This is a genomic window from Orenia metallireducens (assembly GCF_003001995.1).
Lineage (GTDB): Bacteria > Bacillota > Halanaerobiia > Halobacteroidales > Halobacteroidaceae > Orenia > Orenia metallireducens_B.
In genome coordinates this window covers 1-57,671 of sequence record NZ_PVNB01000003.1, presented here as the reverse complement: position 1 = coordinate 57,671, position 57,671 = coordinate 1, and the positions used below count along the sequence as shown (strand labels likewise).

At 33.9% G+C, this 57,671-nt stretch carries 45 protein-coding genes, 1 tRNA gene, 1 rRNA gene and 1 riboswitch (1 of these 48 running past the window's edge); of the genes, 42 read left to right on the top strand and 5 right to left on the bottom strand.

Annotated features, from left to right (window positions below; all coding sequences use genetic code 11):
• The 9 genes from BX659_RS02870 to ribH all read left to right on the top strand — a co-directional run.
• A protein-coding gene (locus BX659_RS02870) for an FhaA domain-containing protein (protein ID WP_097016329.1) crosses the window boundary here: on the top strand, positions 1-729 show its 3' portion. Its footprint begins 33 nt before the window's first position; only the last 729 of its 762 coding nucleotides appear in the window; its start codon lies beyond the left edge, outside the window; it ends in the stop codon at positions 727-729.
• 13 nt (positions 730-742) lie between these two features.
• Complete coding sequence (locus BX659_RS02865) at positions 743-1,453, top strand: Stp1/IreP family PP2C-type Ser/Thr phosphatase (RefSeq protein WP_097016328.1); 711 nt, start codon at positions 743-745, stop codon at positions 1,451-1,453.
• A 24-nt stretch (positions 1,454-1,477) separates the two neighbouring features.
• Entirely contained in the window at positions 1,478-3,454 is a 1,977-nt protein-coding gene (pknB, locus tag BX659_RS02860; RefSeq protein WP_097016327.1) for a Stk1 family PASTA domain-containing Ser/Thr kinase, read from the top strand.
• An 87-nt stretch (positions 3,455-3,541) separates the two neighbouring features.
• Positions 3,542-4,432, top strand: a complete 891-nt coding sequence (rsgA, locus tag BX659_RS02855) for a ribosome small subunit-dependent GTPase A (RefSeq protein WP_097016326.1) — start codon at positions 3,542-3,544, stop codon at positions 4,430-4,432.
• A 2-nt stretch (positions 4,433-4,434) separates the two neighbouring features.
• A complete protein-coding gene (gene rpe / locus BX659_RS02850; RefSeq protein ID WP_097016325.1) occupies positions 4,435-5,079 on the top strand; it encodes a ribulose-phosphate 3-epimerase in 645 nt (214 codons plus the stop codon).
• Between the two features lie 72 nt (positions 5,080-5,151).
• Positions 5,152-5,265, top strand: a riboswitch (FMN riboswitch).
• A 394-nt stretch (positions 5,266-5,659) separates the two neighbouring features.
• Positions 5,660-6,760 (top strand): bifunctional diaminohydroxyphosphoribosylaminopyrimidine deaminase/5-amino-6-(5-phosphoribosylamino)uracil reductase RibD, encoded by a 1,101-nt coding sequence (gene ribD / locus BX659_RS02845; protein ID WP_097016324.1) that lies wholly within the window; start codon positions 5,660-5,662, stop codon positions 6,758-6,760.
• Positions 6,761-6,888: 128 nt separating this feature from the next.
• Positions 6,889-7,548, top strand: coding sequence for a riboflavin synthase (locus BX659_RS02840; protein WP_097016323.1), 660 nt, complete (start codon positions 6,889-6,891; stop codon positions 7,546-7,548).
• A gap of 144 nt (positions 7,549-7,692) precedes the next feature.
• A complete protein-coding gene (locus BX659_RS02835; protein ID WP_097016322.1) occupies positions 7,693-8,895 on the top strand; it encodes a bifunctional 3,4-dihydroxy-2-butanone-4-phosphate synthase/GTP cyclohydrolase II in 1,203 nt (400 codons plus the stop codon).
• Positions 8,896-9,317: 422 nt separating this feature from the next.
• Positions 9,318-9,791: a 6,7-dimethyl-8-ribityllumazine synthase gene (gene ribH / locus BX659_RS02830; RefSeq protein ID WP_097016321.1), complete on the top strand. Its 474-nt coding sequence runs from the start codon at positions 9,318-9,320 to the stop codon at positions 9,789-9,791.
• A 377-nt stretch (positions 9,792-10,168) separates the two neighbouring features.
• Here ribH and BX659_RS02825 read toward each other — a convergent pair whose 3' ends face one another.
• Together BX659_RS02825 and BX659_RS02820 are read right to left on the bottom strand one after the other, a co-directional pair.
• Positions 10,169-10,606: a YmaF family protein gene (locus BX659_RS02825; protein ID WP_097016320.1), complete on the bottom strand. Its 438-nt coding sequence runs from the start codon at positions 10,604-10,606 to the stop codon at positions 10,169-10,171.
• A gap of 74 nt (positions 10,607-10,680) precedes the next feature.
• Positions 10,681-11,025 carry a YmaF family protein gene (locus tag BX659_RS02820; protein WP_097016319.1) on the bottom strand — a complete coding sequence of 115 codons (345 nt, stop codon included), beginning with the start codon at positions 11,023-11,025 and terminating at the stop codon, positions 10,681-10,683.
• 249 nt (positions 11,026-11,274) lie between these two features.
• On the opposite strand from BX659_RS02820, the gene BX659_RS02815 reads away from it, so the two are divergent.
• Complete coding sequence (locus BX659_RS02815) at positions 11,275-12,090, top strand: alpha/beta hydrolase (RefSeq protein ID WP_097016318.1); 816 nt, start codon at positions 11,275-11,277, stop codon at positions 12,088-12,090.
• 64 nt (positions 12,091-12,154) lie between these two features.
• Complete coding sequence (nth, locus tag BX659_RS02810; protein WP_097016317.1) at positions 12,155-12,811, top strand: endonuclease III; 657 nt, start codon at positions 12,155-12,157, stop codon at positions 12,809-12,811.
• On the opposite strand, the gene BX659_RS02805 is transcribed toward nth, so the two are convergent.
• The gene (locus BX659_RS02805) at positions 12,808-13,086 is read right to left on the bottom strand and encodes an EscU/YscU/HrcU family type III secretion system export apparatus switch protein (protein ID WP_097016316.1); all 279 of its coding nucleotides are present in this window, start codon (positions 13,084-13,086) and stop codon (positions 12,808-12,810) included. The genes nth and BX659_RS02805 overlap by 4 nt on opposite strands.
• A 46-nt stretch (positions 13,087-13,132) precedes the next feature.
• Positions 13,133-14,641 carry a flagellar hook-length control protein FliK gene (locus BX659_RS02800; RefSeq protein ID WP_097016315.1) on the bottom strand — a complete coding sequence of 503 codons (1,509 nt, stop codon included), beginning with the start codon at positions 14,639-14,641 and terminating at the stop codon, positions 13,133-13,135.
• Between the two features lie 419 nt (positions 14,642-15,060).
• Here BX659_RS02800 and BX659_RS02795 point away from each other — a divergent pair, with 419 nt between their 5' ends.
• From BX659_RS02795 to BX659_RS02655, 29 genes are all read left to right on the top strand, one after another.
• Positions 15,061-15,642, top strand: a complete 582-nt coding sequence (locus BX659_RS02795; RefSeq protein WP_097016314.1) for a hypothetical protein — start codon at positions 15,061-15,063, stop codon at positions 15,640-15,642.
• A gap of 75 nt (positions 15,643-15,717) precedes the next feature.
• Positions 15,718-16,356: a uracil-DNA glycosylase gene (locus BX659_RS02790; RefSeq protein ID WP_097016313.1), complete on the top strand. Its 639-nt coding sequence runs from the start codon at positions 15,718-15,720 to the stop codon at positions 16,354-16,356.
• Positions 16,357-16,494: 138 nt separating this feature from the next.
• Positions 16,495-16,570 (top strand) — tRNA-Asn (locus BX659_RS02785).
• A gap of 133 nt (positions 16,571-16,703) precedes the next feature.
• A complete protein-coding gene (locus tag BX659_RS02780) occupies positions 16,704-18,725 on the top strand; it encodes an alpha-glycosidase (RefSeq protein ID WP_172431793.1) in 2,022 nt (673 codons plus the stop codon).
• A 390-nt stretch (positions 18,726-19,115) separates the two neighbouring features.
• Complete coding sequence (locus BX659_RS02775; protein ID WP_253250646.1) at positions 19,116-19,829, top strand: TraR/DksA C4-type zinc finger protein; 714 nt, start codon at positions 19,116-19,118, stop codon at positions 19,827-19,829.
• A gap of 279 nt (positions 19,830-20,108) precedes the next feature.
• Positions 20,109-20,459: a CidA/LrgA family protein gene (locus BX659_RS02770; protein WP_097016310.1), complete on the top strand. Its 351-nt coding sequence runs from the start codon at positions 20,109-20,111 to the stop codon at positions 20,457-20,459.
• Complete coding sequence (locus BX659_RS02765; RefSeq protein ID WP_367302824.1) at positions 20,453-21,148, top strand: LrgB family protein; 696 nt, start codon at positions 20,453-20,455, stop codon at positions 21,146-21,148. The genes BX659_RS02770 and BX659_RS02765 overlap by 7 nt, the downstream gene beginning before the upstream one ends.
• 337 nt (positions 21,149-21,485) lie before the next feature.
• On the top strand, positions 21,486-21,956 hold the full coding sequence (lspA, locus tag BX659_RS02760; protein WP_253250645.1) for a signal peptidase II: 471 nt from the start codon (positions 21,486-21,488) through the stop codon (positions 21,954-21,956).
• 152 nt (positions 21,957-22,108) lie between these two features.
• Positions 22,109-23,020 carry an RluA family pseudouridine synthase gene (locus BX659_RS02755; RefSeq protein WP_097016308.1) on the top strand — a complete coding sequence of 304 codons (912 nt, stop codon included), beginning with the start codon at positions 22,109-22,111 and terminating at the stop codon, positions 23,018-23,020.
• Positions 23,021-23,268: 248 nt separating this feature from the next.
• Positions 23,269-23,817 (top strand): bifunctional pyr operon transcriptional regulator/uracil phosphoribosyltransferase PyrR, encoded by a 549-nt coding sequence (gene pyrR / locus BX659_RS02750; RefSeq protein WP_097016307.1) that lies wholly within the window; start codon positions 23,269-23,271, stop codon positions 23,815-23,817.
• Between the two features lie 146 nt (positions 23,818-23,963).
• Entirely contained in the window at positions 23,964-25,259 is a 1,296-nt protein-coding gene (locus BX659_RS02745) for a uracil-xanthine permease family protein (RefSeq protein WP_097016306.1), read from the top strand.
• Between the two features lie 142 nt (positions 25,260-25,401).
• A complete protein-coding gene (locus BX659_RS02740; RefSeq protein ID WP_097016305.1) occupies positions 25,402-26,280 on the top strand; it encodes a sensor histidine kinase in 879 nt (292 codons plus the stop codon).
• A 201-nt stretch (positions 26,281-26,481) separates the two neighbouring features.
• Positions 26,482-27,888: a sensor histidine kinase gene (locus BX659_RS02735; RefSeq protein ID WP_181186404.1), complete on the top strand. Its 1,407-nt coding sequence runs from the start codon at positions 26,482-26,484 to the stop codon at positions 27,886-27,888.
• A 471-nt stretch (positions 27,889-28,359) separates the two neighbouring features.
• A complete protein-coding gene (locus BX659_RS02730; protein WP_097016303.1) occupies positions 28,360-29,289 on the top strand; it encodes an aspartate carbamoyltransferase catalytic subunit in 930 nt (309 codons plus the stop codon).
• Entirely contained in the window at positions 29,282-30,568 is a 1,287-nt protein-coding gene (locus BX659_RS02725; protein ID WP_097016302.1) for a dihydroorotase, read from the top strand. Before BX659_RS02730 ends, BX659_RS02725 begins: the two co-directional genes overlap by 8 nt.
• Positions 30,569-30,672: 104 nt before the next feature.
• Positions 30,673-31,611 carry an orotidine-5'-phosphate decarboxylase gene (gene pyrF / locus BX659_RS02720; RefSeq protein WP_097016301.1) on the top strand — a complete coding sequence of 313 codons (939 nt, stop codon included), beginning with the start codon at positions 30,673-30,675 and terminating at the stop codon, positions 31,609-31,611.
• An 87-nt stretch (positions 31,612-31,698) separates the two neighbouring features.
• Positions 31,699-32,772 (top strand): glutamine-hydrolyzing carbamoyl-phosphate synthase small subunit, encoded by a 1,074-nt coding sequence (carA, locus tag BX659_RS02715; RefSeq protein ID WP_097016300.1) that lies wholly within the window; start codon positions 31,699-31,701, stop codon positions 32,770-32,772.
• A 61-nt stretch (positions 32,773-32,833) separates the two neighbouring features.
• Positions 32,834-36,034 (top strand): carbamoyl-phosphate synthase large subunit, encoded by a 3,201-nt coding sequence (gene carB, locus BX659_RS02710; RefSeq protein WP_097016299.1) that lies wholly within the window; start codon positions 32,834-32,836, stop codon positions 36,032-36,034.
• Positions 36,035-36,124: 90 nt separating this feature from the next.
• Positions 36,125-36,925, top strand: coding sequence for a dihydroorotate dehydrogenase electron transfer subunit (locus tag BX659_RS02705; protein ID WP_097016298.1), 801 nt, complete (start codon positions 36,125-36,127; stop codon positions 36,923-36,925).
• Positions 36,918-37,832 carry a dihydroorotate dehydrogenase gene (locus tag BX659_RS02700; protein ID WP_097016297.1) on the top strand — a complete coding sequence of 305 codons (915 nt, stop codon included), beginning with the start codon at positions 36,918-36,920 and terminating at the stop codon, positions 37,830-37,832. The genes BX659_RS02705 and BX659_RS02700 overlap by 8 nt, the downstream gene beginning before the upstream one ends.
• Before the next feature lie 88 nt (positions 37,833-37,920).
• Positions 37,921-38,493, top strand: a complete 573-nt coding sequence (gene pyrE, locus BX659_RS02695; RefSeq protein WP_097016296.1) for an orotate phosphoribosyltransferase — start codon at positions 37,921-37,923, stop codon at positions 38,491-38,493.
• Between the two features lie 177 nt (positions 38,494-38,670).
• The gene (locus tag BX659_RS02690) at positions 38,671-40,002 is read left to right on the top strand and encodes an HD-GYP domain-containing protein (protein ID WP_097016295.1); all 1,332 of its coding nucleotides are present in this window, start codon (positions 38,671-38,673) and stop codon (positions 40,000-40,002) included.
• Between the two features lie 499 nt (positions 40,003-40,501).
• Positions 40,502-41,380: a GNAT family N-acetyltransferase gene (locus BX659_RS02685; protein ID WP_097016294.1), complete on the top strand. Its 879-nt coding sequence runs from the start codon at positions 40,502-40,504 to the stop codon at positions 41,378-41,380.
• A 101-nt stretch (positions 41,381-41,481) separates the two neighbouring features.
• Positions 41,482-42,459, top strand: a complete 978-nt coding sequence (locus BX659_RS02680) for a LacI family DNA-binding transcriptional regulator (RefSeq protein ID WP_097016293.1) — start codon at positions 41,482-41,484, stop codon at positions 42,457-42,459.
• 156 nt (positions 42,460-42,615) lie between these two features.
• A complete protein-coding gene (gene gtfA / locus BX659_RS02675) occupies positions 42,616-44,061 on the top strand; it encodes a sucrose phosphorylase (RefSeq protein WP_097016292.1) in 1,446 nt (481 codons plus the stop codon).
• Between the two features lie 225 nt (positions 44,062-44,286).
• The gene (locus tag BX659_RS02670) at positions 44,287-48,978 is read left to right on the top strand and encodes an AAA family ATPase (protein WP_097016291.1); all 4,692 of its coding nucleotides are present in this window, start codon (positions 44,287-44,289) and stop codon (positions 48,976-48,978) included.
• A 20-nt stretch (positions 48,979-48,998) separates the two neighbouring features.
• The gene (locus tag BX659_RS02665; RefSeq protein WP_216358733.1) at positions 48,999-49,937 is read left to right on the top strand and encodes a sensor histidine kinase; all 939 of its coding nucleotides are present in this window, start codon (positions 48,999-49,001) and stop codon (positions 49,935-49,937) included.
• Positions 49,938-50,348: 411 nt separating this feature from the next.
• A complete protein-coding gene (locus tag BX659_RS02660; protein ID WP_097016290.1) occupies positions 50,349-50,780 on the top strand; it encodes a MarR family winged helix-turn-helix transcriptional regulator in 432 nt (143 codons plus the stop codon).
• A gap of 24 nt (positions 50,781-50,804) precedes the next feature.
• Positions 50,805-52,205, top strand: coding sequence for an MATE family efflux transporter (locus BX659_RS02655; protein WP_097016289.1), 1,401 nt, complete (start codon positions 50,805-50,807; stop codon positions 52,203-52,205).
• Between the two features lie 94 nt (positions 52,206-52,299).
• On the opposite strand, the gene BX659_RS02650 is transcribed toward BX659_RS02655, so the two are convergent.
• Positions 52,300-54,045 (bottom strand): Rqc2 family fibronectin-binding protein, encoded by a 1,746-nt coding sequence (locus tag BX659_RS02650; protein ID WP_097016288.1) that lies wholly within the window; start codon positions 54,043-54,045, stop codon positions 52,300-52,302.
• Positions 54,046-54,329: 284 nt separating this feature from the next.
• Here BX659_RS02650 and BX659_RS02645 point away from each other — a divergent pair, with 284 nt between their 5' ends.
• On the top strand, positions 54,330-57,053 hold the full coding sequence (locus BX659_RS02645; protein ID WP_097016287.1) for a calcium-transporting P-type ATPase, PMR1-type: 2,724 nt from the start codon (positions 54,330-54,332) through the stop codon (positions 57,051-57,053).
• Between the two features lie 544 nt (positions 57,054-57,597).
• Positions 57,598-57,671 (top strand): 16S ribosomal RNA (locus BX659_RS02640); the annotation flags it as partial.

The window sequence follows — 57,671 nt, the reverse complement described above, 5'->3', positions numbered from 1 at the left end:
AAGGAGATATTTTTGATTGACTCTTTAAACCCCTTTTATCAGAAGATGATTAGAAAGATAGTTATTGATATGGAGAATAGATTAAGAAAGGGAACTGAAGGTGATTATGTTCCAAATGATTATAAAGTTATAATCCCTCTAGAAGATAAAAATGAGCTTAATAACTTAAATACGGAGACTGAGAATAAATTAAAGAAAGTAATTTTAGAGGAGATTGCTAAAAAGGGTCTTAAGCTTAGAGGAGAACTAAAGCTAGCTTTTACACTCAGTACTAAAGTTGAAGAGAATTTGATGGTCATAGGTGAGTTTAGTCTTGATGAATTTAACCTGGAGAATACTGAAGATGGTGGCACGAAAATATTTAAAGTTCCAGAAGAGAATAGTAATAATTTAGCAAAGATAAATCATACTGTAAAAGTGAGACCTCTTTCCCAAAGGGAGTGCTATTTAAGGTTATTAGATAATGGAGTTGAGCTAAAGAGATTTGAAATCAACTCTATAGAGACCAATATAGGTCGTCAAGAGAATAATGAGGTTGTCTTAGTAGATCATAAAGTCTCAAGGGTTCATGCTCAAATTATTAAAAAGGGTCATTATTACTTAATTAATGATCTCAATAGTACAAATGGTGTTTTTGTTAATAATCAGTTGATCGAAAGTAAGAGATTGGTAGATGGTGATAAAATTAGATTAGGGGAGAGTGAACTAGAATTCTGCCTTAAGATGTAAGTGAGGTGATATAATGAGGTATGGAGCTACTAGTGAAGTAGGAAAGGTTAGAAAGGAGAATCAGGATAGTTATCTGGTAATCAATAAACAAGATTTGGATATTATCGTTATAGCTGATGGGATGGGTGGACATCAGGGAGGAAATGTAGCCAGTTCCTTGGCAGTTAAAGAGATAAAAGAGTATAATTTTAATTATGATTCTTTAAATGATAGTATCAAAGAGTGTATAGAGTTAGTAAATCAGAGAATTTATCAAGAAGGTTTGGCTAAAGAAGAGTATTATGGGATGGGAACCACCTTGACTATGGGAATTATTAAAGATAGAATATTAATAATTGGACACATTGGAGATAGTAGAGCTTATCTGTTTAGAAATGGAAACTTAAAGCAGTTAACTGCTGACCATTCTTATGTGGGTGAGCTACTTAGAAATAATCTAATTAGCCAAGAAGAGGCTGACAATCATCCTAAGAAGAATCTATTGCTTAAGGCTTTAGGGGTTAAAGAAGAGATTGAAGCTGATCTAGTTGAGTTAGAGTTGGAGGCTGATGATTTAATCTTATTATGTTCTGATGGATTGACCAATATGTTATCTAATGATGAACTTGCTAAGATTTTAGCAGAGGATTTAGATTTACAAAAGAAGACTGATAAAATGGCATTAATGGCTAATGAACAGGGTGGATATGATAATATTACAGTGCTTATATATTGTAATAATTAAGTTTAAAACTTTGAGGTGACGTCGATGATCGGTAAAGTCTTAAATTCAAGATATGAACTTGTAGAGAAGGTCGGTACTGGTGGTATGGCTATTGTCTATCGATCTAAAGACCAGCTATTAGGTCGTGAAGTGGCTGTTAAGATTCTACAACCCCATTTTGCTGACAATGAGACTGCTGTTAGACGCTTTAAGCATGAGGCTCAAGCAGTAGCAAGCCTTTCCCACCCAAATATAGTTAATATCTTTGATATAGGCAAAGAGGACGATATTAATTATATAGTAATGGAATATATTACTGGAAAGGATTTAAAGGAACATCTAAAAGAGGTTGAAAGAATTGAGATTGATCAAGCTATAAAGATAGTAACTGGAGTATGTAATGCTCTAATTAAGGCCCATCGTAATAATATTGTTCATTGTGATGTTAAGCCCCATAATATTCTTTTGACAGACGATGGTAGAGTTAAAGTGACCGATTTTGGTATTGCTCAAGCTGTAACTTCAGCAACTATGGGTCAAACTGATTCGATAATGGGCTCTGCCCATTATCTTTCGCCAGAGCAAGCAAAAGGTGGAAAGGTCAGCACTAAATCTGATATCTATTCTTTAGGGGTTGTACTTTATGAATTAGTAACAGGAAGTGTACCTTTTACTGGAGATAATCATGTTTCAATTGCTTTAAAGCATATTGAAGAGTCGCCAGAAGACCCCAAAAAAATAAATTCTCAGCTCCCAGATAGATTAGCAGAGATTATTCTAAAGGCAATAGCTAAAGAGCCAGAGAATAGATATAATTCTGTGGTAGAGCTGTTAAGAGATTTGAAGGAAGTTGAAGAAGATATTGCTAATCAAGCTAAAGAAGTTAAGAGCATTGCAAATCAGCATACCATGATTATGTCCAAACAGGATTACCAAAAAGAGATTAAAAAAGAGAAAGAGAAGAATAATACTAATATAATCAAGAAAGAAGAAGTTCAACAAAAGCTTAGGGGAGTGGATGTAGTGGAGGAAAAGAAGAATAAAGAACCCACTTCAAAGAAGAAGGTCCCAGCTAAGAAGAGAAGTGGCCTGTTAACAGCTTTATTAATTTTAGCGGCTAGCTTCATTGTAATTATGGGTGTTGGTTATTTTATGCTGGTACAGTATGTTAATGTTGAAGAGGTGAAGGTTCCAAATTTGGTAGGTAAGCATTTAGAGGTTGCACGCCAAGATTTAGAATCTAAGGGTTTGAGTTTGAAGGTCTATTATGAGAGTTATAGCCAAGAGATTGAGAAGGATCATATTATTTCTCAAAGTATCCCTCCTAATAATAAAGTAAAGAAGGCTAGAGTGATTGAGGTAGTAGTCAGTAAGGGAGCTCAGGTATCTAAAGTTCCTGAATTGCTCAATATCACTTTGAGGGAGGCTGAGATTAAACTTGATAAATTAGACCTTCAAAAAGGAGAAATTAAAGAAGAGTATAGCAATGAAGTTGCTGAGGGTCAGATTATCTCTCAGGATCCCCAACCAGGAATAGAGGTTAAGGCGGGTACTGATATCAATCTGGTTATCAGTAAAGGTAGAGAGCCTCAAGAGGTGGAAGTTCCTAATTTAGTTGGGTTACGCCAGGAAGAGGCTGTAGAGAGATTAAGACAGCTGAACTTAATTTTAGGTCAAGTCTTAAAACGGGAGAGTCTAGACTACCATCAAGGTAGAGTAATTGCTCAAAAACCTAGTACAGGGACTAAGATAATGGAAGGATCGACAATTCAGTTGATCATCAGCACAGGAATCCGTAATCCACGAGGTTCTGAAATTAAAGACCGCAAGATTCGCTTTAATATACCACCTGGTAATGAGAAGAGGGTAGAGTTTGTAGTACAAGATGATAATGGCCAGAGAACAGTCTATGACCAGATCCATCAAGCTGGCGATACTGTAGTTAAGGATGTCATTATCGTAGGACCAGGAACGATTAGAATTTATCTAGATGGACAGTTATATTATGAAAAGCAGGTTTAAGAGCAGAGATAGAGTGAGATAAGTTTTAACTTATCTCATTCTTTACTCGTCACTGCTTTTACCCCTGAATTTAAAAGGAGAGTGGTTATGAAGGAAGGAAGGATTTTAAAGGCTTTTGGAGGGTTTTTTTATGTTTATGATTTTGAAAGTAAAGAAACTTATGAATGTAGGGCTAGAGGTAGGTTAAAGCAGGAGAAGGTCGATATTATAGCAGGGGATATAGTTAATTTTACTATCTTTGAAGATCAGACTGGAGTAGTTGAGAATAGAAAGGAGAGGGATAATTATCTCTTTCGTCCACCAATTGCCAATGTGGAGCAAGTGGTAATTACTTCAGCTATTAGGGAGCCTGATTTACATTATAAATTATTGGATAGATTATTGGTCTTAGCTGAGGCTGAGGACTTTGAGATTATTATCTGTATTAATAAGGTAGACCTGTCAGGGTTGGAAGTGGCTAAAGAAGTTCTAAAGCCTTATGAACAGGTTAAATATAAGGTGATTTATACTAGTGTAGAGGATAATCTAGGGATTGATGAATTAAGACAAGCCCTAAAGGATAAGGTCTCAGTCTTTGCAGGTCCTTCTGGAGTAGGTAAATCTAGTTTATTAAATGTTATTCAACCAGGCTTAGAGTTAAAGATGGGTGAGGTTAGTGAGAGAATTAAGCGAGGACGCCATACTACTCGCCATGTGGAGTTATTACCTTTAGAGTTTGGAGGATGGGTTGCTGATACTCCAGGCTTTAGTTCCCTTGATGTTAGCTCTATAGCCTCAGAGGATTTACAGTACTTCTTTCCTGAAATTTTAGAGAGTTTAGATGATTGTAAATTTTATCCTTGTTCCCATAGCCATGAGCCAAAGTGTGGAGTTAAGGATGCTTTAGAGCAGGGCAAGATTGCAGAGCATCGCTATGAGAATTATTTAGAATTTTTAGCAGAGATAGAGCAAGCAGAAGAGAAGAATTGGAGGAGATAATTATGATTAAAGTTGCACCATCGATTTTATCAGCAGATTTTAGTAAATTGGCAGCAGAGATTGAAACAGTAAAGTCAGCAGAGTATTTACATATTGATGTGATGGATGGACATTTCGTTCCTAATATTACCATTGGACCTTTGGTTTTGAACTCTATCCAAGATAAGACAGAACAGATATTAGATGTTCATTTGATGATTGAAAATCCTGATCAGTATATCCCTGAATTTGCTAAGGCAGGAGCAGACATCATCACTGTTCATGTTGAGGCTTGTCCTCATTTGCATCGTACTGTTCAAAATATCAAGGCAAATGGTGTCAAGGCAGCAGTAGCATTAAATCCTGCTACCTCCTTAAGTGCTATCGAATATGTATTAGGTGAGTTGGATATGGTCTTATTGATGACAGTTAATCCTGGTTTTGGGGGGCAGAGCTTTATTCCAGAGATGTTGTCTAAGATTAAGAGGTTAAGAGCGATGATTGAAGAGCAAGGTTTGAAGATTGATATTCAAGTAGATGGTGGAATCAAACCAAATACTACAGCAATTGAGGTAGTTCAAGCAGGAGCAAATGTTTTAGTAGCTGGTTCAGCAGTTTTTGGTGCTGAAGATAGAACGAAGGCTATAGCAGAATTGAAGAGGTCATAGCTTCTAATTTTAAGTTGCTTTAGTTATTATAATATGGTATTATTATTTGTAAAGTATAAAATTTAATAATGTTAAATTCTTCGGGGTCAGGTGTAATTCCTAACCGGCGGTAATAGCCCGCGAGCGCAAGCAGATCTGGTGAGATTCCAGAGCCGACAGTTAAAGTCTGGAAGAGAGAAGAAGTGATATAGTAAAATAAGATTAATCTTATTTACGAACTTTAAGGTACTCGAAGAATAATTCTTTGAGTACCTTTTCTTTTTGAGCTATTGAATGTTTTGATTTTTATATGATTCTTAGGCTTGTAGATTTGTGTCTTTATAATTTAATTAAAATATAAGATAATATAGGTATATTACGACACTTTTTCTTTGGTGGTTAGGAGTTAGTAATTTAGGTAGTTAAGCAGTTCCTAACCACCTACCCACCTGTCTACCTAATAAACAAAGTGTCGCAATATCTCTATAGAAACATACATTTGAATTTTATAATTATAGGTTAAAATAAAAATTATTACTATTTGTAACCATATTAAAATATAGCTAAAATCTAATTTCAGTACATAAAGGAGAATCAGACTATGACCGACAAAGATTATATGCAACGTGCATTAAATCTGGCTCGACAAGCAGAGGGGAGGACAAGCCCTAACCCTATAGTAGGGGCAGTGATAGTAAAGGATGGGAAGGTGATTGGAGAAGGGTATCATCATCATGCTGGAGGTGCCCATGCAGAGGTTTATGCTTTAAAAGAGGCAGGCAATGAGGCTAGGGGTGCTACTGTCTATGTGACCTTAGAGCCTTGCTCCCATTATGGTAAGACCCCACCCTGTGCTAATACTTTGATTAAAGCAGGGATAAAGAGGGTAGTGATTGCTATGGAAGATCCTAACCCTCAGGTAGCAGGAAGTGGGATTAGACTGCTCAATCAGGCTGGAATCGAGACTGAGGTAGGGATATTAGAGGATGAAGCTAGAAGAGCCAATGAAATTTTTATTAAATATATAACTACTAACAAGCCTTTTGTTATCTTAAAGAATGCTATGACCTTAGATGGTAAGGTGGCGACTAAGACTGGTGATTCTAAATGGATTAGTGGAACAGAGTCTCGTCAGTTAGTCCACCAATTAAGAGATAAAGTGGATGGGATTTTGGTTGGGATAGGAACAGTATTAGCAGATAATCCCCGTTTAACCACTCGATTGCCCCAAGGAGGGCAAGATCCTACAAGAATTGTTTTAGATAGTAGGTTGAGAATTTCCTTAAATGCTGATATTATTAATCAGGAATCTGATGCTAAAACTATAATTGCTACTCTAAAAAGTAGTAGTCAAGAGAAGAAAAAGATGTTAATTGAAAAGGGAGTAGAGATTATTGAAGCTGGAGCAGGGAATAATATAGATTTGAATCTATTATTGGACTCACTAGCAGAGCGAGAGATAACAAGCTTATTGGTCGAGGGAGGAAGTCAAGTCAGCTCCTCATTTTTGGAAGAAGGGCTAGTTGATAAATTATACTACTTTATTGCTCCTAAGATTATTGGGGGAAGTGATGCCATTTCTGTTGTATGTGGAGAGGGAGTTTGTCAAATCTCTGAAGGAATTAAAGTAGTAAATAAAGAGGTTACTTTAGTAGGAGAGGATATACTAGTAGTAGGATATCCAGAATATATGACAAATTGACAATATACAATTGAGAATTAATAATTAAGAGTATTTGAATGTAAATGATTCATAGGAGTTTAATAATCTTTTCAAATTGTAAATTGTACATTATAAATTGTAAACTAGAATGAAAAGGTGGTGAATTGATGTTTACTGGTATTGTTGAAGAGCTAGGGAAGGTAAAGCGGATTCAGCGGGGAAGTAAGTCGATTGTATTGGTGATAGAAGCAGCTAAAGTCTTAGAGGATGTTAAATTAGGTGATAGTATTGCTACTAATGGTGTCTGTTTGACAGTAACCTCCTTTACAGAGAAGGAATTTACCGTAGATGTGATGCCTGAGACGATGAGGCATTCCAGTCTAGGGGATTTAAAGGTTGGTTCAGAGGTTAATTTGGAGAGGGCATTGAGGCTAGGAGACAGGCTAGGTGGTCATTTGGTCTCTGGACATATAGATGGGCTAGGTACTATTAAATCAAAAAAGAGAGAGGATAATGCTACAGTTATAACCATTGAAGCACCTAAGAATATCTTAAAATACATTATTCATAAGGGATCAATTGCTATCGATGGAGTTAGCTTAACGGTAGCTAATTTAGATGAAAGTAGCTTTGCTATCTCATTAATCCCTCATACCAGTCAAGTTACCTTACTTGGTCAGAAGGAGATTGGTGCTAAGGTCAATTTAGAGGTAGATATGATTGGTAAGTATGTAGAGAGAATGCTTGGTTCTAAGGAAGATAAAGGTAATAAAAAATCAGATATAGATCTAGATCTGTTAAAGGATAATGGTTTTCTATTGGCTTAAAGAGCAGTTATTGGTAACGGGTGACGAGTAATGGGTAAATGGAATAGGTAATAAGTATAGACATTCAATAATAATTATTAAGTCTTTTACTCGTCATTGTTCACCCATCACTCGTTACTGAACTTAAAAGGAGAGGTGAATTAGATGAAGTTCAACAAAATAGAAGAAGCAATTGAAGATATCAAAGCTGGTAAGATGGTAATTGTAGTAGATGATGAAGAGCGAGAAAATGAAGGGGATCTGTTAATGGCTGCTGAAAAGGCTACCCCTGAAAGTATCAATTTTATGGCTACATATGGTAAAGGATTAATCTGTTTACCTACTACAGCAGAACGCTTGCAGGAGCTAAAATTAAATCAGATGGTAGATAATAATACTGATAGCCATGAAACGGCCTTTACAGTTTCTATTGACCATAAAGATACTACTACTGGAATTTCAGCTTTTGAGAGAGCAAAAACTATTCAGGCAGTTGTTGATACTAAGACAGAGCCTAGCGATTTAGCTCGTCCAGGTCATATCTTCCCTTTAAGAGCCAAAGAGGGTGGAGTCTTAAGAAGGGCTGGCCATACTGAAGCAGCAGTTGATTTAGCCCGTTTAGCTGGATTCTATCCTGCTGGGGTAATCTGTGAGATTATGTCTGATAATGGAGCTATGGCTAGAGTACCTGAACTGATGGACTTTGCTAAAAAGCATGATTTAAAGATAATTACTATAGCCGATTTAATCAAGTATAGAATGAATAAGGACAGGCTAATTAGACCTTTGCCAGAAGTAAGCCTACCAAGTAAGTTTGGTGACTTTAGAGTAATTGGTTATGAGAATGATGTTGATGATAAGTGCCATCTAGCTATTATTAAAGGTGAAGTGGAAGGAAAAGAGAATGTATTGGTACGAGTCCATTCTGAGTGCTTAACAGGGGATGCTCTTGGTTCATTACGTTGTGATTGTCGTGACCAGTTGGCAGCTTCTCTAAAAAGGATTGAAGAGGAAGGAGAAGGTATAGTCCTGTATATGCGCCAAGAAGGAAGGGGGATAGGCTTAGCTAACAAATTAAGAGCTTATCATCTTCAGGATTTAGGTAGAGATACTGTAGAGGCCAATCGGGAATTGGGCTTTGCTGATGATATGAGAGATTATGGCATAGGAGCACAGATATTGGCTGATTTAGGTTTGAGCAGTATTAGATTGATGACCAATAATCCTCGCAAAATTGTGGGGCTAGAAGGTTATGGACTGAATATACTAGAGAGAGTACCCCATCAGATGGAGGCTAATTGTGCTAATAAGGCTTATTTAGAGACTAAAAAAGAGAAACTTGGACATATGTTGGAGAATAATTATTAGTAATTTGTTTTGATAATTGAATTTTGATATAGATAGTAGTGTTTAATGGGGATATAGCGACACTTTTCACTTTAAAAAGAGAGTAAAATTATTAAAATATTTTTCGGGAAAGCTTATCAGCTTTTTTCCCGAGTGACTTTTGCCATTGCCGCAAAAGTCACCAAAAAGTCTAGAAAAAAATTCAACTCACTCAGCAATCAAAATAATGAGTATTATCACTTATTAGACTCTCTAAATCAAAATTTCATGATACTCTAAATCCTAGCTCAATTTTTGCTTCGTTCAAACAGAAATTTTTTTCGACTTAAAAACCTTAAAATCTTTTTAATTGTAAATTCAAAAGTGTTGCATTATCATTATATTGTATAAGTTTGTTTATTAACATAAATATATTATAAGTAAATAAAGGGGAGAAATAAAAAATGAATAATTTCGCTAAATCATATGAAGGAAAGTTAATAGGAGCAGGACTTAAATTTGGAATTATAGTGGGAAGGTTTAATGAGTTTATCTCTAGTAGATTATTAAGTGGAGCATTGGATGCATTAAAGCGCCATGGAGTAAAGGAAGAGGATATAGAGGTTGCTTGGGTTCCTGGAGCTTTTGAAGTTCCTTTAGTAGCTAAGAAGATGGCAACTACTAACAACTACGATGCTATTATCTGTTTAGGGGCGGTAATTAGAGGTGCTACACCACACTTTGATTATGTTTGTGCAGAGGCATCTAAGGGTATATCCAAGGTCAGTTTAGACAGTGGATTACCGGTGATGTTTGGAATTCTTACGACAGATACTATTGAACAGGCTATCGAGAGAGCTGGTACTAAAGCAGGGAATAAAGGTTGGGAAGCAGCAGTTGGAGCATTAGAGATGGCAAATTTAATGAATCAATTTTAATAATTTTAAATAAGAATAAGGTGAGCATTTTGCTCACCTTATTCTTATTTATTTTTCAGTTGAATATCTTTTCTTTCTACGCCTTCTATCTTTTCTACCTTTTTTACCTTTACCATCATCATATTTTTTTGGATATCCTCCCATTTGTGATAATCACCCCTTTTCTGTTAATGCTATGTTATGCAGTTGCTTAAGAAATAGTTACCAATATATTTGTTGGAGTTCAATATAGGAAAATTATAGGGTAATGGAGATAGTATAATAGATTGAGTTTGAGTATAAGCATAAGTATGATGTTATATAGAAATTATTAAAGATTTTGTATTTGTTTTATTATAATATTGAGCCACAGGTTTAAACCTGTGGCTTATCAGAAATTATTCTGGAATTGGACGAGAAGTGCTCTCTTCATAATTATGGCGATGTCCATCATTGAGGCTTGTTTCTCCTGCCATCTCATGGATGTGACCACGTCTAGTGTTAATTGCTGGTCCAGTTCTGCCCCGATAATGGTGCTGATGCCCATCATCGGTGGTAGTTACACCTTGGTAGTTATGGTAATGGGTATCTCCATTATGGATAGGTCTACCAGTTTGACCTTCAAACCGATGGCGGTGTCTATCATCATAAGAGGTTATACCACGATAATTGTGCACATGCTGTCTTCTTTCAGGTTCAGGTATGTCTGGAAAATCGGGGAAGTCTGGAAAATCTGGAAAATCAGGATTTTCATTCTTTGTTCTTCCTGGTCTACGTGGACATCCAGGATCCCTTGGATCTCTTCTACGTTCTCTATCTCTTTGATATTTACCCATTTATAGTCCTCCTTTCTCAAGATTATGATATGGGATAGATAATAATTGGTTACAAATTTTTAAAATACTAGTTATCAGTCTTCATCACTAATTTTTATGATTGGATTGGAGGTCTTACTCTGATAGTTGTGTCTATGATTATCTGCAAAATCTGTTCTTCCATCAAGTAGATGGATATGACCAACAAGATTTGGAATTGCTGGTCCTGTTCTTCCTTGGCAGCTATGCTTATGCCTTTGAACAACATTGGTTGTAGAGTGATAACCATGGTAGTGAGTATTATTCTCATAGATAGGGGGTCCTGTTACTGCTTCATAAGTATGATCATGCTCCTCTTCATTGGAAGTAACCCCCTTATATCTATGTAGATGATATATCCTATCTCTAACAGGTCTTTCATCATCAGGGTACTTTCCCATTTTAATCCCTCCTTTTATCTTCTTTATAATATGTATATGAACAATTCATTGTTACTTTTCTTAGTTGATAAATATTAGCTAGTTTCAATTGAGATGATTTTAGAGTTGAATTAGAAATAATAGCAATTGAATAGCTATCTAGATAATGATAAAATAAGGATGAACAACAATATTTATCTAAGATTACTTGTTAGAGACTGATGTGGAAAACGATATCCATATAATAATTATAGTTAAGGGGGATTTAAATTGATCAATAAAATTATAAAAATATGGGAGAATAATTCTTTGGGAAGTAAAAAAATCACTTTTGAGCCCACTTTAGAGACCTTTATCTTAGCTGGAGATGAAAAGAGAGGTGCTGTTCTCATCTGTCCTGGGGGAGGATATGAATATACTTCAAAGAGAGAAGGTGAACCGGTAGCTTTACAATTCAACTCTGCAGGGTATCATGCTTTTGTTTTGGATTATAGTGTAGCGCCTAACAAGCATCCCCAGCCTTTACTTGATCTATCACGTGCCATCTGTATAATTCGGGAAAATGCTGATAAATGGAAGCTAGATCCTCAGAAAATTGCAGTATGTGGCTTTTCAGCTGGTGGTCATCTTGCAGCCAGTCTAGGTGTACATTGGCAAAAATCATATCTAGATATACCAGGTATTGAAATTGGGATGAATGCTCCTAATGCCTTAATATTATCCTATCCTGTTATTACAGCTGGAGAGTTTGCTCACCAAGGCTCTTTTAATAATCTACTAGGAGCTAAACCAGAGCCAGAAGTATTACAGGAGATGTCTTTAGAGACCCAAGTCAATAAAGATTTACCTCCAACCTTTATCTGGCATACCCTTGAGGATAGATCTGTCCCAGTAGAGAATAGTCTATTATTTATTCAACAGCTGCGTAAAAAGAAGGTGCCTTTTGAATTCCATCTTTACCCTAAGGGTCCTCATGGATTATCATTAGCAACTAAAGAGACAGATAATGGTGAGATAGGTACTTATCCTCGTGTTGCTACTTGGATGAAGCTCTGTATAGGATGGCTTAAAGAAGTATTTGAATAAAAGAATTAATATGAAGGAATTCCTCTGATAATGGATAAGTTAATAAGCAGAGGAGGGAAGATAAATGAAGAATCTAAAGAGTAGTCAACAAGCAGAAGAGATATTAATGATACTTAAGGATACATATGATAAACCCCAGACGGTATTAAATTATAATAATCCCTTTGAGCTGTTAATAGCTGTAATTATGTCGGCTCAAACTACCGACAAACAGGTAAATAATGTAACTAAAGATTTATTTAAAAAGTTTAAAACTCCTCAAGATTTTGCTTCCTTAGAGCCAGAGGAGTTAGAAGAGCATATTAAGGGGATAGGTCTATATAGAAATAAGAGTAAGTATATTGTAAAGGCCTGTCAGATGCTAATAGATGAATATGGTGGTCAAGTACCCAAAGAGCGAAAAGAGTTGATGGAGCTACCAGGAGTAGGGCGCAAGACAGCCAATGTGGTGACAAGTATTATCTTTGGTAAGGATGCCATTGCCGTTGATACCCATGTCTTTCGAGTCTCTAATCGGATTGGTTTAGCTGATAGTGAGAATGTGCGAGAGACTGAAGAGGATTTAATGGAGGTTATCCCCCAAAAGCTATGGTCACCTGCTCATCATTGGTTGATATTTCATGGAAGAAATATCTGTAAAGCAAGGCGACCTAAATGCTTAGAGTGTCCTGTTAAAGATTATTGTAATTATTATCAGCAACTTGAGCAGAAAGAGGGCTAAATTAATTCTTCTAAGCTATAGATAAACTTTAAAATCTCTGCTACTACAGCATAAAGCTCTTCGGGTATCTCTTCGCCTAATTGTAGTTGTAAGAGTACTTGGACTAAATCCCTATCTTCTTTGATAGGGATTTCACAATCTTTGGCCTTTTTTATAATCTCTTCAGCTATTTCTCCTCTTCCTTTAGCAATAACAATTGGTGCAAAATCCTCTTCTGAATTATATTTTAAAGCAACAGCTTCTTCTTGTATCTCTTGTTTATTTTTCTTCTTCAATTTAATTCACCTACTTTCAAGATTAAGGCTTAAATCTTTTAATTAATTAAATTTTAAAATCGACATTGGTCATCTTTATCTCCTCTTGATTAGAAGTGAGTACTTCTTGTTCTAATAATTTGCAGGCAAGGTAGTTTACTTGATAGTCACTCTCTCCTAGATTTGATCTTAATAGATTTAGATTTTCCTGTAAGAGTTTTAAAGTTTTAGAGTTATCAGTATTTAACAACCCATTAAGCTGTTTATCCTTAATCTTGAGTTTGATCTCTACCTCGCCAAGTTTAGGAGTTCTTACAGCAAAGGATAAATTTAAGTCATCATTTTCTGAAGAGCTGTTCTTACCCTCATGGTTGACTTTGATTTCAGCCAAATTAATATTCTCTTCGATAAAGAAGGGTAAGAAGAGGGTTGTTATGTCATTATTGTAATTAAGTGTTCGCTGGACAAGTAACTGCTTTAGCAGCTTATCACTGCTTTGCGCTACTTCCTCAGAGCTATTATCAGCTGTAAGATGGAATAGCGTCTTTAAGAGTTTATCAGCTTTATCATTATTGGAATTAAGAGTCGTTAAAGAGTCTTTTAAATTCTCCACTGTTAAGTTATTTGGAGTAATTATCTTTTGGCTTAATTCTTCTTTAACAATCTTCTTTAAAATTTTAACCTCATCTTCAGCAGAGAGGTTGATCTTCTTACTTAAAAGTTCAAAGTCCTTTTTGGGTAAAGCTTCCTTGATTTCAACAAGTATCTTTGGGTTCTGGTCAATTATTTCTTTAATTTTAGGCAAGATTAAAGCAGAAGAGTCAGGTTTAGACTCATTAACTAGTAAAGTAGAAATTAATTTTTTCATAGATGTAGCTAGACTATCTGAATTATTAAGCTTTAGTTGGGAGAATAACTCCTTTAAAGCTTGGTTATTAATTGGTAATTGTAGCTTCTTAAGTAGTGTTACAAGCTGTATTTGCTTAGAATCAGAGCTGCTAAGCTCTTTAGAGATACTAATAAAGTTCTCTTTATTTAGTTCCAGCTCAAACTTTGACATTGATTTTAGAATTTCTTTATTCTTAGGATTCTCTTCTACATTGAATTCTTTAAGGAGCTTGCTTATCTTTTGAGAACTTTCTTCTTTGTCTGTAACGTTAGCTAAAGTAGCTTTATTAGTCCAATTGTTTAATTCCTTTAATAATTCATCCTTTAATTCAGTATTCTCTTTAAATAAGTTGAAGAATTTCATATTAAGTGGTAGATTTAACTTCTTTAATAATAAGGCAACCTTTATCTTTGCTTGGAGATTCATTTCAGCATCATTATCAAAACTATCGAGAAATTTGCTAATATCTATAAAGAAATCTTCTTTTAAGGGCATATTTGTTTTAATTAACTCTATTAAAATCGCCCGATTAGTCTTATTTAATTCTAGCTTTAAATTATGTAGTAATTCGTCGATAGTTAAAGAATTCTTCTTATATTGACCTATATCTTCTTTAATTGAATTTGACATTTTATCCTTATTTAAGTTATACTTATTTAGTATTGGATTATTATTTATTCTAATCATAACATCACCTCTCAAGATATTCAAAATATCTATAATTTTAAGATTCTCCAATAATTATTTACAAGCTTTATCTTTAGTATAGAAGCAAAGATTAGTAAATAATACATCAGGATTTGTCCTAATAATTCTATATCATAAGATTAATTTATTTAAATATTTAATTGGACAAGCAGTAAGAAATGGATGGTGTCTAAATCCTAATTAATTAGTTAATGGGAGTAATCATTACTTTCTTAATCAATAAATTCTATATTTTTAGTTACAAACCTTCTTTAAATAATAAATCATTTATTCTAGGTTTTTAAGTTGAATTCAATGCTGTAAGGGTTTCAGGAAATTTCGTAATTATTATAACTAGTAATTCTTCTACGGAGTTAACTGATTTTAATAAGTTTGATAAGTGGGGGCTGATTCATCTAATGTTAAATTTGGCTATAGATAAATATAAGGAGTTTAAGATCAGTAATTGTGATATAAAGAACATATTTATCTCATTAGGCTGTTTGGTTGTAAAGAACTATTCAGAAATTATCTTAAATTATGATTATAAATTAAATGTCGATATAAAAGATCTATTAACTTTAGTAATTAATAATTTATTACTATGTAATCAACTTCAAAATCGCATCTTCAATTTAAAAGAAGAGGTTAGCAATGTGGAGTTGAAACTGGAAAATTTGGTCTATTTAAATCAACAGACTAAAGAGAATGCAAAAGAACAGAAGCTACGTTTAGAACGATCTCTTAAATTAAAAGAGAAGAGGCTGTTTCAACTTAATCAAGAGAATATCAATATATTAATAAGTATAGGTAAATGGTTTTATGAAGAGAAGTTACTACTAGAAAAGAAAGAATTCAGTCAATTGTACAAGCATTTAGATTACTTATTGACTGAGAATAAAGGGAATTTAGATTGGAAGACAATTTTAGTAGAGGAATTAGATGAGAAGAAGGCTGATTTGTATAATCTAATGCAACCTTATCCTAATTTCTTAGTCTAATTAAGAGAATAGAAAATCTGTCAAAACCAGTAGAACTACTGGTTTTTTATTATTAAGTTATACAGGAGTGGTTTGATGTTATTTTATTCCAAAGAGCAATTGGAGCTATTTGATCAAAAGGATGAGAGTAGATTTGAATCATTAGAGGAGCTAAAATCTATAGCTACTAAATGCCAACGCTGTGCTCTATGTGATCAGGCTACACAGGTTGTCTTTGGTAGTGGTAATTCTAATACTGGTCTAATGCTAATAGGGGAAGGACCTGGTGCTGATGAGGATAGAGAAGGCATTCCTTTTGTTGGTAAAGCAGGGCGGCTACTAAATAAGATATTAGAGGCTGCTGAGATTGAACGTGAGGATATCTATATTACTAATGTGGTTAAATGTCGCCCTCCTGGAAATCGCCAACCAACAATTAATGAGATGAAGAGCTGTTTATGGATTTTAGCTCAGGAGATTAAATTGGTCAATCCAAAGATTATAGTTCCATTAGGTTCAACTGCATTACGTGGATTATTAGATCCCAATGGGCGTATTACTAGAATGAGGGGAAGATGGTTTGAGTCTAAGGGATATTATTTTTTACCCACCTTTCATCCAGCCGCATTATTAAGAGATGAAAAGAAGAAGTTACCTGTTTGGAAGGATTTTTTGAAAATAAAGAAGGCTTATGATAGATATCTAGAGCTTAAAAGTCAAGATAAAGAGATCTGAGTGAGTTCAAATTTGAATAAATAGAGCTTTAGTACTAATTCATAATAATCACCATAGATACAATAATTTCACAGTTGACAGGTGGTAGAGATTGTTTTATAATTAAGATATAAAATAAAGATAGTTAATTTTTGTTGTTCCCCGATAGCTCAGTTGGTAGAGCAGATGGCTGTTAACCATCGAGTCGCAGGTTCGAGTCCTGCTCGGGGAGCCATTTTTATTTTTTGCAGGACTATTCAAAGGATATAGAGAATAAATAAGATAAATAATCATTTATTAAATTTTATCGGGACATGGTATTGTCTTTTGTTTTGGAAGTGTTTCCATTACGTAAAGGAGGATTAATTATGTTAAAGGAAGCAATTTATCACCAACCTTATGGAAACTATGCTTATCCAGTCGCTGATGATAAACTATTTATACAATTAAGGGCAAAAAAAGGTGATTTAAAGAAGGTACATGTATTTTATGATGAGAGATTTAGAGATTGGGATAATAATTTACCCCGCTTTACCCTTGAGTTGAACAAGTATAGTTCAGATGAGCTTTTTGACTACTTTAGAGTAGAGATGCAATTCTCTAAGAAGAGATTTAAATATTATTTTTTATTAGATGATGGTGAAGAGCAGTGTTATTATTCTAGTTATGGCTTTGCTAAAGATGTAATTGATTATAATGGGTGTTTTCAATATACATATATCTGTGAGAAGGATTATTTTGATACACCTAACTGGGTTAAAGATGCTGTGTTTTATCAAATATTTCCTGATAGATTCTATAATGGTGATCCAACTATTAACACTAATAAATTGACAGATTGGAATGAGATGCCACAGTGGCATTCCTTCTATGGAGGAGATCTGGCAGGAATTATTCAGAAACTAGATTATTTAGAGAACTTGGGTATTACAGCAATTTATTTGACCCCTGTTTTCAAATCATCTACCAATCACAGGTACGATATTGTCGATTATATGGAGATTGATCCAGAGCTTGGTGATATAGATACCTGTAAAGAGCTGATTAATCAGGCTCATCAACGTGGAATTAAGGTTATCTTTGATGGAGTATTTAATCATACTAGTAATGAATTTTTTGCTTTTCAAGATATAATAGAGAAGGGCGAAGATTCTAAATATAAGGATTGGTATTATCTTGATGGTTTTCCTGTTAAGAAAACTCCTAGCTCTACTAGAGGGATGATAAATAAGGTTATAGAGAAGCTACTTCAATCAGACTCACCTAGTTTAACTACTTTGCAAGAAGAGATAATTGCAAAGTTAGAGCTGGAGAGTCAGGAGGATAAAGAGTATGTTTTGGGATTGGTAGCTTATCTTGTAGAAGAGAGGAATAAAGGTGAAGATATATCTAAGTTAGATGCTCATCAACTCTGGGAGAGAGCAACTGAAGTTGATGAATTAGCTAAGGTTATTTATCCTAATTATGAAACCTTCGCCAATGGTGTTTGGTCAATGCCTAAATTAAAGACTGCTAACCCAGAGGTAAGGGAGTATTTATTAGAAGTAGCTCGCTATTGGATTGAAGAGGTTGGAATAGATGGTTGGCGATTGGATGTTGCTGATGAGGTTGATCATTATTTTTGGAGGGAATTTAGAAAGGTAGTCAAAGAGGCAAATCCTGAGGCTTATATAGTAGGAGAGGTATGGCATGATGCCACCCCTTGGCTAAGTGGAGAGCAGTTTGATGGTGTAATGAATTATCTATTTGCAACATCTGTTTGGGATTTCTTCTCTAGAAGAAAGATTAATGTCAATACTTTTGAGGACAGGCTAGCTAAGGTTAGAACCTTATATAAGTCACCTGCTCAAGCTGCATCATTAAATTTATTAGATAGTCATGATACAGGGCGTGTTTTAACTATTTCACATGGGGATAAAACTCGCCATAAGTTAGCAGTCGCCTTCCAAATGACTTACCTAGGAGCTCCAATGATTTATTATGGTGATGAGCTAGCTATGGAGGGTGGCGGTGATCCCGATTGTAGACGAACAATGATTTGGGATGAACAAAGACAGGACAGAGATATGTTTGAATGGTATAAGAGCTTAATTGCTATTCGCAAGGATAATATAGCTTTGAGGACTGGTGATTTTACTTTAATTAAGAAGGATGCAATCAATAATATCTATGCCTTCACCCGTAAAAAAGAAGATAATCAGTTATTAGTTATCTTTAATAATAGTAATTTAAGTGCTGAGCTAGAGTTTGACTTAGAAGAGCTAGCTATAGATATAGATCTTTTTATAGAACTGTTATCAAATAAAGAGTATCAGGTAGAGCATGGAAAGATTAAAATTAATGTAGAAGGTTATAATGTAGCGATTTTGAAGGCGGATAATAATGAATAATTGGTGATAAGCCATCAACAGAAAAGTAAAAGCCTAAGTCAAAGCATCAGATTTTAATCTGGTGCTTTGTTAATGTGATTGTAAGTTTATATTGAATTAAATATGAAGTGATACAATATAGAGATAATACGACACTTTGTTTATTAGCTAATAAACAGTAGCTATAAGCTAGTAGCAGAACTGTCGCAATATACCCATTTATGGATATAGCGAAATTTAACTAGCAAAATAATTAGCTTTAACCCACTTTTAAAGATTCCATAATTAAATTTATCAGTTTGGGGTAAATTAATCAATGATAGTAAAGAGACAATACAAAACACTAACAATACCAGCTGACTACACTTTACTTTTTAGAAACTATCATTAATTAAGGTGGGATAATAAATTATGCAAGATTTAGACTACTATAAGAAGAAGTTATTATGGGAAAAGCAGAGTATGTTACATCAGATAGGTGAGGTTGATGACAAAGGATATGAGGGCTTAGGCCACAGCTTACGATATTCAACAGGAGAGCTATCCTTTTATGACAATCATCCTGCTGATCAAGGTACTAACACTTTTGACAGGGCTAAAGATATTGGAATACGCGGTAATGCCCAATTGATCTTACAGATGATCGATGATGCTTTAGAGAAGATTGAAACAGGACAGTATGGTCATTGTGACTCTTGTGGTAAAGCCATTAATCCAGAACGTTTAGAGGCTATGCCATATAGTACCTTCTGCTTTGACTGTAAGTCTAAAAGTGAATTAAGAATTGGTACAAATGGACACAATTCACGACCAATTGAAGAGAATGCTATAGACTCTCTTCATAATGGTAACCCCTTTGCTATGACCGATGATACAGATAATGTTGCCTTTGATGGAGAAGATGCTTGGCAAGCTGTAGCCAGATATGGTACCTCTAATACACCATCAGATATCACTGGAGCAATCGATGATGATGACAGCTATATTGATGCTGATGAGAATCAAGGACTAGTTAATTGGGGAGATCAAATTATGGATAAAAGTTTAGGTGATGGTGAGGTTATAGATAAAGATGACCAGCTAACAGGTCAAAGGCAGAAGAGAAGAAGAAAAGAATGGGAGTAAGCACTAGCTTGCTCTCTTGTTTTTTATTCTAAATATGTTAAAATATAATCATATTTAATTATTTGATACCTTTATTAGGTTTTAGATAGAGATTCGTGAATCTAGAATAAAATTTAACTATGACGTTATATATCCATTAAGTTTTATTTTAAATTCAGATTATATTACATATGTTTGTTATAATTATTCAGTAGGAAGTAATTGTTAAAATAATTAGAGGTTGAAGATAAGAATTGAATTTATTCTAATAAGTCTATAAGTATTAAAAGAGGTGATAAATTGAAGTTATTTAGGCAGTTATGTATTATATTAGTTATTTGTTTGGCAGGAGAGGCTATCAATAAATTTTTCAACCTACCAATACCAGGTAGTGTAATTGGTATGATTGTTCTCTTAGCTCTTCTTTCAAAAGGTATTATTAAATTAGAGATGATAGATGGAATAGCTAAGTTCTTATTAGATCACTTAGCACTCTTTTTTGTACCTCCAGGAATTAGTTTGATTAATAATCTGGACTTACTGAGAAAAGAATGGTTTCCTATTCTTGCTATTATCTTGATTTCAACGATAATTGTTATTATTGTTACAGGTTTAACCATTCAACTTTTAAAAAGGAGACGATCATTATGATAGATTTTTTGAATACACCTTATTTTGGGCTGATTGTTTCTATTCTATCTTTTGAAGTTGGACTTTATCTATATAGAAAGACTAAAATTTCTCTCTTTAATCCGTTATTGATTAGTATAGCATTGATTATCTGGTTATTGTCTACCTTTAATATTAATATTAAATACTACAATCAAGGAGGAGATTTATTATCCTTTTTTTTAGGACCTGCTACTGTAATTTTGGCAGTTCCTCTTTATAAGCAGTTTGAACTTTTGAAATCGAATCTACTACCTATATTAGTAGGAATTATTGTAGGATGTTTAAGTGGGATAATAAGTGTATTTTTCTTAAGTAAGCTCTTTGGATTAAATAGTCAAATTGGAACATCATTAATTCCAAAATCTGTGACTACTCCAATTGGGATTGAAATCTCTAAGCAGATTGGAGGGATACCTTCAATTACTGTAGCGGTAATAATAGCCACAGGAATCTTTGGTGCAGTTATAGGACCTTTTATCTGTCATCTATTTAGAGTAAGAGATGAAGTTGCTGTAGGAATTGCCATAGGGACTGCGGCTCATGCAATAGGAACTACTAGAGCTATGGAATTAGGTGAGACAGAAGGTGCTATGAGTAGTTTAGCTATTGGAGTAGCTGGATTAATTACTGTAATTATTGCTCCAATATTATTTGCACTGTTAAATTAAGAGTTGATAACTGCTAGTTTAAATAATATAGGTGTTCAATTTTAGAGTGAGACTTAATGGGGATATTGCGACAGTTCTGCTACTAGCTTATAGCTACTGGTTATTAGCTAAGACCTTAAGAGCTAAAGGCTAGAAGCCAGCAGCTAGTAGCTAATAAACAAAGTGTCGTATTATCTCTATATAACGAAACTTTTGTATTTTATCATACAAGCTGGATAAGTATAATATTAAACTTTGATTGAAGAGATAATAAAGTAGAGCTAGATTTAGTTTATTGTTTTTTTATGTTATCTATGCTAAAATGTAAGTTGCTTCTATAATAAAGCAGATTATTTTAATGAATGGAGTTGAAGCTATGCTGATTTTTGTTGCTTTTTTGGTTATTATATTATTAGATCAATTTACAAAGTATCTAGTCTTAACTAACTTTAATCTAGGAGACTCTATACCAATTATTCAAAATGTCTTTCATTTGACTTATGTACAGAACAGAGGGGCGGCCTTTGGTATTCTACAGGATCAATTGCCTTTCTTTATAATCATTACTTTAGCAGTATTGGCATTGTTATTTTATTTTTATCGCCAATTACCTTTAGGAAGTAGTTGGAATAAAGCTGCTTTGGGAATGGCTTTAGGTGGTACTATTGGCAATTTTATCGACAGAGTTAGACTAGGTTTTGTAGTTGATTTTTTTGATTTTAGGGTTTGGCCTGTTTTTAATATTGCTGATTCAGCAATTGTAGTTGCAGTGATAATCTTTAGTTATTGGATTTTAATTGTTGACCAAGGGAATAATAGTAACGAGTAAAGAGTGAGTGATAAGTAATTAGTAAAAAGCCTTAATTAAGGAATATATCTGATATGATGATTATAGGTTGTTAAATCTTTTAAATTGTCTTGAATTTACTCACATTTTCACTAATTATATTACATTAAATTTGTTAGACGGAGTGATAACTTATGAAGGATAAAAGAGAATTTATAATCGAAGCTGATTATAGCAATAAACGAGTAGATAAGTTCTTATCTAAGAAGAATGATGATTTATCAAGGAGTTATTTGCAGGAATTAATCGATGATGATAAGGTTTTAGTCAATGGAAAAGCAGTCAAGAAGAGTTATAAACTATCAGCTGGTGATAAGCTAGAGTTGCTTGTTCCAGAGCCTGAAGAGTTAGAAGTAAAGGCTGAGAATATCCCTTTAGATATTATCTATGAGGATGATGATATAGTAGTTGTCAATAAACAGCCTGATTTGGTAGTTCACCCTGCACCTGGTAATGAGGAGGGGACTTTGGTTAATGCTCTATTATACCACTGTGATAACTTATCAGGAATTAATGGAGTAATTAGACCAGGCATCGTACATAGACTCGATAAGGATACCTCAGGTGCAATGGTAGTTGCAAAAAATGATGAAGCACATCTTAATTTAACAGAGCAGTTTAAAGAGCGGGATACCAAGAAGATCTACTTAACTTTAGTAGAAGGGAAAGTTAAGTATAAAAAAGGGAAGATAGATGCTGCTATTGGACGTGATTCTAAAGATAGAAAGAAGATGGCTGTTACTAGTAAAAATAGTAAGAAAGCAGTCTCTGGATTCAAAGTTCTTAAACGTTACCAGAAACACTCACTAGTAGAGGTCAATTTAGAGACTGGAAGAACCCATCAGATTCGTCTTCATATGGAATATATGGGTCATCCAGTAGTTGGTGATGAGTTATATGGGTATAATCAAAAGACTTTGGATGTAAAACGGCAGATGTTACACTCCCATCTCTTAGGTTTTTATCACCCTAGAACAGGAGAATGGGTTGAATTTGAAGCACCTTTACTAGAGGATATGAGGCAAGTCTTGGATACTCTTGAATAGAAATTAAGAAGATTGGGTAATCTTGTTGACATAAGCAAATTTATTTGATATACTTTCCTAGACAAGAAGAAATGACGAAGTTTTTAAAACCTTTTTAAATTAGTCCAGTGAGGCTAGTAAGAGGAGCGGAAATTTAGTTATAGACTTTTATTTATAACTAAAATTTATTCAGATTATCCAGCCTTCTTACTAGTGTAAGAAGGCTTTTTCTATAGGCTCATAGATTATTCTGCTTAGGAGGAATAAAGATGGAGTTAAAAGTAAAGAAGGAATTGATAGATAGTGATGGGATTAGACGTGCTTTGACCCGCATTTCCCATGAGATAATTGAGAAGAATGAAGGCTTAGAGGATGTTATAATTATTGGGATTAGAACTCGTGGAGTCCCACTAGCTAAAAGAATTGCCAGTAAGTTAGAGGAGATAGAAGGAAAGCAGGTTCCTAGAGGGATCTTAGATATTACCTTATATCGTGATGATTTGACAACAATTGCTAATCAGCCTATCGTTCATCAGACTGAAATACCTGTAGATATTACTGCTAAGAAGGTTATTTTGGTAGATGATGTGCTCTATACTGGTAGAACTGTCCGCTCTGCTTTAGATGCTTTAATGGATTTAGGTAGACCTAAGAGTATACAGCTTGCTATCTTAGTAGACAGAGGTCATCGTGAGTTGCCAATTAGAGCTGACTTTGTTGGAAAGAATCTACCTACCTCTAAATCTGAGGTAATTGGTGTTAATCTCAAAGAGGTGGATGGTGAGGATGGAGTTGTTTTAAAAGAATATACTAAATAATAGTCCTTTTAAAGTAGTCCTGTGAGGCTATAAGGGGAATCATTGAGTGTTTTAATCTGAATATAATTATATTTAGATTCTCCTTAATCCCCAGTCTCACAGGCTTGGGGATTTTTTTATGATAGAAAACTTAGGAGGAGATAAATATGGTTAAAGAAAGATTATCAAAAGATAATATAGCTTTATCTAAAGGTTTAATATTGGCAGTACAACATCTATTTGCAATGTTTGGATCTACAGTATTGGTTCCAACATTGACTGGTTTAAATCCAGCTGTAGCTCTTTTTACATCTGGAGTAGGAACTTTGATTTTTCATGTGATAACTAAAGGACAAGTACCAGCTTACTTAGGTTCTTCATTTGCTTTTATCGGTCCAATCATTGCAGCTAAAGAGGGTTATGGGTTGCCAGCAGCTTTACTTGGATGTTTTGTAGCAGGTATGATTTATATTGTAATGTCAGCTGTGATTCGTAAGATTGGAACAGGCTTTATCGATAATTATTTACCACCGGTAGTAGTAGGTCCTGTAATCATGACCATCGGATTGGGCTTAGCTCCAGTGGCTAAGGATATGGCGATGACCCATCTACCAACAGCAATCTTTACTTTAGCAGTCACTATTGGGGTAAGTGTCTTAGGAAGAGGAATATTTAAGGTAATTCCAATCTTACTTGGGATTATTAGCGGATATGCCTTTGCATCTTTTAATGGTTTAGTAGATTTTTCAGCAGTACATGCAGCTAACTGGTTTGCTTTACCAGAGTTTAATTCAATCTTTGCTTTAGATTCTTGGGGGGCAGGTATCTCAGCAATTGCCTTAATTGCTCCAGTAGCAATTGTAACTATGGTAGAACATTTAGGTGATGTCCTAGCATTATCAAAGACTGTGGATAAGAACTTTATTGAAGAACCAGGCTTGCATAGAACTTTATTAGGTGATGGAGTTGCTACAGCCTTTGCATCCTTAGCAGGAGGTCCACCTAATACAACTTATGGAGAGAATATAGGTGTCTTGGCTTTAACAGGTGTCTATAATCCAGTGATTGTGGAGATGGCTGCAGTTATAGTCTTTGCCATGAGCTTTATTCAAAAGATTGGTGCCTTGATTCAGACTATTCCTCAATCGGTAATGGGTGGAATTGTAATTCTACTCTTTGGAATGATAGCATCAATTGGACTTAGAACCTTAGTTGATAATAAAGTTGATTTGAGTATAAATAGAAATCTAGTTATTGTCTCAACGATTCTGGTTATTGGAATCAGTGGTATACCTTTGACAATAGATTTCATTGCTATAGCTAAATTACTACATTTAGATAATGTGGCTATAATTCAAACTATAGTCAATCAAATTAAGGTCTTAGAGTTTCAGGGTATGGGCTTAGCGGCAATGGTCGGTATAGTGCTCAATATTTTATTACCTAGAACTAAAAAGAGCTAAAAGTTAAAATTAATTTAATTGAGAAAAAATCTCCGAATTTAATTGGAGATTTTTTTTATTTTTTTAAGATGATAAAGAGGAGTTTTGTTCTTTTTGCCTAATATTGTAAAAAGTAATACATTAAAATGTAAAGGTGGTTGAAATGGAAATTATGGAAGCAGAGGCAAAAGGGCAGAGATTTAATTATTTTAGAGTAATATTGACTTTAGGCATGGGGATTGGCTTGTTGTGGTTACTATGGGTAGAGAGCCCTTTTAGATTCTTTAAGGTAGATAAAGAGAGATTAAATTTTACATATCTTCTCTGCTATCTTTTGAAAGGTATAGTATGTTTATATCTTTTTAAAGTTATCATTAAATATGATTTCTTGCCAAATAACTCAAGCCAAAAGGGGTCTTGGGTCAATCAGCTAGAAGTGGATTCATATAAAGAGGAGATCAAGAACTTAAAGATGGAGAGGCATGACTTTAAGAATCAGTTACAGACTATCTATACAATGCTAGAGCTTAATAAGGTTAATGGGGCTAAAGTCTATCTAAAGGAGCTAAGTAGTGATTTAGATGAGCTTAAAGAGGATTTGGGAGATGACTATTTAATACCTGTGGTATTATTACCTAAAAGAGAAGAAGCAAGAAGAGCAGGAATAGATTTTAAGCTTAAATTAAATGCTGAGCTAAACCAGATTGCCCTACCACCAAATAAGCTCTTTAGAATATTATTTAATCTAGTAGATAATGCCCTAGATATCTTGGGTAAGTCCTCACAAGATAAGAAGCTTATTGAAGTTAAATTATTGGATGACCAGAATAAGATAGATTTAATTGTTGGAAATAATGGACCAACTATTCCCCACAGCTTGTTAGCCAATATCTTTGAAGCTGGTTATTCTACTAAGGGGAAAGATAGAGGCTTTGGCCTATATATAGTTAAAAGCCTATTAGAAGAGTATGGAGGTAAGGTTGATGTTAAAAGTAAGAAGGGGATTATGACTCAGTTTATCTGTACTTTACCTAAGGTTTAGACTGGATAAAGTGATTTTAATTCACTGTTATTTATAAATTTTTGCTTTTATCTAAAATATTTTAAGATTTAATCATAAATTGTTGAAATTTTTTAATTCTATGCAGGTGATGTTCGAATTATGTCGAATATTGTATATTGAGTTACTATTATTAATAAACAAGATGGTGATTTTATGCAGTCTGACTTGAAAAATTATAAGGTGCTAAGCTATTGGAGTGATGTTTTACTTTTACTTCTGCTACCTTTTTTAGTTTTAAAAGGGTTATCTATTTTTAAATTGAATATAAATATTTCTCAAGATCTCCTGATACATTTATTAGAGTATAACTCTTTAGAGGGGATATTAGAGCTATTAATTTCATTAATTTGTATCAATATCTTCTTACTGGTAGTCTATTCTTATCGCCATAATAATAATGTAAAGAGCTTATTTATCTCTATTACCTTTTTATCTGCAGGAATAATGAATTTAATGCATTCCATCTTGGTCTTTAATAATTCTTATCTAAAGTATAATAGTAGTTCAGAAGTCTTTGCAGTCAGTACAAGGTTGATAGTAGTCTTTGCTATCTTATTAAATTACTTGATTAGAGATAAGAAAGGGAGAAATATCTATTATCTCTATTCTACTATCTTATTTAGCCTTTTATCATCTTTGCTTATCACTTATTTAACCTTTAAGTTATGGTTGACCTTTGGTAATGTTATGCTTTTAGTTAAATTATTACTACTTGTAACTATATCTATAAATCTCTATATCTATATTAGGGGATATGTTTTTTACAAAGAAGCTCTTAGTCCTTATATACTCAAGGGGTTTATATTCTTATTATTTTGTGAGAGCTTTGCAATCTTTAGAGTTGAAGTATTTAGCTTATCTTATTGGCTCTTACATGTCTATAAGTTTATTGCTTTTGCCTACTTTTTTAAGAGTATCTTTATTAGAGAGGTTAGTGATGGGATCTTGGCTAAACAAGAGCTAGAATTACAGCATGCCAAGTTAGAATTAAAAGAGGATATGATTAAAGAACTTAGAATACAGCGCCATGACTTTAAAAATGAATTACAGACCATCTATACTATGTTACAGCTAGATAAGGTTAAAGAAGCTAAGGATTATATCAAGGATACCCATTTAGATTTAGATAAGGTGGATTTAGAGCTAAAGGATGATAATATCATACAGAGTGTCTTCATGCCCAAAAGAAAGGAAGCTGAAGATAAAGGGGTTGATCTTAAACTGCTACTTGCTAGTGATTTATCAGATGTAGCTATGCCTTTAAATAAGGTCTTAAAGATATTATTTAATCTAATAGATAATGCCTTCGATGTCTTAGTTAAATTGCCTAAGAGGGAACGTAAGCTAAAAGTTTCATTGCTTGATAAAGGAAATGCTGTTGATATTATTATTCATAATAGTGGTCCAGTTATCTCCCAAAGTATCTTAAAGAGCATCTTTGAGCCAGGTTATTCTACTAAAGGAGAGAATAGAGGTTTTGGTCTGTATATAGTCAAGAGCTTATTAGAAGAGCATGGAGGCAGGATTAATGTCGAAAGCAAAGAAGGAATTGGAACAAAATTTATCTGTCACTTGCCCAAAATATAAGAAAATGTAGAAAAAAGTTGACAGTAAATCGCTGGTGTGATAATATTTCAGTAATGACAAAATAATAGTTTCTTTTAAATTAGTCCTGTGAGACTAGTAAAGGAAGTAGTTTTAACTGTTAATTTAATGTTACAAAGGTATTATTATATCTTAGAGTACATACATTGAATTAAGAGTTAAGATTATTAAAAGGTCTTCTTACTAGTTTAGCCTGGTGGGAAGATTTTTTTATGCCAAGAGTAATTGATAACTTTAGATTTTATAAATTGAATATTTACCTTTAAGTTAATCCAGAGAGATTAGTAAGGGAAGAAATTAGTTTCAGTTTCAGGTTAAGTTTGAGTAAAAGATTAAGAACAGGAATAAATTTGATTTTACTTAGGCTTAACCTTAGACTCAAACTTAAATAGCTATAATTATCCCTTGCCAATTTTCTGGTAAGGGATTTTTTATTTCAGTGGAGGTGTAAATATGGGATTAAAGAGTAAAGACTTATTAGGGCTAGAGAATATAACTAAATCAGAGATAGAATTAATTTTAGAGACAGCAAAGACGATGAAGGATATTTTAAAGAGACCAATTAAGAAGGTACCTACCTTAAGAGGAAAGTTGGTTGTAAATCTCTTTTATGAGCCAAGCACTAGGACAAGCTCATCCTTTGGACTAGCAGCTAAGAGTTTGAGTGCTGATACAATGAATCTATCAGTTAAAAGTAGCAGTGTGACTAAGGGAGAAAGTTTAGTCGATACAGCTAAGACATTAAAGGCTTTAGGAGCAGATGCAGTAGTAATTCGCCATGGGATACCAGGAGCAGCAAAATTGTTAGCTCAAACCATAGATATGCCAGTCTTAAATGCCGGTGATGGTGCCCATGAGCATCCAACTCAAGCTTTATTAGATATGTATACTATCAAAGAGAAAAGGGGCAAGATAGAAGGGCAGAAGGTTGCTATTGTAGGTGATATCAAGCATAGTCGAGTGGCACGCTCAAATATTTGGGGGTTGACCAAATTAGGTGCTGAGGTAAGATTGATTGGACCAAGTACCTTGATTCCAGTGGGAATAGAGCAGATGGGTGTAAAAGTTTATAATGACTTAGAAGCGGGGATTGAAGGTGTAGATGTAATCAATCTGCTTAGAATACAAAGAGAACGTCAGGATAAAGGATTCTTTCCTACTATTAGAGAGTATACTAAGCGTTATGGATTGAGAAGAGAACACCTTAAACTGGCCAAAGATGATGTAACAGTGATGCATCCAGGACCGATTAATCGTGGAATTGAAATCTCTTCAGATTTAGCCTATGGTAAGGAAGCAGTAATCGAAGAACAGGTAACCAATGGTGTTGCTATCAGAATGTCTTTACTATATCTCTTATTAGGAGGAAGTAGAAATGAGTAAACTATTATTAAAGGGTGGCAAGATAATAGATCCAATTCAAGGAAGTAAAGCTAAAGCAGGAGAGATTTTAATTGTTGATGGTAAGATAGCTAAGCTAGGGGAAAATTTAGCAGCAGAGGATGCTCAGGTGATTGATATAGAGGGTAAGGTAGTATCACCAGGGCTAATCGATATTCATGTCCATTTAAGAGAGCCAGGTTTTGAACATAAAGAGACCATTGAGACAGGAACCAAATCAGCTGCTAAGGGTGGATTTACTTCAGTAGCTTGTATGCCAAATACAGACCCAGTAATTGATAATCAGACCTTAGTAGAAGGACTATTATCAATAGCCAAACGGGATGGAGTAGTAAATGTCTATCCAATTGGGGCAATCACTAAAGGAAGTCAAGGTAAAGAATTAGCTGAGATTGCTAATATGAAAGAGGCAGGAATAGTAGCAATCTCTGATGATGGACATCCAGTGATGAATGCTGAAATGATGAGATTAGCTTTAGATTATAGTAAGGACTTTGATTTGACAATAGTCTCCCATTGTGAGGATAAGAATCTAGCAGGAGATGGGGTAGTGAATCAAGGATACTATTCAACGATAACTGGCTTAAATCCGATATCAAGCTCTTCAGAGAGTGTAATGGTGGGACGGGAGATACTCTTAGCAGAAGAAGCAGGAGCAAAGGTGCATATCGCCCACATCAGTACTAAGGAGAGTGTAGATTTAGTCAGACAAGCTAAGAAGCGAGGAGTAAAAGTAACTTGTGAAGTAACGCCACACCACTTTACCTTAACTGATGAGCTAATCACTAGCTTTGATACCAATACCAAGATGAATCCACCATTAAGAAGTGCTGAAGATGTAGCAGCTATTAAAGAGGGATTAAAGGATGGAACAATTGATGTAATCGCAACAGACCATGCCCCACATGCTGAGGAAGAGAAGGATGTAGAGTATAATTATGCTCCTTTTGGAATAGTTGGCTTGGAGACGGCTGTGGGCTTAGTAATAACTGAGCTTGTAGAGTCAGGAATTTTGACTTTAGAGGAGGCAATTGCTAAATTAACTATCAATCCTGCTCAGGTAATTGGAATTGACAAGGGAACTTTAGAGGTTGGCAAAGATGCTGACATTACTATTATAGATGTAGATGATAAATGGGAAGTAAAGACTGAAGAGTTAGTCTCTAAAAGTAAAAATACTCCTTTTGGAGGATATGAGCTACAGGGAAGAGCAGTGATGACCATTGTAGGTGGAAAAATTGTTTATAGCAGTGATGAGTAGCAGTGACGAGTAAAGAATAAAGAGTAGGGTCGAGTCGTAACGCGACCTGATTTATAGATAAATTGAAGGTTTATAATATATAAGATAAATTGAGGAGGAATTAGATGAATTTTGCCGATAGATTAATGGACAAAATAGATGAAAAGCAGAGCCATGTTTGTGTAGGTCTAGACCCAAGGTTGAACCAGATTCCTACAGAGATTACAGATAAGGCAGTTGTTGAATATGGAACTACATTAGAAGCAGTTTACCATTCGATCTTGGAGTTTAACAAAGGGATTATCGATGCAATTGCTGATTATGCTCCAGCAGTTAAGCCACAGATGGCTTTTTATGAACAGTATGGTCATTGGGGTGTTAAAGCTTTTGAAGATACAGTAGCCTATGCTAAAAAAGCTGGTCTGCTAGTTATCAATGATGCTAAAAGAAATGATATTGGTTCAACAGCACAGGCCTATGCCGATGGGCATTTAGGAAGTCCTAAGTTTTGGGGTGAGCAAAAACTAGAGAGTAATTCTGATTCCTTAACAGTAACACCTTATTTGGGTTCTGATGGAATTAATCCTTTTGTAGAGACTTGTCGTGATTATGATAAAGGAATCTTTGTACTGGTTAAGACTTCAAATCCTTCCTCCCATGAGCTACAGGATTTAGAGAGTGGAGGAGTTAAGATTTATGAGCAGATGGCTCAGTTGGTCAGTAAGTGGGGAGAAGAGGTAGTTGGAACAAGAGGCTATAGCGCTGTTGGTGCCGTAGTAGGTGCTACCTATCCAGAAGAGGCAGCAAAATTAAGAGATATAATGAAAAAGAGCTACTTTTTAGTTCCTGGCTATGGAGCTCAAGGGGGAACTGCTGAAGATGTCTTGGCTTCTTTCAATGACGATGGCTATGGAGCAATCATTAACTCTTCACGAGGGATTATCTTTGCTTATCAAAAAGAGGAATATAGTAATGATTATCAAGAGGCTGCAAAAGAAGCTGTTGTTGAGATGAAAGATAATATTAACAAAGCTTTAACAGATGCCGATAAAATATCTTGGTAATAACGGTTTACAACTATGAATAATTCATGTATAATAATACAAACATCTTAATAAATATACAGATAGGTTATAAAAGGAGGTCTGGGAATGAAAGCAAAATTAGTTTTAGAAGACGGAACGGTTTTTAATGGAATCAGTTTTGGAGCAGAGATAGAGGCTAGTGGTGAGATTGTATTTAATACAAGTATGACAGGCTATCAAGAGATTTTAACTGACCCATCTTATAAGGGTGAGATAGTAACGATGACCTATCCCCTAATTGGAAATTATGGGATTAATGATGAAGATATAGAGTCTTATATGGCTCATGTTAACGGATTTATAGTTAAGGAGTTCTGTACAGAGCCAAGTAACTGGCGAAAGCAGAATAAAATAGAAGAATATCTAAAAGAGAATAACATTGTTGGAATCTCAGGGATTGATACGAGAGCTTTAACAAAGCTGCTAAGAATTGAAGGGACAATGAAAGGGATTATCACTACTGAGGATATCCCAGAGGAGGAATTAATCCAAAGAGCCAAAGGAGCACCAGGGCTATCTGGTAGAGACTTAGTTAGTGAAGTAACTACTAAAGAGGTTTATACTAAAGGAGAAGGAAATCAATACAAGGTAGCTTTAATAGATTGTGGAGGTAAGAAGAATATAGTTCGTTCTTTGGTAGGGCGTGACTGTGAAGTAACTGTAGTGCCAGCTACTACTCCAGCAGAAGAGATCTTAAGCTACAATCCAGATGGAATTATGCTATCAAATGGACCTGGAGATCCTCAAGATGCTTCTTATGTAGTTAAGACAGTTAAAGAGTTACTTGGCAAGAAACCTATCTTTGGAATCTGCTTAGGTCATCAAATCTTAGGTTTGGCTTGTGGAGCAGACACTTATAAATTGAAATTTGGACATCGTGGAGCAAATCATCCAGTTAAGGATTTAGCAACAAATCGAGTTTATATCACCTCTCAAAATCATGGTTTTGCTATCAAGGAGGAGTCTGTTAAAGATCTTGATATCGAGGTTACCCATATCAATGTAAATGATGGAACTGTAGAAGGAATTAGACATAAAGAGCTACCAGCTTTTTCAGTACAGTATCATCCTGAAGCATCACCAGGACCAGAGGATTCACATTATTTATTTGATAACTTTATTGAGTTAATGAATAAATAGTAAGCAGTGACGGGTAACGAGTGAAGAGTAATAAGTAATGAACAAAAAGGGGGAATTAATTATGCCAAAACGACAAGATTTACATAAAGTAATGGTTATCGGCTCAGGACCAATCATTATTGGGCAGGCAGCAGAGTTTGATTATTCGGGAAGTCAGGCTTGCCGTTCATTAAAGGAAGAGGGTTTAGAGGTAGTATTAGTTAATAGTAACCCTGCTACAATTATGACAGATCAGAATATGGCTGATAGAGTCTATATCGAGCCTTTAACGGTAGAGCATATTTCAGAAATTTTGAGGAAGGAACGTCCAGATGGTCTCTTACCTACTTTAGGTGGGCAGATAGGACTTAACTTAGCTATAGATTTAGCTAAGACAGGTATCTTAGATGAGTTAGAAATTGAGTTGTTAGGTACTCCTTTAAAGACAATTCAAAAAGCAGAGGATAGAGATATCTTTAAAGCCTTGATGGATGAGATTGGTGAGCCAGTCTTAAAGAGTCGTACAGCAGAGACGATGGCTGATGTTTTAGAGATTGCAGAAGAGATTGGTTACCCAGTAATTGTACGTCCAGCCTTTACTATGGGTGGTACTGGTGGAGGTGTAGCTGATAATCAAGAGAAGTTAAAGGAGATTGCTACTCGGGGATTTAAGCATAGTCTGATTGGACAGGTGCTAATCGAAAGAAGTGTTAAAGGTTGGAAAGAGATAGAGTATGAAGTAATGCGTGATAGTAATGATAATTGTATTACTGTCTGTAATATGGAGAACTTTGACCCAGTAGGAATCCATACAGGAGATAGTATCGTTGTAGCACCAAGTCAGACTATCTCTGATAAAGAGTATCAGATGTTACGTTCTTCATCACTTAAGATTATCAGAGCTTTAGGAATTGAAGGTGGATGTAATGTTCAGTTTGCGCTAAATCCTGATAGCTTTGAATATATCATTATCGAAGTTAACCCTCGTGTAAGCCGCTCTAGTGCCTTAGCTTCTAAAGCTACAGGTTATCCGATTGCCAAGGTTTCAGCTAAAATTGCCTTAGGGTATACCTTAGATGAGATTGATAATGCTATCACTCAAAAGACAAAAGCCTGCTTTGAACCAGCCTTAGACTATGTAGTCTTAAAGATTCCAAGATGGCCTTTTGATAAGTTCCATTATGCTGATAGAGAGCTAGGAACACAGATGAAAGCAACTGGTGAGGTAATGGCTATCGAGCGTACCTTAGAAGGTGCTATGTTAAAGGCTGTTCGTTCATTGGAGGTAGGAGCTTCTGGATTGAAGCATGATGAGGTTGAAAGCTGGAGCGATGAGAAGTTAGCAGAGAATTTACAGATAGCTGATGATAGAAGAATCTTTGTAATCGCGGAGGTTTTAGGACGAGATTGGAGTATTGATAAGATCCATGAGTTGACAGGAATCACTAAGTTCTTCTTAGTTAAGATGAAGCATGTCATCCAATTAGAGAAGAAGCTAGAAAAGGAAGGTTTAACACCAGAGTTAGTGAAAGAAGTCAAAGGCTTTGGTTTTGCTGATAAAGAGATTGGACTTCTAACAGGAACTGATGAGATGACAGTTAGAGAGTTCCGTAAAGAGCATGGTATTGATGTTGTCTATAAGATGGTTGATACCTGTGCAGCAGAGTTTGAGGCTGAAACTCCTTATTACTACTCTACTTATGAGAAGACCAATGAATCAGAGGTTACTGATAAGAAGGGTGTCTTGGTTATCGGGTCAGGACCAATTAGAATCGGGCAAGGTGTAGAGTTTGATTACTGTAGTGTTCATTCAGCTTGGGCTTTACATGAAGAGGGATATGAATCAATTATCGTTAATAATAATCCAGAGACAGTAAGTACAGACTTTGATACTTCCGATAGATTATACTTTGAACCGATCACTAAAGAAGAGGTTATGAATATTATCGAGCATGAAAAACCTGAAGGTGTTGTAGTTCAGTTTGGTGGTCAGACAGCAATTAATCTTGCTAAACCATTAGCTGATGAAGGAGTTAATATCATAGGAACATCCTTTGAATCAATTGACCTTGCCGAAGATAGAGATAAATTCATTCATTTACTTAGAAAGTTAGATATTCCTACACCAGAAGGTGATGTAGTCTTTTCTCAAGAAGAGGCTAAAAAGGTAGCTAATAAGATTGGTTATCCAGTCTTGGTAAGACCATCTTATGTACTAGGTGGTAGAGCTATGGAGGTTGTTTATAATAATGAAGAGTTAAATGACTATATGGAGAATGCTGTTAAGGTAACTCCTGAACATCCAATCTTAATCGATAGATACATTGTCGGTAAGGAGCTAGAGGTAGATGCTATCTCTGATGGAGAAGAGGTAATTATTCCAGGAATCATGGAGCATATCGAAAGAGCAGGGGTTCACTCTGGAGATAGTATTGCAGTCTACCCTACTCAAACTGTCAGTGAAGAGTTAAAGAATACAATTGCTGATTATACTAAGAGACTAGCAGTAGCCTTAGATATTAAAGGCTTGGTCAATGTTCAATATGTAGTAGATGGAGAGACCCCTTATGTAATCGAGGTAAACCCAAGATCAAGTAGAACGATTCCTTATCTAAGTAAAGTAACAGGGATACCGATGGTTAACTTAGCAACGAAAGCGATGTTAGGTCAGAGCTTAAAGGATAGTGGATATCCTCTTGGCTTAGTACCAGAAAAAGAGCATGTTGCAGTTAAGGTTCCAGTCTTCTCTTTCTCTAAATTAACAGAGGTAGATACTAACTTAGGACCAGAGATGAAGTCTACAGGAGAGGTTCTAGGTCTAGACTATGATTATGAAGCAGCTTTATATAAAGGTTTTGTAGGGGCTGGAATGAATATACCAAAATCAGGAACTATCCTAGTGACAATTGCCGATATGGATAAAGAAGAGGCTATTCCATACATTAAAGAGTTCTCTAAACTAGGTTTTAAGATAGTAGCTACTACAGGAACAGCTAAAGTATTAACAGAGGTAGGCTTAGAGGTTGAAGAGGTTAAAAAGTTATCAGAAGGTTCTCCAAATGCAATTGATTTGATTAAAGAGGATAAGATTGACTTAGTAATTAATACTTTAACTAAAGGTAAAGAGCCAGCTAGAGACGGGTTTAAGATTAGAAGAAATGCTGTAGAGATGGGTGTGCCTTCTCTAACCTCATTAGATACAACTAAAGCTATCTTACAGGTATTAGAGAAGATTACTTCAGGTGAAGAGGTAAGTGTGCAAGCATTACAAGATTACGTATAAATCATTTGAGTAAGCAGGAATCGGGAATCAGGAATCGCTAATAGGATTCCTGACTACTGATTCCTAATTCTATGAAAAGGGGTGAAGATAATGTCAAAAAGAGTAATTGCAAAGGTTATTTCGCAAGAAGAGATTAGCCCTAGGCATTTTAAGATGGTTATTGATGCACCAGAGGTGGCTAAGGAGGCTAAGATAGGGCAATTTATCCATCTAAAATGGGTAGCAAAGTTAAATGAGCATGACCCTTTACTTAGAAGACCAATCAGCCTTAATGAGATAGATCAAGAAGCGGGAACAATAACTATTATTTACCGAGCAATCGGACGAGGCACACAGTTATTAGCTACACTTAAAGCAGGAGATCAAGTTGATCTTATGGGACCAATTGGGATGGGTTTCTCTATTCCTGAAGATACTAATAAGTTTGTAGTAGTTGGTGGAGGAATGGGAATTGCGCCATTGTATCCAGTAGTAAAGAAATTAGTAGAGTTAAATAAAGAGGTAACAGTTTTAATCGGGGCTGAAAATAAAGGGCAATTATTAAATCTAGCAGATTATGAAGAGATGGATGTTGAATTAAAGGCTTCAACTGTAGATGGAAGCTATGGATACCAAGGCTTTGTAACAGAATTTCTAGATGATACGTTGATAGATGCTGATTATATCTATACATGTGGACCAGAAGTTATGATGGAGGTTGTACAAAATTGGGTTATAGCCAATGATATCAAGGGAGAAGCTTCTTTAGAAGAACGGATGGGATGTGGAACAGGGGCATGTTTATCCTGTGTTTGCAAGATTAAAGTTCGTAATGAGTCAGGTTGGGACTATAAGAAGACCTGTATTCAAGGACCAGTCTTCCCATTAAATGAGGTGATTTTTGATGACTAAACCAAATTTGGCAGTAGATTTAAATGGGTTAAAGTTACAGAATCCAGTTACTACAGCTTCAGGAACCTTTGGCTTTGGACCAGAGTATAGAAATTACGTTGATTTAAATAGACTTGGTGGGGTAATGGTTAAAGGGACTACTTTAAATCCTAAGCTAGGAAACCCTACCCCAAGAATTGCTGAGACTCCAGCAGGAATGTTGAATGCTATCGGTTTACAGAATCCTGGAGTAGACCATTTCTTAGCTAGGATTTTGCCACTGATTAAGGATTATAACTTTAAGACTATAGTTAATATCTCTGGTAATACTGTAGAAGATTATGCTAAATTGGCTAATAAACTAAATGTTGAAGGAGTAGATGCTTTAGAGATAAATATCTCTTGCCCTAATGTTAAAAAGGGAGGCTTGGCCTTTGGTACCCAACCAGAGATGGCAGCGTCAGTAGTAGAGGCTGTCAGAGCTGAGACTGATATGAGCTTAATTACTAAGTTATCACCAAATGTAGCTGATATTACCTCAATTGCTAGAGCTGTAGAAGAGGCAGGAACCGATGTTATTTCCTTAATCAATACCTTATTGGGAATGAAAATAGATATTCACAATCAAGAGCCGATCTTAGCTAATAAGATGGGAGGATTATCGGGACCAGCTATCAAGCCAGTAGCAGTCAGAATGGTCTATCAAGTAGCCCAAGCAGTAGAGGTCCCATTAATCGGAATGGGTGGAATTAGTAATGCCGATGATGCTATCGAATTCCTCTTAGCAGGAGCAAGTGCTATCTCAGTAGGTACAGCCAATTTCGTCAATCCAGAAGTAACTATGGAGATATTGGATGGGATAGAGGAGTATTTAGTAGAGAAAGGTTATGAAGATATTAATGAGATAGTGGGAAAAGCGATAAAGTAGTTGGGTAGTTAGAGGTTAGGTAGTTAGATTTAAAACCTAACCATCCAACCACCTACCCACCTAATACCTAAAATTGGAGGAGATAATTATGAAAAAAGAACGTGTAATAGAAATTTTTAAAAAGACTGGTGTATTACAAGAAGGGCATTTTAAATTGAGCTCAGGTCTACATAGTAATCAATATTTACAATGCGCCCAAGTCTTACAATATCCTGTTTATGCTCAAGAGTTGGCAGAGGGATTGGCTGATAAGTTTAAAGATGTAGAGATAGATGTAGTAGTAGGACCTGCTATGGGTGGAGTAACTTTAGCCTATGCCGTTGGCTTGGCATTAGAGAAGAAGACAATCTTTACAGAGCGTGAAAATGGAAAGATGACCTTAAGAAGAGGTTTTAGATTAAACGAAGCTGATAAGGTCTTAGTAGTAGATGATGTATTGACTACAGGTAAGTCTATCAATGAAGTAATTGAGGTTTTAAATGAGACTGGTGCTGAATTAGTGGCAGTAGGAACCTTAGTTGATAGAAGAAGTAAAGAGATTAACTTTGAAGTACCAACTGAATCGATGTTAGCTGTGGATGTGAAGGCTTATGATCCTAAGGAATGCCCAATGTGCCAAGAGGAATTAGAAATTACTAAACCAGGGAGTAGATTCTTATAATATATAGCTCAAAAAGTCTATAACTGTTAATTAACAGTTATAGACTTTTGCTATTTGTTATTTGCTACTTACAAGTATAAATTTAGATTAGATTGCAGGACTTTTATTATTATTACAGAAATATTAAAAGAGAGCAGATGATTCTCATAATGTAAGAGTCAAGAAGGGAGCTGTTCTATGAATGTAGAACTGAATGTACCACTATTTGATATGGTTATGTGCTTATCTGATGCTATGGACTTAGTCAGTCCTATTGTAACTGGTCATCATAAGCGAGTAGCCTATATAGCCTCAAGTATAGGAAGAGAACTAGAGCTATCTAAAGAAGAAGAGAAAGATTTAATTATTGCTGGTGCTTTACATGATGCAGGAGCATTTTCTTTAAATGAAAGAATGGATTCTGTAAATTGGAATATTTCAGATGAAGTATATGAAGAGACTGAATTTTTTACAACTGGTCCTTTTTATGAATATGTAGGTACTATTAGTCATGCTGAACTTGGTTACCATCTTATTAAAAAATTTAATCCTTTTGTTAAGATAGCTGAAATAATACGCTATCACCATGTCCCTTGGGAGAATGGAGAAGGAAAGTGTTTTAAAGGAGAGAAGGTACCTTTAGGTAGTCATATAATACATTTAGCAGATGCTATCGATATCTTGATTAATAAAGAGACTAGTGAAGAAGATATCCTTAGTCAAAGTAAGGTCATTTCTAAGAAGATTTTACAAGAGGTGGGCCATAACTTTTCTCTAGAGTTAGTAGAAGCCTTCTTATCTTTGGCTGAAAGAGAGGCTTTTTGGTTTGATATAGTCAGTTCAGCTATAGATAGAACTCTATCTAAAAGGGTAGAAGGTGTTAATCTTGAGCTAAATTATGAGGGTCTACTCAGTTTGGCTAATCTTTTTAGTCAAATTATAGATTTTAGAAATCGCTTTACAGCTACTCATTCTAGTGGAGTAGCTGCTAGTGCAGAGGTATTGGCCAATTTGGTTGGCTTGCCAGAATTTAAATGCCGTCAGATTAAGATAGCAGGTTATCTCCATGACTTAGGGAAGTTGGCTGTTCCCCCTGAAATTTTAAATAAAGGTGGGAAATTGACTAGAAAAGAATTTGATATTATAAAGAGGCACCCTTTTTATACATATAAGATTTTAGATAGAGTTAAGGGGTTAGAGGAGATAAAAATTTGGGAATCCTATCACCATGAACGAGTTGATGGGCATGGATACCCCTTCCATACTAAAGATAAAAAGTTACCTATAGAAGCAAGGATAATGGCTGTGGCTGATGTCTTTACAGCACTTACTGAGGATAGACCTTATAGAAAGGGAATGAGCCTTGAAAAAGCATTATCTATTTTAGAAGAGATGAGCACTGGTGGTGCTTTAGATACAGAAGTGGTATCAATCTTAAAGGAGAATTCAGAGGAGATAGACCAGTTTAGAGTTAAGGCACAGACCAGTAAAGCAGCAGAGTACGAATCTTTCTGGCAGGAGATAGACTAATAAATAATTTCAAGTGATTTTGTTGCTAAGTTTGTATAAATTATAGGATAGATAACCAATATATAAGTTGGGGTTATGGAATATTCACTAGAGTCATCTGACTTTAGAATGAAATTTAATAATTTAATTAAAGTCTTGAATTTATTTATATATTATAGTGATGTGAATGCATATTATTGCCCTAAGTTGTGTATAATAAAAGTAATTAGTAGTAGAATTTTCATTTCACAACTAAAAATTTCACACAGTAAAATTACACAAAATAACATTTGTATATTTTAAAATTTTTTCTAGTTAATATTGAATCAATTTTATAGGTTTTTTAACTATATAAGCTAGTAAGCTAGCTAATTAGTTATTATAGGTATAAGTGAAAAACACAAAGGTTTATCCTATGTGTTGTCAATAAATTTATTAATTTAGTTAAGGAAATCCAATTATCCTAGAGCTATAGGTTCAAGACCTATAGTTTTTTACTTTAAAGCAAAGAGGTGGTTAGATGGAACAGTTTGTTTATACTAATGAGGGGAGAGTATTATTAAGAGAAGCAGACCAAGATGATATCACTAAAATTTATGAGATGTATCAAGCAACAAACCCAGAAGACTGGTGGGAAGAAGAGCAGTTAAGTGAATTTAGGTTCAATCTGATTAAAGAAGCAAAAGGAAGAATCTTTATTGCGCTATTAAAGGATGAAGTAATTGGTCATGCAGAAGTGGTATTGCCTGAATCTAAGGATGACCCAGTTTATCTAGTAAGGCTTAATATTCATGATGATTTTGGTAGAAGAAAGTTTGGAATAGAGCTAGTAAGATACTCTGCTATTATCATGAAGAATTTGGGCTATAAGTCTTATGTGACTTGGCCTGATACCAATAAATCAAAAGGGTTATATAAGAAGGTAGGGTTAAAGGAGATTAAAGAGAATCCTCAAATGCTACTGAGTATAAAAGCTAAGAAGAACACAGAGGTTAAGCTTGTTAAAGAGCTTAACTTTAATGAAGAGCCAAAAGATTTGCAGGTAGTAGTAGGTTGCCCTTGGGCAAGAGATTATATTTGGCTAAAGGCCTTTAAGGCTGGAGCAGAAGAGTTTTTGGATTATAAAGGCCCTTTTGTTCATAAGATAAGCTGTAAAGGGATAGAAGGGGTAACTTTATTAGATGGTAATTCTATATATCTTTATGTACCTAAAGCTGAGAAGAATAATATCGAATTGATTAAAGAACTATTAATCTATTCTTCTAATCTGGCTTTGGATAATGGTATTGAGAGCATACATATTAATATCAAAGATAAATTGTGGTCACAATTAGATCTATCTGATATTTGGGAGATAGATAAAGAAGAAGAACGACTAGAAATGAAGATGGAGTTTTAGATTTTTATAATTGAAAGCAAAAACAGGAACAATACTAACTTGTGCCTGTTTTTGTTTTTTAATTATAATTACAATCAACTTATTTTAATGGAGAGGATAATATGGCGATTACACTCAAAGATGTAGCTAAAAAGGCAGGTGTAACTGTTACAACTGTTTCAAGGGTTTTAAATAATAGAGGTTATATTAGTGATAAGACAAGAAATAAGGTTTATCAGGTAATGGAAGAACTTAATTATCAACCAAATGAGATTGCTAGGTCATTATCTAAAAAGAAATCTAATATAATTGGAATTATTATACCAACTGTTTCTCATCCTTTTTTTTCTGAATTAGCTTTTTATTTAGAGGCGTATGCTTATCAGAAAGGATATAAGATAATGTTATGTAATTCTCAACATGATCCTAAAAAAGAAAAAGAATATACAGAAATGCTACGAGGGAATCAAGTGGATGGTATTATAATGGCTAGCCATACTATGGAAGTAAGTGAGTATGAGAATTTAGATCTTCCTATTGTTACCTTTGATAGGCAGATAGAAGGTATTCCATATATTTCGTCTGATAATTATAAGGGGGCTTCTTTAGCTACTAACTTATTAATAGATAAAGGTTGTAAAAAGCTTGCTTACATAAGTGGTAGTTTAAGTTTGAATTTATTAGCAAATAAGCGAAATGAAGCATTTATCAATATAGCTCAAAGTAGAAATGTTGATTATATAACTGCTCAAACGGATATGAATGTCTTTAATACCCAACAGTATGAAGGTCTTATTAGAAATTTATTTAAAGACCATCCAGATATAGATGGTGTATTTGCAAGTAGTGATTTGATTGCTGCTAATGCTATAAAAGTTAGCGAGCAACTCAATAAAAGAATACCTAAAGACATAAAAATAATTGGTTATGATGATATTCAAATGTCTTCATTGCTTATACCAGAATTAACAACTATCAGACAACCTATAGAAGAGATGAGTAGCTTAGCTATAGAGCTACTTAATAAACAGATAAATGATAATGATGTAGAGATTGATAATATTTTACCAGTAGCTTTGATAGAGAGACAAACAACTTAAAAGCTAGTAGTTATATAACTGCTAGCTAATTTAAATATAGAATATGTCAACCGGTTGACATATTCTATATTTTGATTTATACTGGTAATGTGACTAGTAGATATAAAAAGAGGCTATTGCTTTGAAAATTTAATTTATTAAGGGGGATATATAATTATGTCAGTAAAGAATGAAATAATGTTAATCACCTATGCTGATAGTATGGGGAAAAATTTAAAAGATTTAAGTAATGTACTAAAAAAATATTTTAAAGATGCAATTGGTGGAGTTCATATACTACCATTCTTCCCATCATCTGCTGATAGAGGTTTTGCTCCAATCACATATAAAGAAGTAGATGAAAAGTTTGGAACTTGGGAGGATATTGAAGCTTTGAGTAAAGAATTTTATCTAATGTATGACTTTATGGTTAATCACATCTCTCGCCAATCAAATTTTTATAAAGATTTTCAAAAAAATAAGGATAATTCTCCGTACTCTAATTTCTTTATTAGGTATAAGGATTTTTGGGAAAATGGAGAACCTACTGAAGAAGAGGTTGACCTTATCTATAAGAGAAAACCTAGAGCACCTTATATAGATGTAAATTTTTCAGATGGAACAACTGAAAAGATATGGTGTACTTTTGCAGAAGAGCAGGTTGATTTGAATATGGAATCAGAAGTTACCAGGAAATTTATTAAAGATAGTTTAGTATATTTAGCAGAGCATGGTGCTTCAATAATTAGACTTGATGCTTTTGCTTATGCTGTTAAGAGGGCTGGGACTAATTGTTTCTTTATTGAACCAGATATTTGGGAATTACTCGACGAAGCAAAAGCAATCTTAAAACCTTACAATGTTGATATCCTTCCTGAAATTCATGAACATTACTCTATTCAGTTAAAAATAGCTAATCAAGACCATTGGGTATATGATTTCTCTTTACCAATGTTATTATTACATTCTTTATATAGTGGTTCAACCAAGAGATTGACTGCCTGGTTAAAGAAGTGTCCAAGCAAACAATTTACTACCCTTGATACACATGATGGTATTGGAGTTGTAGATGTTAAAGATTTATTGAGTGATGAAGAGATTGAGATGACTAGAGAACAACTTTATTCTAGAGGATCGAATGTTAAGAAAGTTTATAGTAGTGCAGCTTATGATAATTTAGATGTTTATCAGATTAATTGTACTTATTATTCGGCTTTAGGAAATAATGATGATGCTTATCTTTTGGCAAGAGCTATTCAATTTTTTGCTCCAGGGATTCCTCAGGTATATTATGTTGGCTTACTTGCAGGTGAAAATGATATTGAATTACTTGAGAAGACTAAGGTTGGTAGAAATATAAATCGTCATTATTATACTAAAGAAGAGATTGACAAAGAGGTTGAAAAGCCAGTTGTACAAAAATTAATTAAGTTAATGGAATTCCGCAACTCATATCCAGCCTTTGATGGTGATTATACTATCCATGATACTAGTAGTGAGAAGTTATTGGAGATTTCTTGGCAGAATGGTGAATATGAAGCTAGATTAATAGCAAACCTTAAGAGCTACGAATATACTATTGAGTATCGTGATTTAGAAACTGGAGAGTATAGAGCATTATAAAAAATATTATAATTATTTTTTAAAGTATATGTCAATCGATTGACATATACTTTTTTTATTATTATCCGTCCTGTTATAAAAAATGATACAACATCCTCAATATCCATATAGCGTCATATTAAAAAATTATTTATGTAATTTAAAGGTAATAAAACAATAATATAGAATTATAAATACAAAGTAGATAAATAGAAATATATATCAAACAAAGGGGGAAAAAGTAATATGTTGGAGCTTGCTGGATATGAAGTTGATCAATTGCTTTATGAAGGACGAAATAATTTGATTTATCTAGGCTATGATAAGAAGAAAAAGAAGAAGGTTATTTTGAAGACAATTTCATCAAAAGGGCTAACATTAGAAAACGTTGAGAAATTAAAGCATGAATATGAATTAGCCAAAACCCTTAATTCAATTGAAGGTGTAGTCAAAGTACATGACTTAGAAACTTCCAAAGGGAGACCGGTTTTAATCCGAGAAGGTGTTAAAGGAAGGACACTTAAAAGTTTAGTCAAAAGTAAGCAGCTTGAATTAAAAGAATTTTTAGAAATTGCTATTCAATTGGTTGATATACTAAATCAGATTCATCAGAAAAAAATTATTCATTTAAATATTAATTTGGATAATATTTTGATTAATAAGCATGGGGAGGTCAAATTTATTGATTTTGGCAGTTCAATGTTTATGGATGAAGATAAAGTAAAAAATAAGAATTACGAGCGATTGGAAGGCACTTTAGCCTATATAGCACCAGAGCAGACTGGAAGAATAGATAGAGTAATAGATTATAGAACAGATTATTATTCTTTGGGAGTATCTTTTTATCAGTTATTAACAGGGCAATTACCCTTTGATTATGCTGATGAGATGGAACTGATTTATGCACATATAGCTAGACAACCTTCATCTCCTATTAAAATAAATGATAAGATACCAGAAGTACTTTCAAATATCATAATGAAGCTAATCTCTAAAATGCCTAAAGATAGATATCAGAGTTTAGATAGCTTAAAAAAGGATTTGATAAGATGTCAAGAAGATTTGGAATCTACAGGAAAGATAACATCTTTTAAAATCGGCAAAGTAGATAATTTGAATAGATTTAAAATACTAGATAAATTATATGGTAGAGAAGAAGAACTCAAAGAATTATTTGACTCTTATCAAAAGATTAATGATGGAAGAAAATCATTAGTATTGGTTAAAGGGAGTCCAGGAATTGGCAAGTCTGTTTTAGTAAATGCAATGAAGAATAAATTCATAAAAGAATCAACACATTTTATCTCAGGAAAATTTGAACAGTACCAAAGCACTGTCCCTTATAGTGCTATAATTAAGGCTTTAGAAGGTTTTATAAAGCAATTACTTATAAAATCATCGGAAGAATTAGAAATTTGGCGTAAAAAAATATTCAAAGCGGTAGGTAATAATGGACAAATAATCATTGACGTCATTCCATCGTTAGAATTAATTATAGGAAAGCAACCTTCTGTTCCAGAATTGGGAGCAGCTCAAACTAAGAATAGATTTAATCTTGTCTTTGAGAATTTTATGGAAGCGATTTCAGGTAAAGAGCATCCTTTAGTACTGTTTATTGATGATTTACAGTGGGCGGACTCTTCTAGTCTAGAGTTTATAAAGGGGCTAATGACTAATAAATCAATTAAGTATGTACTCCTTATTGGAGCTTATCGAGATAATAAGGATAAGTTAGTCAAGCCAATTAGTGCAATGGTAACTGAACTGGCTGCTACAGAGCTTCTTATTAATGAAATCAAGTTACAGCCCTTAGAAACAAAAGCTATTAAATTGATGTTAGAGGAGACATTGTCAGTTTTTGGGGATAATTCAAACGATCTAGAAGAATTAACCAGTTTTATAGCTGATAAAACTGCTGGGAATCCATTTTTCGTAAAACAGTTTTCTCAGGCTCTATATGATAAAGGATATATCTATTATGATTTAGATCAGTGGCAGTGGGATATAGAAGAGATTAAAAAACTAGGGATAACAGATAATGTAGTAGATTTTTTATTAAATGAAATAAAGAATTTAAATCCGGTCACAGTAGAACAGCTACAGTATGGTGCTTGTATAGGAAATCAATTTGATTTACAGACTTTAATTTTAATTAATGACAAGGCTACAAATCAGATTTTGAAAGATTTACAAGCAGCTGTGGAGAAAGGTTTGATTGTGATTGATAATCAAGATTCTTCATTAAAAGCAGAGGATATTAAGATTAAGTTTATTCATGATCGGATTCAACAGGCTGTTTATGCTACATTATCAGCTGATAAAAGAGATTGTATCCATTTAGAATTAGGACGCTTATTGTTAAAAAAATCTAATAAAGTAAGAGATGCAGAAGATTTATTTAGAATAATAAGGCAGTATAATGCAGGAAGAATAAAGATTGATAGTCAACAAGAGAGAATAAAATTAGCAGAGTTAAATTTAGAGGCAGCTAGGTTGGCTAAAAAAGCTGTTGCTTATGAGATGGCATTTCTTTATCTTGAAACAGCCTTAGAGCTATTACCTGACAATAGCTGGCAAGAATATTATCAGCTAAGTCTAGAGTTATATTCAGAGATAGCAGAAGCAGCATATTTAGTCGCTAAATATCAAGAAATGGAAGAGTTTATTGGAATTGTTTTAGAGAATGCTAAGACCATAGTGGAAAAAATTAAAGTTTACCTAGTTAAAATAGAAGCAGAGCAAACACAACTGAAGTTACAGGAGGCTTTAGATACCTGTATCACCGTGCTTAAATTAACAGGAGTAGAGATTCCAAGTAAACCCACTCAACTAGATGTAGAGCAGGCTTTTGAAAGTGTCAGAGAGTTTATGTCAGAAATGAGAATAGAGGAGTTAAAAAATCTTCCTCCTATGAAAGATGCTATTAAAGTAGGGGCTATGCAGGTTCTATTACGGAGTATATCGGTTACCTATCATACCGAACCATTATTGAGCCCGATTGTAGCTGGTAAGATGATGGAGCTTACTTTAGAATATGGGCAACCTTCATTTGCCGCAGCAGTCTATTCATTTTATGGAATGATGCTCTGCTCATTACAAATTGATTTAGAACTTGGCTATAAACTAGGGAAATTAAGTAGATACTTTGTAGAAAGCCATGACTCAAAACAACATAAGGTAATGGTTTTAAATATATATACTTATTTTATCAAAGGTTGGGGAGAACATTTGAGAACAACCTTAAACTTATCAGTGGAAGGGTATCAGGCGGGAATAGAGACTGGTGATTTTGAATATGCTGGCTATTGCTTGACAGCTCATGATAAGAATTCATTTTATGCCGGTTGCCAGCTGCAAGTAATGGAAGAGAATATATTAAATAATTTAAGTAAGTTAAAAAAGATCAAGCAAGGGATATCTATAAACTGGGAACAGCTTTTTGGACAGACTGTTTTAAATTTGCAGGGCAAAGCTGAAGACCCGACTAAACTAACAGGGCAGTTATGTAATGAGAATGAGATGTTAGCTAAACTGACTGATATTGGTGACTTAACAGGATTGGTTCATTTATTTTTGAAAAAAGTAATACTTAAGTATTACTTTCAAGAGTATTCTACCGCTGTTGAATTTGCTAAGAAGACAGAAGAGTATATAAATACTATAGCAGGGACAGCAGACACAGTTATCTTTTATTTCTTTGATTCTTTAGCTAAACTTGCAGTATATCCGACTCTAACTGCTGATGAACAAGATCAGATATTAGTAAGAGTTAGCGAAAATCAAGCCAAAATGAAAAAATGGTCTGAGCATGCTCCGATGAACTTTCTTCATAAGTTCTATTTAGTTGAGGCAGAACGCTTACAGGTAATAGGTGATAGTTGTAAAGCACTAGAGTACTATAATAAAGCTATTGATCTAGCAAAAGAGTATGAGTATATCAATGATGAGGCTTTAGCTAATGAGTTAGCTGCAAAATTCTGGTTTAACAAAGGCAATGATCTATATGCTAAATTACATTTTAAGAAAGCTTGTTTGTGTTATAAGTTTTGGGGTGCAGAAGCTAAAGTAGAAGATGTAGAGAGTAGATATTTAGAGCTTTTCCATGAGAAAATTGAAGAAAGTCAAGCCAAAATGCAGACTACAGTGATTGATTCAGATGTACTGGATTTTAATACATTAATCAAAGCTAGTCAAGCTATTTCAGAAGAAATTGTTTTAGAAGAGCTAATCAAGAAATTAGTTAAAATTATGATTGAGAATTTAGGAGCACAGAAGGTAGTCTTTATTATGAAGGAGGAAGAGAACCTTATCTTAAAAGGCAAGAAAGAGGTTGAAGAGGATGAAATAGTTATTCTTCCAAATACTGCAGTAGATGAAAAGAAAGATGCTCCTGCTAGTATTATAAATTATGTCAGTAGAACTAAGGAGAGTCTTGTCTTAGAATATGCTACTTGTTCTTCATATTTCAATTCTGATAATTATATTGTTCAAAGAAGACCCAAATCAATTTTATGTTTTCCTTTGATGAATCAAGGAAGATTAAAGGGGATAATTTATTTGGAGAATAATCTAATGGCAGGAGCATTTACTGAAGATAGATTGAAAGTTTTAGAGATGCTTTCTTCTCAAATAGTAATTTCTTTAGAGAATGCAAGTTTATATCAAGCTTTAAAGTCTTCTAATCAAAGATTGGATGCTAAAGTAAGAGAACGGACTAATCAGCTAGAACAGGAGAAGGATAAGTTACAGAAATATCTTGATATTACTGAAGTTGTATTCTTAATCTTAAATCAAGCTGGAAAAATTACAATGATTAATCAAAAAGGTTGTGAGATTTTAGGATATGATGAAGAGGAGATTTTGGGAAATAGTATAATGGATTATGTTAAAGAAGATATGAGAGGTGAATTAAAGAACAGAATTTTAAAAAAAAAATAAAAGAGTATAAAGAGGTTGTTGTGTTAACTAAAGATGCTAGAGAGAGAAAGTTTATTGGGCGGAATAATATATTAAAAGATAGAAATGGGGAAATTGAAGGGATATTAGTTTCAGCTTTAGATATTACTGAAAGAGAATTACTTAAAGAAGAATTAGAATATAGTAAATTAAAGCTAGAGTTTTTTGCCAATTTATCTCATGAGTTTAAAACACCCTTAAATCTTTCTTTCTCTGCACTACAAATGTTAACTTTATATCAAGACAAAATTTTAAATCCGGAAATCGAATATAAGTTTAAAAAATATACAAGTATTATCAAACAGAATAATTATAGGCTCTTAAAGTTAGTGGATAATATGCTCGATATCACTAAGATAAACTCTAATTCTTTTAAATTAAATATCGATAATTATAATATAGTAGAGTTTATTAAGAGGATGACCTATTCAGTAGCAACTTATATAGAAAATAAAAATCGAGTATTAGAGTTTAAATCAGATGTGAAAAACAAAGAAATTCCTTGTGATATCTTTGTGATTGAAAGAATTATTTTAAACTTACTTTCTAATGCAATAAAATTTACAGATGAAGGGGATGTTATTTCTGTAAATCTATTAGATAAAGATGATTATATAGTTATCATAGTAAAAGATACAGGAATAGGGATTCAAGAAGATAAGCAGAAGATAATTTTTGAATCTTTTAGACAAGTAGATAAGTCTTTTATTAGAAGAAACGAAGGAACTGGAATGGGATTAGCAATTGTTAAATTACTTGTTGAATTACATGGAGGGGAGATTAGAGTAAGAAGTGAGGTAGGAAAATTTACAGAATTTATTATAGAATTACCTACAAAACAGTTGAATCAAGTAAAAGAATCTATAAATAATTATGATATTGAAGAGAAAAATTTAATTGATAGAATAGATGTAGAATTTTCAGATGTGTATGGACTATAAATTATTATTTTTACTCTTTAGCTAATATGACAAACATAAGTCGCTCTTTCTAAGATATGTTTTGTGAGAACATAACTCTAGAAATGGGCGATTTTTTCGTTTTATAGATGGGTGAATTTAAAATGAACCTTAATAGAGTTATTACGACACTTTATTTATTAGGTAGACAGGTGGGTAGGTGGTTAGGAACTGCTTAACTACCTAAATTTCTAACTCCTAACCACCAAAGAAAAAGTGTCGTAATATACCTATAAAGAGATACTATTTATATCGGTAATGTATTAATATGGTCAAATATTACATTATAAGAATATAGCAAACTTGGATTTTAAATAATAGTTGACAAGTGAACTAAACTTATTATATACTAAAAATAGTTGAAGGGTGAACTATTTTTGGAGGTAGAGAGTTATGATAAGAGAAAGAATTGGTAAATATTTAAGTATGATCCGTAGAGCACATGCAGCCTTATTAGATAAGAAATTAGAGCCTTATGATATTAGTCATGGACAGATCTTTCTTTTAATGTCTTTATATAGAAGGGAAGGAGTTTGTCAACATAGTTTATGTCAGACTTATAATCTTAATAAATCTGCTGTAAGCAAAGGGATTAAGAAATTAGAAGCAGTTGGTTTTATAATTAAAGAGGCTGACCTTGATGATAGGCGTAAAAGAGTACTATACTTAACTGCTAAAGCTAAAGAATTTAAACCTAGATTTATTAAAATATTAGATTCGGTAGAAAGTGAAATGAAAGAAGGCTTAACTCAAGATGAATTAGAGAATTATCTAATTACAACTAAAAAGATGTATGAGAATTTAAAGAATAAATTAGATAATTAAAAGAGAATTTAAGGGGGAATAATTATGAAAGTTAATAAGAACTCCGATAGGTTAGGAGAAGAAGCGATTATACCATTATTACTTAAATTATCGATTCCTGCAATTATTGGAATGGCAGTTCAGGCATTATATAATGTGGTAGATAGTATCTATATTGGACATTTAAGTACTGAAGCATTATCTGCATTATCTTTAGCCTTTCCAATTCAAATGGTCTTAATTGCAGTGGGAGTTGGAACAGGGGTTGGTGCCAATTCCTTAATCTCTAGATTATTAGGAAGAGGTGAAGGGCATAAAGCCAACAATGTAGCAGAACATGTAGTTTTTACAGCTATTATTTATGGGATAATCACAGCTATAATTGGAATCTTCTTTGCCGATGATTTGATTAGAATTTTTACAAGTAGTCCTAATTTAATTGATATGGGGACTAGGTATATTAGAATAATCATGATTGGTTCAGTAGCAATGTTCGTTCCTATGATCTTTAATAATATCTTAAGAGGAGAGGGAAATACCTTTATTCCTATGCTAACTATGCTAATTGGAGCAGTTATCAATATGATTTTAGATCCTTTGATGATCTTTGGAATTGGGTTCTTTCCTAGCTTTGGAGTTGAAGGAGCAGCCTATGCCACAGTTATCTCTAGAATAATTAGTGGAACCTTCATTACTAGAATTATTCTAAGTGATAAAAACCAGATTCAATTAAAGCTTGAAGACTTTAATTTTGATTTAGGAATTATTAAAGAGTTGTATCAAGTAGGTTTTCCTGCTATGGTCATGCAGATACTTGCTAGTATTATGATGGCTGGAATGAATGTAATTGTAGCAAGTTATGACACAACAGCTATTGCAGTGGTAGGTATTTATTTTAGGTTACAGTCTTTTGTCTTTATGCCTGTTTTTGGTCTGGGTCAAGGTTTTATGCCGATTGTTGGTTATAATTATGGGCATAATAATCCTAAGCGAATGAAAAAAACAATAATCTCTGGAATGTCGATTGGATTTATCTTTACTATGGTTGGTTTTATCATATTTCAACTCTTCCCTGAAGGGCTAATTAGACTCTTTAATGGAAATCAGGAGCTTTTAGAGATAGGTAGTACTGCTTTAAGAAGAATCAGTCTTGCTTTTCCTGTAATTGGGATATCCTTAATAGGAGCAACTACCTTTCAATCGATTGGTAAGGGCTTTCCAAGTTTATTATTAGCATTATTAAGACAGATAGTTTTGTTATTACCGGTTATGTACTGGTTGGGAGAATTATATGGATTGTCTGCTCTATGGTTTGCTTTTCCTGTTGCAGAAGGTGTTTCTTTTATTATCTTAGTGTTTTGGTTGGTTTCGACCTTAAAGGATTATTTTGCTAAGATGAGAGAAGATAATGTAGGTGAGATGGTTAATGTATCTAATAATAGCTGAATATAATATTATTTAGGATTTTAATTTGAATGAAAAAGAGATCTACTTGGCTATATAGCCAAGTAGATCCTCTTTTTAGTATGATATTGTAACTTTAATCAACCCTTAAATTCTTCACAAGTTCTTCATTAGGATCTACATATAAGGTTGTATAGTTCTCATAGTAAACCATTCCTGGTTTGGCTCCTTTAGCTTTTTTGACATCTTTGATTAGAGTATAATCGATAGGAACATTACTAGATTCTCTACCTTTACTATAAAAAGCAGCTATTTGAGCAGCTTCTAAAATAGTATTTTCAGGCAAATCTTCACCAGTATGGTTTCTGATAATGGTATGTGACCCAGGTAGGTCTTTGACATGAAGCCAAGTATCTTGATTATTGGCAATTTTTTTTGTTAACTTGTCATTCTGGCGATTATTTCTTCCAACTAAGATATCATACCCATCAGTAGATTTGAATTTAAGTGGTGGCAGTTTTTTATCCCGTTTATTCTTATTCTTTTTCTGTTCTCTGATATATCCTTCTTGAACCATCTCTTCATAAATCTCCTCTAAATCTTCAACACTTTCTGCTTGTTCTATATTGACCTCTAATTGATTTAAATAATCGAGTTCATTCTTTATTTTATATAGTTCATACTTTAAATATTTGACACTTTTTTTAGCCTTTTCATACTTCTTAAAGTACTTTTGAGCATTATCAGATGGATTGAGTTTAGGATCTAAGGTGATGGTAATCTTTTTATTATCATCATAATAGTTTTCCAACTTGACCTTTTTTTCACCCTTCGTTAACCGATAGATATTTGCTAGGATTAATTCACCTTTGAGCTTATATTTATCGGCATTTTGAGCTCCCTTTAGCTGCCCTCTTAGCTTACGATATTTCTTATCAGCCTTCTCCTTATTATTAGAGATGACTGCTCCCATCTTTTCAGTATAGCGGTTGATTATCCTTCGTGTGATTTTTTCGACAAAATAGATGGTCATCAACTCACTAATTGAATCATACTCTTTCTTTGGAAGGTCAAACTGCTCTAAATTTATAGAAGAGAAGGCTTCAAATTCATTGTTCTTTAATACTAAAGTAGGATTAAAGCTGTTATTTTTAATAGCTTCAAAGATAGCTATAAACTCTTGCCCCAAAGATTTTATCTGATTTTGATTGGTTAATTGCTCTTCGCCATTTAAGTCAGCCCGATAAGCAATTTCATGAGCAATCAAAGGTCCAATTCCTCGATAATTATTCATGATTGCTCGATAGATTGGCTCATTAAGATCATTTTGAAGTAATTGGGTAAACTCTTCTGAATCAGTAGTTAAAGGATTATTCTTTCCTTGCTCTGGTGGAGGAAAGTACCCTTTGCCAGGTAGTAACTGGCGATAACGGCTCTTATTAGAGGTAATCCGTTTAATACTATCTAATATCATTCGATCTTCATTCAATAAGATAATATTACTGTGTCTACCCATCAACTCTATAACAAGAATCTTATCTGCTAAGTTTCCTTCATTATTCATATATTGGATAGTTATCTCTAAAATTCTTTCAAAATTGGGTTGCTGAACATCTTTAATCCTTCCGCTTTCAATATGCTTTCTAAGCAACATACAGAAAGCAGGAGGATTCATCGGATTATCAAAATTCTCTTCACTAATATGCACTCTTGGTTCTTGGGGGTCAGCAGAGATTAATAATTCTAGATTCTGACCAGGCTGTCTAATTCTTAAAGTCAGTAATTCAGGTTTTGGCTGATAAATCTTATCTATTCGCCCACCAATTAATCTATTTTTAAATTCATCTTTAATAGCGGCTAGAGTAACTCCGTCTAAGGACATCATTAACAACTCCTCTTAAATATTCTTTACATTTATAGTAACACTTTACTAAGTTCTTTTCAAATATAAAATTCCTTAAGTTATAAATCGATTTTCTGAAAATTTTATTTGAATTAACTTTATCAAGATCCTAACTAGTTGTGAATATAACTTGTATTTTATTTATGAAGGGGTAATTTTCTTTACTTAAGCTGAATAATGATAGTTATAGTTAGAGTTACTATGATTTATTTTATAGTTAGAATTGTGGAATACATTCTAATTTTAAATTAGGAGGGGGATAGATGTCTAAAAAAGATTCATATACTTCAGCAGTACCACAGTTATTAGATGATTTACAGACCAATAAAAGTAGAGGCTTGAGTCATAAGCAGGTAGAAGAACGCCTAGAAACTATTGGACCAAATAAGTTGCCTGATAATAGTGGTCATTCGGTCTTTTCATTATTTATAGGACAATTTCAAGATTTTATGGTCTTAGTCCTAATTGCAGCAGTTATTATTTCAGGGTTTTTAGGTGAGTATGCAGATGCGATTGCTATTTTATCTATTGTGATTTTGAATGCAATTATGGGCTTTGTTCAAGAATTTAGAGCAGAAAAGTCTTTACAAGCACTAAAGGAACTAACGGCACCTAAGGCCAGAGTCTTGCGGGAAGGTGAAATCGAAGAGGTAGTATCTGAGGAGCTTGTACCTGGTGATATAATCTTTATTGAAATTGGTGATAAGATCCCAGTAGATGCTAGAATTATTGAGAGTAGTACCCTGGAGGTTAATGAATCCTCTTTAACAGGAGAATCACTACCAGTTGTTAAGAAAAAATGCAACTTAACTTCTGATCTAGAGGTTGCAGTTGGTGATAGAACAAATATGATTCATATGGGAACTGTAGTAACTAAAGGTAGATGTAAAGCTGTAGTTACTGAAACAGGACTCGATACAGAGATGGGTCAGATTGCCAGTCTGTTACATGAGGCAGAGGATAGTACAACACCATTACAGGAGAGATTGGAGGATTTAGGTAAAGGAATTGTTTTAATCTGCTTATTAGCCTGTGCTGCAGTAGTAGCTTTAGGGGTAGTAAAAGGGGAGCCGCTTTATAAGATGTTCTTGTCAGGAGTAAGTTTAGCAGTTGCTGCTATCCCAGAGGGGTTACCTGCTATTGTTACTTTGGCTTTAGCTATTGGTGTACAAAGAATGATTAAACGTAATGCAATTGTTAGAAAGTTACCTGCTGTAGAGACTCTAGGTTGTGCCACAGTAATATGCTCTGATAAAACAGGAACTTTGACTAAAAATGAAATGACTGTACAGAAAGTTTATACTAATGCTAAACTCTATGATTGTAAAGAGGAGGAGTTTAATGAGAAATCACTCATCAAGGCTTTAGAGATAGGAGCTATCTGTAATAATGCTAAGTTAAAGAGAAAAGATTCATTAAATAAAAAATTTAAAGATAATTCTTATAGGAGTAGGTCTAAAAGAGAGATAATAGGTGAACCGACGGAAGGAGCATTGATTTTAGCAGCTGATGATGCAGGTATAGATAAGGAAGAATTAGATAATAATTTTTCTAAAAGAATAGAGATACCTTTTGATTCTTCTAGAAAAAGAATGTCGGTGATTGTTGAGGATAATAAAAAATATACATTATATATCAAGGGTGCACCAGATATATTACTGAAAAGGTGTACTAGGTATTTAGAAGATGGAAAGGTAAAGTCATTAGGTGAAGCAAAGAGAAGAGCTATATTGAGAGAGAATGAGAACTTAGCTAACCAAGCATTACGAATATTGGCCGTAGGTTATCGAGAGTTAAGTGGAAAACCTAATGAAGATAATTTAGAAAGATATGAAGATGAGATCGTTTTTGTTGGTTTGATTGGAATGATTGATCCACCAAGGCCTGAGGTTGCAGATGCCATTAGACTCTGTAAACAGGCAGGAATAAAGCCAAAGATGGTAACAGGAGACCATAAGAATACAGCGGCAGCTATAGCAGAAAGGTTGAATTTATTGGAGCTTGGAGACAAGATTATAACTGGTCAAGAATTGATGGAGCTAACAGATAAGGAATTGGAAAGAGATATAGATGATATTTCTGTCTTTGCTAGAGTATCACCTCAGGATAAGCTAAGAATTGTAAAGGTTCTTCAGAGAAAAGGGCACATCGTTGCTATGACTGGTGATGGAGTGAATGATGCTCCAGCTATCAAGGAAGCTGATATTGGAATTGCTATGGGTCAGAAAGGAACAGATGTAACTCAAGAGGCATCAGCATTGATATTAGCTGATGATAATTTTGCGACGATTGTAGCAGCAGTGGAAGAGGGCAGAGGAATTTATGATAATATCCGTAAATTTATTCGTTATTTATTATCCTGTAATGTAGGGGAAATATTGACGATGTTCTTATCCTCTTTATTAGGATTACCTTTACCACTGATTCCAATTCAGATTTTATGGGTTAATTTAGTAACAGATGGATTACCTGCATTAGCTTTAGGTATAGATCCAGCTGATGATGATATTATGGAGAAAGAACCACGTCCAAGAGAAGAGAGTATTTTTGCTGGGGGATTAAAATGGAGAATCTGTGGGCAAGGAATTTTAATAGGTTTTGGTACACTACTTGTCTTTTTATTTGGATTGAGATATTCTAATTCACTGGAAACAGCTAGAACTATGGCCTTTACTAATCTAGTTATGGCACAGTTATTCTTTGTTTTTAGTTGCCGTTCTGAAAAGTATAGTGTATTGCAGATTAATCCTTTTACTAATATATATTTACTATTAGCAGTAGTATTTTCTTTTGGAATGCATCTGATGGTGTTATATTTGCCTATGTTTCAGAGCTTATTTAAGACTACTTTATTAGCTAAAGGTGAATGGGCTTTTGTATTATTGGTTTCTGGAGGGTCTACTTTGCTTATTGAGTTTATTCAATTTTGTATAAATTTATATAAAAATGATGTTGGAGTTGTAAATGTAGAAGAATCATTAAGATAGGCAGTTGCCTATCTTTTCTTTATTATATGTATAATTTTTTAATGATTGAGTTATTATAAAGTAGTAGCAATGAATGTTTAACTTTTAATTTGACATCAAGTAAATTAACTGTTATCATATTAAACGTTGTTTGTCGAAGATGTTTTTATTAAAAAAGTTATTTTTAATCTCTTCTTGACAATTATGATTAAAGATGTTAAATTATTAGTTGTGCTACAAAATATTTTTTTATTTTAATTTTCTCTTGACGAGATTCAGTGCTTTTGATAAACTATATCTTGTCGCTTGTTAAGAAGTCTTTTGTCTTATAGAAAACTTCTTGACAGAGATTCTTTAAAATGTTATGATTAATGACGTTGTCGCTAAAAAACTTTTAAAAAGTTATTGACAACTGAAATGAGATTTGATAAGATATTAAATGTCGCTACTAAAGGTGGCACTAAATTTGGTCTTTGAAAACTAAACAATGCAAGTTTTGACCAAGCGTAATATAGAGCTAATCAAACTTTTGTTATTAAATGTGTATTCACATTTAAATAAATCTTTATTGGAGAGTTTGATCCTGGCTCAGGACGAACGCTGGCGGCGTGCTTAACACATGCAAGTTGAACGCGAAAG

What these genes read in the sequence shown, in the direction of transcription:
- BX659_RS02775 (WP_253250646.1), top strand. Translation starts at nt 19,116, where the DNA reads ATGCAAGATTTAGACTACTATAAGAAGAAGTTATTATGGGAAAAGCAG.
- BX659_RS02745 (WP_097016306.1), top strand. Translation starts at nt 23,964, where the DNA reads ATGGTTAAAGAAAGATTATCAAAAGATAATATAGCTTTATCTAAAGGT.
- BX659_RS02800 (WP_097016315.1), bottom strand. Translation starts at nt 14,641, where the DNA reads ATGATTAGAATAAATAATAATCCAATACTAAATAAGTATAACTTAAAT.
- BX659_RS02790 (WP_097016313.1), top strand. Translation starts at nt 15,718, where the DNA reads ATGTTATTTTATTCCAAAGAGCAATTGGAGCTATTTGATCAAAAGGAT.
- BX659_RS02650 (WP_097016288.1), bottom strand. Translation starts at nt 54,045, where the DNA reads ATGTCCTTAGACGGAGTTACTCTAGCCGCTATTAAAGATGAATTTAAA.
- BX659_RS02820 (WP_097016319.1), bottom strand. Translation starts at nt 11,025, where the DNA reads ATGGGAAAGTACCCTGATGATGAAAGACCTGTTAGAGATAGGATATAT.
- BX659_RS02645 (WP_097016287.1), top strand. Translation starts at nt 54,330, where the DNA reads ATGTCTAAAAAAGATTCATATACTTCAGCAGTACCACAGTTATTAGAT.
- nth (WP_097016317.1), top strand. Translation starts at nt 12,155, where the DNA reads ATGAAGAATCTAAAGAGTAGTCAACAAGCAGAAGAGATATTAATGATA.
- rsgA (WP_097016326.1), top strand. Translation starts at nt 3,542, where the DNA reads ATGAAGGAAGGAAGGATTTTAAAGGCTTTTGGAGGGTTTTTTTATGTT.
- pyrF (WP_097016301.1), top strand. Translation starts at nt 30,673, where the DNA reads ATGAATTTTGCCGATAGATTAATGGACAAAATAGATGAAAAGCAGAGC.
- BX659_RS02755 (WP_097016308.1), top strand. Translation starts at nt 22,109, where the DNA reads ATGAAGGATAAAAGAGAATTTATAATCGAAGCTGATTATAGCAATAAA.
- BX659_RS02670 (WP_097016291.1), top strand. Translation starts at nt 44,287, where the DNA reads ATGTTGGAGCTTGCTGGATATGAAGTTGATCAATTGCTTTATGAAGGA.
- BX659_RS02690 (WP_097016295.1), top strand. Translation starts at nt 38,671, where the DNA reads ATGAATGTAGAACTGAATGTACCACTATTTGATATGGTTATGTGCTTA.
- BX659_RS02730 (WP_097016303.1), top strand. Translation starts at nt 28,360, where the DNA reads ATGGGATTAAAGAGTAAAGACTTATTAGGGCTAGAGAATATAACTAAA.
- lspA (WP_253250645.1), top strand. Translation starts at nt 21,486, where the DNA reads ATGAATGGAGTTGAAGCTATGCTGATTTTTGTTGCTTTTTTGGTTATT.
- BX659_RS02700 (WP_097016297.1), top strand. Translation starts at nt 36,918, where the DNA reads ATGACTAAACCAAATTTGGCAGTAGATTTAAATGGGTTAAAGTTACAG.
- ribH (WP_097016321.1), top strand. Translation starts at nt 9,318, where the DNA reads ATGAATAATTTCGCTAAATCATATGAAGGAAAGTTAATAGGAGCAGGA.
- carB (WP_097016299.1), top strand. Translation starts at nt 32,834, where the DNA reads ATGCCAAAACGACAAGATTTACATAAAGTAATGGTTATCGGCTCAGGA.
- pknB (WP_097016327.1), top strand. Translation starts at nt 1,478, where the DNA reads ATGATCGGTAAAGTCTTAAATTCAAGATATGAACTTGTAGAGAAGGTC.
- BX659_RS02795 (WP_097016314.1), top strand. Translation starts at nt 15,061, where the DNA reads ATGTTAAATTTGGCTATAGATAAATATAAGGAGTTTAAGATCAGTAAT.
- carA (WP_097016300.1), top strand. Translation starts at nt 31,699, where the DNA reads ATGAAAGCAAAATTAGTTTTAGAAGACGGAACGGTTTTTAATGGAATC.
- BX659_RS02840 (WP_097016323.1), top strand. Translation starts at nt 6,889, where the DNA reads ATGTTTACTGGTATTGTTGAAGAGCTAGGGAAGGTAAAGCGGATTCAG.
- BX659_RS02660 (WP_097016290.1), top strand. Translation starts at nt 50,349, where the DNA reads ATGATAAGAGAAAGAATTGGTAAATATTTAAGTATGATCCGTAGAGCA.
- BX659_RS02835 (WP_097016322.1), top strand. Translation starts at nt 7,693, where the DNA reads ATGAAGTTCAACAAAATAGAAGAAGCAATTGAAGATATCAAAGCTGGT.
- BX659_RS02680 (WP_097016293.1), top strand. Translation starts at nt 41,482, where the DNA reads ATGGCGATTACACTCAAAGATGTAGCTAAAAAGGCAGGTGTAACTGTT.
- BX659_RS02655 (WP_097016289.1), top strand. Translation starts at nt 50,805, where the DNA reads ATGAAAGTTAATAAGAACTCCGATAGGTTAGGAGAAGAAGCGATTATA.
- BX659_RS02825 (WP_097016320.1), bottom strand. Translation starts at nt 10,606, where the DNA reads ATGGGTAAATATCAAAGAGATAGAGAACGTAGAAGAGATCCAAGGGAT.
- pyrE (WP_097016296.1), top strand. Translation starts at nt 37,921, where the DNA reads ATGAAAAAAGAACGTGTAATAGAAATTTTTAAAAAGACTGGTGTATTA.
- BX659_RS02865 (WP_097016328.1), top strand. Translation starts at nt 743, where the DNA reads ATGAGGTATGGAGCTACTAGTGAAGTAGGAAAGGTTAGAAAGGAGAAT.
- BX659_RS02725 (WP_097016302.1), top strand. Translation starts at nt 29,282, where the DNA reads ATGAGTAAACTATTATTAAAGGGTGGCAAGATAATAGATCCAATTCAA.
- BX659_RS02740 (WP_097016305.1), top strand. Translation starts at nt 25,402, where the DNA reads ATGGAAATTATGGAAGCAGAGGCAAAAGGGCAGAGATTTAATTATTTT.
- ribD (WP_097016324.1), top strand. Translation starts at nt 5,660, where the DNA reads ATGACCGACAAAGATTATATGCAACGTGCATTAAATCTGGCTCGACAA.
- BX659_RS02780 (WP_172431793.1), top strand. Translation starts at nt 16,704, where the DNA reads ATGTTAAAGGAAGCAATTTATCACCAACCTTATGGAAACTATGCTTAT.
- pyrR (WP_097016307.1), top strand. Translation starts at nt 23,269, where the DNA reads ATGGAGTTAAAAGTAAAGAAGGAATTGATAGATAGTGATGGGATTAGA.
- BX659_RS02705 (WP_097016298.1), top strand. Translation starts at nt 36,125, where the DNA reads ATGTCAAAAAGAGTAATTGCAAAGGTTATTTCGCAAGAAGAGATTAGC.
- BX659_RS02685 (WP_097016294.1), top strand. Translation starts at nt 40,502, where the DNA reads ATGGAACAGTTTGTTTATACTAATGAGGGGAGAGTATTATTAAGAGAA.
- rpe (WP_097016325.1), top strand. Translation starts at nt 4,435, where the DNA reads ATGATTAAAGTTGCACCATCGATTTTATCAGCAGATTTTAGTAAATTG.
- gtfA (WP_097016292.1), top strand. Translation starts at nt 42,616, where the DNA reads ATGTCAGTAAAGAATGAAATAATGTTAATCACCTATGCTGATAGTATG.